Annotated in this window: 49 protein-coding genes and 1 riboswitch (1 of these 50 cut by a window edge); of the genes, 34 read left to right on the top strand and 15 right to left on the bottom strand. The window is 39.9% G+C overall.

The features are described 5' to 3' along the window. Positions 1-234: 234 nt before the first annotated feature. From ACRD69_RS08465 to carB, 4 genes are all read right to left on the bottom strand, one after another. Positions 235-861: a COG1470 family protein gene (locus tag ACRD69_RS08465; RefSeq protein WP_430814636.1), complete on the bottom strand. Its 627-nt coding sequence runs from the start codon at positions 859-861 to the stop codon at positions 235-237. A 20-nt stretch (positions 862-881) separates the two neighbouring features. Next, a complete protein-coding gene (locus ACRD69_RS08460; protein ID WP_430814635.1) occupies positions 882-1619 on the bottom strand; it encodes a fibrobacter succinogenes major paralogous domain-containing protein in 738 nt (245 codons plus the stop codon). A gap of 125 nt (positions 1620-1744) precedes the next feature. Next, on the bottom strand, positions 1745-2092 hold the full coding sequence (locus ACRD69_RS08455; protein WP_430814634.1) for a hypothetical protein: 348 nt from the start codon (positions 2090-2092) through the stop codon (positions 1745-1747). Positions 2093-2273: 181 nt separating this feature from the next. After that, on the bottom strand, positions 2274-5489 hold the full coding sequence (gene carB, locus ACRD69_RS08450; RefSeq protein ID WP_430814633.1) for a carbamoyl-phosphate synthase (glutamine-hydrolyzing) large subunit: 3216 nt from the start codon (positions 5487-5489) through the stop codon (positions 2274-2276). 483 nt (positions 5490-5972) lie between these two features. On the opposite strand from carB, the gene argR reads away from it, so the two are divergent. From argR to ACRD69_RS08365, 17 genes are all read left to right on the top strand, one after another. Then, positions 5973-6452, top strand: coding sequence for an arginine repressor (argR, locus tag ACRD69_RS08445; protein ID WP_430814632.1), 480 nt, complete (start codon positions 5973-5975; stop codon positions 6450-6452). A 152-nt stretch (positions 6453-6604) separates the two neighbouring features. Continuing rightward, positions 6605-7249, top strand: a complete 645-nt coding sequence (locus tag ACRD69_RS08440; protein WP_430814631.1) for a GNAT family N-acetyltransferase — start codon at positions 6605-6607, stop codon at positions 7247-7249. A gap of 79 nt (positions 7250-7328) precedes the next feature. After that, on the top strand, positions 7329-8546 hold the full coding sequence (locus ACRD69_RS08435) for an argininosuccinate synthase (RefSeq protein ID WP_430814630.1): 1218 nt from the start codon (positions 7329-7331) through the stop codon (positions 8544-8546). Beyond that, complete coding sequence (argC, locus tag ACRD69_RS08430) at positions 8539-9501, top strand: N-acetyl-gamma-glutamyl-phosphate reductase (RefSeq protein WP_430814629.1); 963 nt, start codon at positions 8539-8541, stop codon at positions 9499-9501. Before ACRD69_RS08435 ends, argC begins: the two co-directional genes overlap by 8 nt. Before the next feature lie 210 nt (positions 9502-9711). Then, complete coding sequence (locus tag ACRD69_RS08425) at positions 9712-10842, top strand: aspartate aminotransferase family protein (protein WP_430814628.1); 1131 nt, start codon at positions 9712-9714, stop codon at positions 10840-10842. A 12-nt stretch (positions 10843-10854) separates the two neighbouring features. Beyond that, the gene (locus tag ACRD69_RS08420; protein WP_430814627.1) at positions 10855-11445 is read left to right on the top strand and encodes an HNH endonuclease; all 591 of its coding nucleotides are present in this window, start codon (positions 10855-10857) and stop codon (positions 11443-11445) included. A gap of 98 nt (positions 11446-11543) precedes the next feature. Beyond that, positions 11544-12344: a pyrroline-5-carboxylate reductase gene (proC, locus tag ACRD69_RS08415; RefSeq protein ID WP_430814626.1), complete on the top strand. Its 801-nt coding sequence runs from the start codon at positions 11544-11546 to the stop codon at positions 12342-12344. 6 nt (positions 12345-12350) lie between these two features. Next, positions 12351-13439, top strand: a complete 1089-nt coding sequence (gene proB, locus ACRD69_RS08410; protein ID WP_430814625.1) for a glutamate 5-kinase — start codon at positions 12351-12353, stop codon at positions 13437-13439. A 19-nt stretch (positions 13440-13458) separates the two neighbouring features. Beyond that, entirely contained in the window at positions 13459-14706 is a 1248-nt protein-coding gene (locus tag ACRD69_RS08405; protein WP_430814624.1) for a glutamate-5-semialdehyde dehydrogenase, read from the top strand. Between the two features lie 21 nt (positions 14707-14727). Further along, positions 14728-15510, top strand: coding sequence for an acetylglutamate kinase (gene argB / locus ACRD69_RS08400; RefSeq protein WP_430814623.1), 783 nt, complete (start codon positions 14728-14730; stop codon positions 15508-15510). A 3-nt stretch (positions 15511-15513) separates the two neighbouring features. Beyond that, on the top strand, positions 15514-16581 hold the full coding sequence (locus ACRD69_RS08395; RefSeq protein WP_430814622.1) for a M20 family metallo-hydrolase: 1068 nt from the start codon (positions 15514-15516) through the stop codon (positions 16579-16581). Between the two features lie 199 nt (positions 16582-16780). Continuing rightward, positions 16781-18112: an argininosuccinate lyase gene (gene argH, locus ACRD69_RS08390; protein WP_430814621.1), complete on the top strand. Its 1332-nt coding sequence runs from the start codon at positions 16781-16783 to the stop codon at positions 18110-18112. Between the two features lie 8 nt (positions 18113-18120). Then, positions 18121-19461 carry a citrate/2-methylcitrate synthase gene (locus ACRD69_RS08385; RefSeq protein ID WP_430814620.1) on the top strand — a complete coding sequence of 447 codons (1341 nt, stop codon included), beginning with the start codon at positions 18121-18123 and terminating at the stop codon, positions 19459-19461. Positions 19462-20182: 721 nt separating this feature from the next. After that, complete coding sequence (gene carA, locus ACRD69_RS08380) at positions 20183-21265, top strand: glutamine-hydrolyzing carbamoyl-phosphate synthase small subunit (RefSeq protein ID WP_430814619.1); 1083 nt, start codon at positions 20183-20185, stop codon at positions 21263-21265. A 98-nt stretch (positions 21266-21363) separates the two neighbouring features. Continuing rightward, positions 21364-22305, top strand: coding sequence for an AraC family transcriptional regulator (locus ACRD69_RS08375; protein WP_430814618.1), 942 nt, complete (start codon positions 21364-21366; stop codon positions 22303-22305). A 407-nt stretch (positions 22306-22712) separates the two neighbouring features. Further along, a complete protein-coding gene (locus ACRD69_RS08370) occupies positions 22713-22997 on the top strand; it encodes a putative signal transducing protein (protein WP_430814617.1) in 285 nt (94 codons plus the stop codon). A gap of 6 nt (positions 22998-23003) precedes the next feature. Next, positions 23004-23948 (top strand): pyridoxal-phosphate dependent enzyme, encoded by a 945-nt coding sequence (locus ACRD69_RS08365; RefSeq protein WP_430814616.1) that lies wholly within the window; start codon positions 23004-23006, stop codon positions 23946-23948. A 186-nt stretch (positions 23949-24134) separates the two neighbouring features. Here ACRD69_RS08365 and ACRD69_RS08360 read toward each other — a convergent pair whose 3' ends face one another. Further along, positions 24135-24566, bottom strand: coding sequence for a Rieske 2Fe-2S domain-containing protein (locus ACRD69_RS08360; RefSeq protein ID WP_430814615.1), 432 nt, complete (start codon positions 24564-24566; stop codon positions 24135-24137). Positions 24567-24751: 185 nt separating this feature from the next. Here ACRD69_RS08360 and ACRD69_RS08355 point away from each other — a divergent pair, with 185 nt between their 5' ends. The 11 genes from ACRD69_RS08355 to ACRD69_RS08305 all read left to right on the top strand — a co-directional run bounded on the left by ACRD69_RS08355 (position 24752) and on the right by ACRD69_RS08305 (position 39698). Continuing rightward, complete coding sequence (locus ACRD69_RS08355) at positions 24752-25165, top strand: hypothetical protein (RefSeq protein ID WP_430814614.1); 414 nt, start codon at positions 24752-24754, stop codon at positions 25163-25165. A gap of 149 nt (positions 25166-25314) precedes the next feature. Then, positions 25315-25779, top strand: coding sequence for a transcription elongation factor GreA (gene greA / locus ACRD69_RS08350; protein WP_430814613.1), 465 nt, complete (start codon positions 25315-25317; stop codon positions 25777-25779). An 11-nt stretch (positions 25780-25790) separates the two neighbouring features. Beyond that, positions 25791-26183, top strand: coding sequence for an HIT family protein (locus ACRD69_RS08345; protein WP_430814612.1), 393 nt, complete (start codon positions 25791-25793; stop codon positions 26181-26183). Positions 26184-26542: 359 nt separating this feature from the next. Next, positions 26543-28315: a T9SS type B sorting domain-containing protein gene (locus ACRD69_RS08340; protein WP_430814611.1), complete on the top strand. Its 1773-nt coding sequence runs from the start codon at positions 26543-26545 to the stop codon at positions 28313-28315. Continuing rightward, positions 28315-29256, top strand: coding sequence for a PorP/SprF family type IX secretion system membrane protein (locus ACRD69_RS08335; RefSeq protein ID WP_430814610.1), 942 nt, complete (start codon positions 28315-28317; stop codon positions 29254-29256). The genes ACRD69_RS08340 and ACRD69_RS08335 overlap by 1 nt, the downstream gene beginning before the upstream one ends. A gap of 9 nt (positions 29257-29265) precedes the next feature. Next, on the top strand, positions 29266-30669 hold the full coding sequence (locus ACRD69_RS08330) for a PKD domain-containing protein (RefSeq protein ID WP_430814609.1): 1404 nt from the start codon (positions 29266-29268) through the stop codon (positions 30667-30669). A gap of 2 nt (positions 30670-30671) precedes the next feature. Further along, positions 30672-31640, top strand: a complete 969-nt coding sequence (locus ACRD69_RS08325) for a hypothetical protein (RefSeq protein WP_430814608.1) — start codon at positions 30672-30674, stop codon at positions 31638-31640. Between the two features lie 52 nt (positions 31641-31692). Further along, positions 31693-34908 (top strand): two-component regulator propeller domain-containing protein, encoded by a 3216-nt coding sequence (locus tag ACRD69_RS08320; RefSeq protein ID WP_430814607.1) that lies wholly within the window; start codon positions 31693-31695, stop codon positions 34906-34908. A 136-nt stretch (positions 34909-35044) separates the two neighbouring features. Further along, entirely contained in the window at positions 35045-35392 is a 348-nt protein-coding gene (locus ACRD69_RS08315) for a hypothetical protein (protein ID WP_430814606.1), read from the top strand. A 510-nt stretch (positions 35393-35902) separates the two neighbouring features. Next, positions 35903-37126, top strand: a complete 1224-nt coding sequence (gene hydF / locus ACRD69_RS08310; protein WP_430814605.1) for a [FeFe] hydrogenase H-cluster maturation GTPase HydF — start codon at positions 35903-35905, stop codon at positions 37124-37126. A gap of 100 nt (positions 37127-37226) precedes the next feature. Next, entirely contained in the window at positions 37227-39698 is a 2472-nt protein-coding gene (locus tag ACRD69_RS08305; RefSeq protein ID WP_430814604.1) for an AMP-binding protein, read from the top strand. Here the strand turns inward: ACRD69_RS08305 and ACRD69_RS08300 are convergent. The 8 genes from ACRD69_RS08300 to ACRD69_RS08265 form a co-directional block, all read right to left on the bottom strand. Continuing rightward, positions 39688-41232, bottom strand: coding sequence for a PAS domain S-box protein (locus tag ACRD69_RS08300; RefSeq protein ID WP_430814603.1), 1545 nt, complete (start codon positions 41230-41232; stop codon positions 39688-39690). The genes ACRD69_RS08305 and ACRD69_RS08300 overlap by 11 nt on opposite strands. A 91-nt stretch (positions 41233-41323) precedes the next feature. Next, positions 41324-41869, bottom strand: coding sequence for a hypothetical protein (locus ACRD69_RS08295; protein WP_430814602.1), 546 nt, complete (start codon positions 41867-41869; stop codon positions 41324-41326). A gap of 158 nt (positions 41870-42027) precedes the next feature. Beyond that, positions 42028-43470, bottom strand: coding sequence for a lyase family protein (locus ACRD69_RS08290; protein ID WP_430814601.1), 1443 nt, complete (start codon positions 43468-43470; stop codon positions 42028-42030). Between the two features lie 4 nt (positions 43471-43474). After that, a complete protein-coding gene (locus tag ACRD69_RS08285) occupies positions 43475-44638 on the bottom strand; it encodes a sigma-54-dependent transcriptional regulator (RefSeq protein WP_430814600.1) in 1164 nt (387 codons plus the stop codon). Positions 44639-44647: 9 nt separating this feature from the next. Continuing rightward, positions 44648-45577, bottom strand: a complete 930-nt coding sequence (locus ACRD69_RS08280; RefSeq protein ID WP_430814599.1) for a Ppx/GppA phosphatase family protein — start codon at positions 45575-45577, stop codon at positions 44648-44650. Positions 45578-45724: 147 nt separating this feature from the next. Continuing rightward, positions 45725-47074, bottom strand: coding sequence for an ABC transporter permease (locus ACRD69_RS08275; protein WP_430814598.1), 1350 nt, complete (start codon positions 47072-47074; stop codon positions 45725-45727). 6 nt (positions 47075-47080) lie between these two features. Beyond that, complete coding sequence (locus ACRD69_RS08270) at positions 47081-48016, bottom strand: ABC transporter ATP-binding protein (RefSeq protein WP_430814597.1); 936 nt, start codon at positions 48014-48016, stop codon at positions 47081-47083. A 75-nt stretch (positions 48017-48091) separates the two neighbouring features. Then, entirely contained in the window at positions 48092-48532 is a 441-nt protein-coding gene (locus tag ACRD69_RS08265) for a hypothetical protein (protein WP_430814596.1), read from the bottom strand. Positions 48533-48648: 116 nt separating this feature from the next. Here ACRD69_RS08265 and ACRD69_RS08260 point away from each other — a divergent pair, with 116 nt between their 5' ends. From ACRD69_RS08260 to creD, 3 genes are read left to right on the top strand one after another with little or no spacing between them, the layout of a single operon-like run. Beyond that, entirely contained in the window at positions 48649-49284 is a 636-nt protein-coding gene (locus tag ACRD69_RS08260; protein WP_430814595.1) for a hypothetical protein, read from the top strand. Beyond that, positions 49281-49577 carry a winged helix-turn-helix domain-containing protein gene (locus tag ACRD69_RS08255; protein WP_430814594.1) on the top strand — a complete coding sequence of 99 codons (297 nt, stop codon included), beginning with the start codon at positions 49281-49283 and terminating at the stop codon, positions 49575-49577. Before ACRD69_RS08260 ends, ACRD69_RS08255 begins: the two co-directional genes overlap by 4 nt. Before the next feature lie 51 nt (positions 49578-49628). Beyond that, positions 49629-50963, top strand: coding sequence for a cell envelope integrity protein CreD (gene creD / locus ACRD69_RS08250; protein WP_430814593.1), 1335 nt, complete (start codon positions 49629-49631; stop codon positions 50961-50963). 124 nt (positions 50964-51087) lie between these two features. On the opposite strand, the gene ACRD69_RS08245 is transcribed toward creD, so the two are convergent. Continuing rightward, a complete protein-coding gene (locus ACRD69_RS08245) occupies positions 51088-51987 on the bottom strand; it encodes a CHAD domain-containing protein (protein ID WP_430814592.1) in 900 nt (299 codons plus the stop codon). A gap of 140 nt (positions 51988-52127) precedes the next feature. Here ACRD69_RS08245 and ACRD69_RS08240 point away from each other — a divergent pair, with 140 nt between their 5' ends. The 3 genes from ACRD69_RS08240 (at position 52128) to ACRD69_RS08230 (ending at position 55704) form a co-directional block, all read left to right on the top strand. Next, positions 52128-53171, top strand: coding sequence for a hypothetical protein (locus ACRD69_RS08240; RefSeq protein WP_430814591.1), 1044 nt, complete (start codon positions 52128-52130; stop codon positions 53169-53171). Positions 53172-53201: 30 nt separating this feature from the next. Next, entirely contained in the window at positions 53202-54017 is an 816-nt protein-coding gene (locus ACRD69_RS08235; protein WP_430814590.1) for a Rossmann-fold NAD(P)-binding domain-containing protein, read from the top strand. A 77-nt stretch (positions 54018-54094) separates the two neighbouring features. Beyond that, positions 54095-54192: riboswitch (SAM riboswitch) on the top strand. Positions 54193-54330: 138 nt separating this feature from the next. Then, the gene (locus ACRD69_RS08230) at positions 54331-55704 is read left to right on the top strand and encodes an aspartate kinase (protein ID WP_430814589.1); all 1374 of its coding nucleotides are present in this window, start codon (positions 54331-54333) and stop codon (positions 55702-55704) included. Between the two features lie 126 nt (positions 55705-55830). Here ACRD69_RS08230 and ACRD69_RS08225 read toward each other — a convergent pair whose 3' ends face one another. Next, positions 55831-56692 carry the 3' portion of an ammonium transporter gene (locus tag ACRD69_RS08225; protein ID WP_430814588.1) on the bottom strand. The gene runs 329 nt beyond the window's last position, so only the last 862 of its 1191 coding nucleotides appear in the window; the start codon falls outside the window, past its right edge; the stop codon is at positions 55831-55833.

The following is a 56692-nucleotide window of genomic DNA, read 5'->3' as shown; positions in this document are numbered from 1 at the left end:
ATTTAATACTTCCTCTGCTCTTTTTTCAAGCCTATAATCAGATAAAAAGCCTTTGAAATAATTATCGTATCCCTTGTGTATCATACACTAAAGATACTAAATATAATTATACATATGAAATATTAAGACGGTTTAATTTATTGAATCATAGTGCATTAACTAATTGCATTAGTCAAATATGTGTTTAACAATAATGCGTATAAAGAGTAGCTTTTTGTAAGGAGGAGAGCTGATTTACATGATGCATAGATCTATACGTTTATAAAACTTCTTTTCGAACACTAAAAAGCGGGAGCCTAAGTTAAGTACATAGTGCTTAATGCCCCCTATGCCGGCAGTATTATTGTTTGTGGTATATGTATTCGACATATAATCCCAACTACTCCAATCGTATACATGAACAGCTTTACTTGTAGTGTAGTACGAAAAGGTTGGCGTATTTGGTTTTGAACTGTCAACAATAATATACTGCTCATTCCCACCGAAAGGTGTCACATTGTTTTGGTCATCTCTTGCATCAAATCTTAAAGGCAGCGTATAAACATTCTCAGATGTACCAGCTGGTACTTTAATAGTAAACTGAAATGTGCCGGTTTGCCCCGCCGAAATAATCATACTCACAGTTGAAAAGCTCATCCAATCCTGAACATTGCCCATAGCGTATTTCCTAACCGAAACAGTTTGCGATTTTGAACTGCTGTTTTTAACCTCAACTGCAAAAGTATGTGTTGCTCCCGGTTTTAAGGGGACAATGTAGTCGCCACAATCATATGTTGACGGAACAGATACAGTAAAAGACTGAGCTAAACAACTTGCACTTGTCAAAAATAAAATAACTAAAATTTGTATAAGGGTTTTCATTTTGTTAGGTTTTAAATTATTCATTCTTTAATACAACGTATGGAGTATCCAGTATTCATACTTCTCATTTCTTTATAAACTTCTTGGCTCCAGGAAAACAATTGAAGGCGTGCAGCTGACGATCCATTTTGACCAGTGCTCCACCAATAGCCATACAAAGCGATGCCTTTTATATCTTCATCATTAAATCTAAATCCCCCTGGCTGAGCAGTAAAGCCGCTGCTGTTATCGGCTTCATTGGGTGATTCCCAGTGTTCATTCCCGGCTTCTTTAAGTTTGCCACCGGCAATGGTTTCGCCGCCCAGGTAGTCTATTAGTATATTCCAGTCGTCGGGTGTTGCCACGCGCCAGCCTTTGGGTGCAATATTGCGGCTGTCGGCTGCAGCATACCAGTTGTAGAGGCGGCCGTATGTAGCTATGGTGTCCAGGTCCTCGGTGTTATTATAATTGCAATAGGCCGCCACTGCCTGTATACTCCACTTGTCGTTATCGGTAATATTGGGTATGGCATCGCCATTGCGAAAACGGGTAACACGCAGGTTCTCGGCCATCCAGGTTTGCTTACCAATTACTATGGTTTTGTACACATTGCCTTCAATGTCGGTTACGGTACCATATTTCTTATCGGGGTTAAAAATGGCGGTGGTACGTCCGTTTAATTCATTGTCGGGTGGTGGGTCATTGTTTTTGTCACACCCTACACATATTAGCAATGTCGCTAGCAAAGCAAATAGTGTTTCTTTTTTAATCTGTTTCATTCTTAGGTGATTTAGGGGTTAATAAATATAAGATTAATTGATTATTCTTTGGTTGCGTATTAGGATGCGATCTTCCTTTAGCTGTGTTCATCTTCTGCAGTTTGGCCATAATTGCCTGATACATCTCACGGCTTCACAGCATCATCATACACATTAAAGCTGGTCATTCTTACCTTTTCGTCGGGCATGCGCTCCAGTTGCGAGGGCGACACAGCACACCTGTCTTGCAGGTCAGGCATGTCGTTAACCTGTGCATATACATACATGGTAGCAGCCAGCTTCACCGTAGCGTCAATCATCTCGGTTTCTTCTTTGAGTTTTAGCTGTCGGGCACCCGTGATATTGCCTTGCTGTATCTGGTGTACAGCTTCAATTTTAGTCACCAACTCATTAAATTTAACGACAAAGCCTTCAGGGGCTTTAATCATATTAAGTTCAGTTGGGTAAGTGCCAAACACGTTTTTTACTGCCATAAATATGCCATTTTGTGCGTTGTTTCGCATTCAAAGTTTATCAATTTTGTTTGATATAAGAAAAGCCCCACATCCAACGATGCAGGGCTCTATCTAGTAGCCTATCGACCTAATAATCTAATGACCTCTATTCAGGCTGTCAATCTCTTCTGACTACTGCCTGTTAACTTCTGACTAATTCCTACTTATACTCATCCCAATGCTTAATGCTAATCTTATCCTGTCCCCATTTGCAGAACGAATAGATAAAGGCACTTGCTAAGCGGGCGTTGGTAATCAACGGAATGTTAAAGTCAATGGCATCGCGACGGATCGAGTAACCATTCTTCAGCTCATCCTTGCTCAGGTTTTTCGGAATGTTAATCACAAAGTCAATCTTCTTCTCACGGATGTAATCAACTGTGTTAGGCGACTTGTTTTCACTTGGCCAGTGAAGCAAGGTTGTTTCCACACCATTCTCAGCAAAGAACTTGTGTGTACCACCGGTCGCAAATAAGTTATAGCCACGTTCTTTCAGCATCTTGGCACTTTGTAGCAATTCCAGTTTCGAACGTGCCGGACCTGATGATATTAAAATGTTCTTTTCAGGAATGCGGTAACCAACAGCTAACATCGATTGCAGGATGGCGTCGTAATAGTTGTCGCCAATACAACCAACCTCACCGGTTGATGACATGTCAACACCCAATACCGGGTCGGCCTTGGCTAATCGGGCGAATGAGAACTGAGGCGCTTTAATACCCACGTAATCCAGTTCGAACGAGCTCTTGGTCAGTTTCTCAACCGGTAAGCCAAGCATGGCACGTGTAGCCAGGTCAATCAGGTTTACCTTCAATACCTTCGATACGAATGGGAAACTACGTGACGCACGCAGGTTACACTCAATCACTTTAATATCGTTGTCTTTAGCCAGTAACTGCATGTTAAACGGACCGGTAATGTTCAAGCCTTTTGCAATTTCACGTGCAATGCGCTTCACACGACGGATGGTTTCTACATATAATTTCTGTGGCGGGAATACGATGGTTGCATCACCCGAGTGTACACCGGCAAACTCCACGTGCTCACTAATGGCATAACCTACCACTTCGCCGTTGTTAGCCACTGCATCCACTTCAATCTCTTTAGCCTGCTCGATAAATTCCGATACTACAACCGGAAATTCCTTCGATACGTTGGCTGCTAATGTTAGGAAATGCTCCAGCTCGTCTTTGTTAGATACCACGTTCATGGCAGCACCTGATAATACGTACGATGGACGCACCAATACCGGGAAGCCTACTTCATCAACAAAGGTGAAGATGTCTTCGATGGATGTCAGCTCGCTCCATCGTGGCTGGTCAACGCCCAGCTCATCTAAGAGGCTTGAGAATTTCTGACGGTTCTCGGCACGGTCAATATCTTCCGGCGATGTACCTAAGATCGGCACCTGCTGACGATGTAGCTTCATGGCCAGGTTATTCGGTATCTGACCGCCCACCGACACAATCACACCCTTAGGTGTTTCAAGGTCAATAATATCTAATACGCGCTCTTGAGTTAACTCATCAAAGTACAGACGGTCGCACATGTCGTAGTCGGTACTTACTGTTTCAGGGTTGTAATTAATCATCACCGAGCGATGATTCTCCTGCTTGTTAATGGTATTCAGTGCGTTTACACTACACCAGTCAAATTCCACTGATGAACCAATTCGATAGGCACCCGAACCTAATACCACTACTGATTTGCCATCTTTTTCGTAGTCAATATCATGTGTGGCACCGCTATACGTTAAGTACAGGTAGTTAATTTGCGCCGGGAACTCACCCGCCATGGTATCAATTTGCTTCACAACAGGGGTGATGCCATTGGCTTTACGGAAGTCGCGAACTTTCAATAAGCCCTCTTCCATGTTTTGCGATTTCAACACCAAACGTGCCACCTGGAAATCAGAGAATCCCATTTTTTTGGCATCCAGCAATGCATCTTCCGGTAATTTATCTAAAGCATTGTACTCGCCCAATAGGTTGGCATGGTCTGATATATTCTTTAGCTTCTCAAGGAACCATTTGTCGATGCGGGTCATCTCATGGATTTCATCCACCGAAGCTCCTTGCTCAAAGGCCTGGGCAATGGCAAATACACGCTGGTCCGTAGGCTCTTCCAATTCTTTCTTAACATCTTTGGCAAAAGGCTGGTTGCCAACAAAGCCATGCATGCCCTGGCCAACCATACGTAAACCTTTCTGGATGGCTTCTTCAAAATTACGACCAATGGCCATAATCTCACCAACCGATTTCATGCTTGAGCCAATTTCTTTTGATACGCCAGAGAACTTCCCTAAATCCCAACGAGGAATCTTACACACGATGTAATCCAATGCCGGCTCAAAGAAGGCCGTTGTTGTCTTGGTCACCGAGTTTTTCAACTCGTGTAAGCTATAGCCTAACCCAAGCTTGGCAGCAATAAAGGCCAATGGGTAGCCGGTTGCTTTTGATGCTAGCGCTGATGAACGCGACAGGCGGGCGTTAACCTCAATCACACGGTAATCTTCTGAGTATGGGTCAAGTGCATACTGCACATTACACTCACCTACAATACCAATGTCGCGGATGATTTTAATAGCCAGTTCACGTAATTTATGGTACTCGGCATTGGAAAGTGTTTGTGATGGAGCTACTACAATCGACTCCCCGGTATGGATACCAAGCGGGTCAAAGTTTTCCATGTTACATACAGTGATACAGTTGTTGTAGGCATCGCGCACTACTTCATACTCTACCTCTTTCCAGCCTTTTAACGATTCTTCAACCAATATCTGGTTCGAATAAGAGAAGGCGTTTTCAGCACGCTCAATCAACTCTTCCGTTGAGTGACAGAAACCAGAACCCATTCCTCCAAGCGTGTAAGCTGCGCGAACAATAATCGGGAAGCCGATCTTTTTAGATGCTTCAACGGCTTCTTCAACAGAGGTTACCGCAATGCTGACAGGTGTTTTAACGTCAATTTTTCGAAGCTGGTTGGCAAAAATCTCACGATCTTCCGTGTTGATGATGGCTTGTACTGGCGTACCTAGTACCTCAACATTATACTTCTCTAAAGTACCTGCCTGATATAATGCAGTACCACAGTTAAGCGCTGTCTGTCCACCAAATGCCAAAAGAATACCTTCTGGTTTTTCTTTTTTAAACACCTCTTCAACAAAGTATGGCGTTACCGGCAGATAGTATATCTTATCGGCAATACCTTCTGATGTTTGAACTGTGGCAATGTTCGGATTGATTAACACCGTTTCAATGCCTTCTTCTTTCAGTGCTTTTAATGCTTGTGAGCCAGAGTAATCAAACTCGCCTGCTTCACCGATCTTCAGTGCACCTGAACCCAGAACCACTACCTTTTTGACGTTCTTCTTCATATTATTCTTATTTATATTGTTTTCTTTTTCTCACAATAAAACTTGCCCAAACCACTAAGCAAGTTCCAAACATCTAAGACAATAAACAACTTCATAAGGTGCAAAACAGCTCAAATTTTAACATCTTTTGTCTATAATTATGCAGTTTTTTAATGCAAACTGACATTTGTTACCTGTTTTTTCTACAAAATCATTCATTTTTATGCATGCTGATACGCCCGCCCTGTTAAAGTGCGAGTGGATGATCCGGATGATAGGAAAATGAATGAAAAACAGTGGGGAGACCCCTTGCAGAGTGTAGTCAGATAAGCGTATGTACAGACCAGAATTAGTCACCCGTTGACTGCTGTTTTATGCGTTTTATAAATTATTGTCGTGCAAAAATACATATTTTTTGCAAAAAACAGCTTTGAAATTAATAATTATTGAATAAATTTGCATCGTGGATGTATAAATATACATTCATCAAAGAAGAAGAACCAAATGAAAATTAAAGCACAACGATTAATCGCGATCAAGCAAATCATCAGTTCTAAAAAAGTGAGTTCACAAGAAGAATTGGTTGTCTTGCTTGAAGCAGAAGGTTATAAAATTACGCAGGCCACCTTGTCGCGTGATTTAAAATACCTTAAGGTGGCAAAAGTGCCCGATGCTGAAACAGGTTATAAGTATGTAGTACCTGAATCGGCACAAAAACAGGAAGAACCTGCAAAACATGAAGAGTTTCCGGTAAGCGGAGTGGAATCGATTGAGTTTTCGGGTCATCTGGCTATTATGAAAACAAGGCCGGGTTTTGCCAATGGCATTGCCTCAGTCATTGATAGTCACGGACCATATGAAATTCTTGGAACCATAGCTGGCGACGATACTATATTATTGATCAGTCGCGAGGGAGTTTCTAAATCGGATGTCATCAATGCTCTTTCATTGTTTATGCCAGGTCTTAAAGAAAAGACATTGTAATTATAGTTGATCAGGGATAGAGCAGAAGTGTAATGTGTCGAAAACAAACTTCTGAAAATGCTCAAGTCACGTTTGGCTATTTAAATAGATCAGGTAAGGCTGCAGGGGAACTTCTTCTGATTTCTGCCTGAATCACTAAGCAACTTAAAGAAATGAGCAAGTTTAACATATTTGTCGCGACTGAAGAACATCTTAACTATGTAGATGTGGTGTTGAATACCATTGCTGATGCAGCAAAGGTGCGTGGTACGGGTATAGCTAAGCGTAGTCCTGAATATCTTCAAAAGAAGATTGAAGAAGGAAAGGCGATTATGGCTTTACAGGGAGAAGAGTTTGCCGGGTTTTGTTACATCGAAACCTGGGGACACGATAAATTTGTGGCTAACTCAGGTTTGATAGTAGTTGATAAATTCAGGGGGCATGGCCTGGCGAAAGCCATTAAAACAAAAGCTTTTGAGTTGTCACGTGAAAAATATCCGCAGGCAAAGATATTTGGTTTAACAACAGGTCTGGCTGTTATGAAGATCAATTCAGATTTAGGTTATCGACCGGTAACATTCTCTGAATTAACTGATGATGAGCAGTTCTGGAAGGGCTGTAAGAGCTGTGTTAACTATGATATTTTAGTTCGAACCGAAAGAAAACATTGCTTATGTACTGGTATGTTATTTGATCCGGCCCGCAAGAATGGGGTGGAGAAAAAATCAGTTAAAGTGCTTTCGCGGATTAAGAATGCGGTGAAAAGATCAGACAGTAAAATAGGCAGAGGCCTCAAGAGTATTACCGCTCTGTTTTAACAAGTAAGACCTCTTACTAACAGATGGTGATCTTTTAAAAGGAATAATGGCGTAATAGACATTTGATAAATAATTAACGATGAAGGAAAAGGTAGTTTTAGCGTACAGTGGAGGATTAGATACTTCATTTTGTGTGAAGTATTTGGCTGAGGAGAAAAATCTGGAGATTTACTCGGCTATAGCTAATACTGGTGGGTTTAGCAATGATGAGCTAAACGATATTGAAACAAAAGCTTATGAGTTGGGAGTTGCAAAGCACGCAACACTTGATGTGACCAGGCGCTACTACCGACGCTGCATCCGTTACATGATTTATGGAAATGTTCTGAAGAATAATACTTATCCGCTTTCCGTTAGCTCTGAAAGAATCTTTCAGGCTCTTGCTATTGTTGATTTTGCACGTTCCATAGGTGCTAAATATATAGCTCACGGAAGCACGGGGGCAGGTAATGATCAGATCCGTTTTGACTTAACGTTCCAGGTATTGGCACCCGATATTCAGGTGATTGCTCCAATACGTGATTTAAAATTATCGCGTGAAGAGGAAATAAATTACCTGAAAGAAAGAGGCGTTGTTCGTGACTGGACCAAGATGGAGTATTCGATCAATAAAGGTTTGTGGGGAACCAGTGTTGGTGGTAAAGAAACACTGACATCGGACCAGACCCTGCCCAATGATGCTTATCCAAGCCAGTTGCAAAAAGATGGGGAAGAAACCCTGGAATTGGGTTTTGTAAAAGGAGAATTGGCAACCGTCAATAATGAGGTATATGACGACCCTATAAAGGCTATCCAGAAGATCGAGGAGGTGGGTGCTGCCTATGCTATTGGTCGTGATATGCATGTGGGTGATACTATAATTGGAATTAAAGGCAGGGTTGGTTTTGAAGCTGCCGCACCCTTGTTGATAATTAATGCACACCGTGTTCTTGAGAAACATGTGTTAACCAAATGGCAAATGCATTGGAAAGAGCAGCTGGCCAACTGGTATGGTATGTTTTTGCACGAGTCGCAATACCTGGAACCGGTGATGCGTGATATTGAGAAGTTCCTGGAGAGTTCGCAGACGAATGTTACAGGTAAAGTCATTATCACATTAAAACCGTATCGTTTCGAGGTTGTTGGTATCGATTCTGAGCATGACCTGATGAGTAGTGCTTTTGGTGAGTACGGTGAGATGAATAAGGCCTGGACCGCCAGTGACGTTGAGGGCTTTACAACCATTATGGCTACACCAATGAAGATTTTTAATGCGGTTAACAAAGGGCAACTTGACTTAAAGGATAGCGATGATTAAAGTTGGAATCATAGGAGGGGCTGGTTATACAGCCGGTGAGTTGATCCGGATACTATTGAATCATCCTAAGGCAACCATCGCTTTTGTTCAGAGTAATAGTCAGGCCGGTTTGCCTTTAACTGATATTCATACCGACCTGATTGGCGAAACAGAACTGGTTTTTTGCTCTGATGTTGATTACAATGCTGATGTACTGTTCTTATGCATGGGACATGGGCGTTCGCGTAGCTTTGTAGAAGCTATTCCGCCATCATATAAGGGTAAGATAATTGACCTTAGTAATGACTATCGCCTGAAGGAATCATCTGACGGTTTTATATACGGTTTGCCCGAACTAAACCATGAACTCATTAAGCAGAGCGATAAGGTTGCTAATCCGGGATGCTTTGCCACGGCTATTCAATTGGCATTATTGCCGCTGGCCAGTGCAACGCGACTCAATGAAGTGCATATTCATGCGGTAACCGGTTCAACCGGAGCGGGACAGGCATGTACGTCAACAACGCATTTTAGCTGGCGTAATAATAATGCCTCGGTATATAAGTCATTTGAGCATCAGCACCTGGGTGAAATCGGGGAGTCTGTGCTGCAGTTGCAGCCTGGCTTTAGTAAGGATATCAATTTTGTGCCAATGCGTGGTAATTATCCTCGTGGAATATTGGCTTCTGTTTACCTGGATAGTGATCTGTCTGAGCAAGAGGCGAAGGGACTGTTCAGCGATTATTACAGTAATCATCGGTTTACATTCGTTGTGGACAAAAATCCGGATGTTAAACAGGTCGTTAATACCAACAAGGCATTGGTGAGTGTTAACAAACACGGAACAAAACTACATATTGTAAGTGCGATTGATAATTTGCTCAAAGGAGCATCTGGTCAGGCTGTTCACAATATGAATCTTTTATTTGGTTTGGATGAAGCAGAGGGTCTTCACTTAAAGCCTGTGGCATTTTAGAACGTTAATTTACACAGGTTATTTGGTTTAAATTTTAGGTGTTCATTCTTCTTTGTATGAAGATCAACTGCTTTGAGTACCACGGACTCTGGTCCGTGGTACTTCATCCTAAACAAAAACACATTTGTACTTTTAAAAATATTCTACAGGCTTTAGGTGTATTTCCTATTGTCTTACCCGATTTATAAGGGGTCTAACAACTGATTTGCTATGAATTTATTCGATGTTTATTCACTATTTGATATAACACCGGTCAGGGGGCAGGATTGTTATGTGTGGGATGATGAGGGTAATAAATACCTTGATCTGTACGGAGGTCACGCTGTTATTTCAGTAGGACACAGTCATCCTCATTATGTCAACCGGATCAGTTCACAGTTAAAGAATATTGGCTTTTACAGTAATTCGGTCCAAAACCCTATGCAGCAAGAGTTAGCCGATAAGCTGGGGCAGTTGAGCGGAATGGACGAGTACCAGTTATTCTTGTGTAATTCAGGTGCTGAGGCCAATGAAAACGCGTTGAAGCTAGCTTCATTTTACACCGGCAGAAGTAAAATTGTAGCGTTTGAACGTGGTTTCCACGGACGAACGTCAGGTGCTGTGGCGATCACTGATAATCAGAAAATTGTCGCGCCTTTTAATGCGTCGCACGATATTGAAATTGTGCCCTGGCAGGATATGGAAGCTGTTGATAAAGCCTTGTCAACAAAGGAGGTCGCGGCAGTTATTATTGAGGGAATACAGGGAATTGGCGGTATTCATATACCGTCTGCCGATTTTCTTAAACAACTTCAGTCGGTCTGTAAAAAATACAATACGCTGTTAATTCTTGATGAAATACAGTCGGGTTATGGGCGTAGTGGTAAGTTCTTTGCTTTTCAGTATTCAGATATTCAGCCTGATATTGTCACCATGGCAAAGGGAATGGGTAATGGATTTCCAATAGGAGGAGTATTGATCTCGCCTGAGATTAAGGCTGCTAAAGGGATGTTGGGAACAACATTTGGAGGAAACTACCTTGCATGTGCTGCTGGTTTGGCTGTTTTGGAAATAATGCAAGAAGAAAAGTTACTGGAGAACGTTAATAAAAGTGGAAAATACCTTTTTGACAAACTTTCTGTAATGCCCGGTATTAAAGAGCTTCGTGGTGTTGGTCTGATGCTGGCGATCGAAAAAAATGAAAATATTGCATTAATAAGGAAGGAGTTATTGCTAAAAAATTATATTTTTACCGGCGTTTCCGGCACATGTACAATGAGGTTATTGCCTCCAATGACTCTCAATGAGAGCCATATAGATTATTTTATTGATAGTCTTGAGGCTTCTGTTGACAGTGGATAATATGTAGCTAAAATGGTAAGATCGTACTGGAACGAAGAATGGAAAGAATTAGAGTTTGAAAAGGGCGCTTTAAAAAAGAGATACGCTATTTCGAGCTATGGTAGAATAATCAGTTTTACCGAAACGATTGAAGAAGGAGATTATATCAGAGGTGGCAAGTTAAGAGGGTATCCGACCTTGCCGTTGAGACCATTTGGAAAATCAAAAACCTTCTATGTTCACAAGTTGGTGGCAGAGTTGTTTCTTCCAAAAACTTCACCCGACCAGGAGTATGTAATCCATCTTGATTACAACAAATCAAACAATTTTATTGAAAATCTTCAGTGGTCCAATAAGGAGCAGATGTTTGAGCATCAGCAAAAGAATCCATCTGTACTTGAGGCCAGGGAGAAACAAAAAGGACGCAAAACTCAACAGGGACATAAACTCACTGCTACCCAGGTGATGCGATTGAAGATGAAGATCAATGATCCTAATCGCAAAACCAGATTGAAACTGATAGCCAGAGAATTTGGAATTAGTGAAATGCAATTGTACCGAATAAAGTCGGGGGAAAACTGGGGGCATGTGGAAGTAGAAATTCCGGACAGCGGCACAAAATAAGCTTTCTGCGGGAATTTTGACTGTTTTTGTGTAAGTTTATAAGTTCAAACTTTGTTTCTCTTATAAGTTGATACAAGAGCAACTCAAAAATTGACAGCATGAAAGTTGATAAAGTAGCTATTATCGGTGGCGGTAACTTGGGTACCGCCATAGCAAAAGGGTTATTATCAAATAACCTCTTGCAAGCTTCGCAAATTGCAATAACCAGAAGACGAACGTCTTTATTGGCTGAATTTAAGGAAAGAGGTGTTGTTGTCACTAAAGATAATTGTGCGGCAACACAAGGTGCTGATATTGTTTTACTTGGAGTAAAGCCATATCAGCTCGAAGCCGTTGTGAAAGAAATTGCACCGGAATTGTCAGAAGATACAATTCTGATTTCTTTAGCAACAGGTATCTCTTCTGAACAAATACAGTCCTATTGCCCTATTCAACTGCCGATTTTCAGAGCGATGCCCAATACAGCGATTGAAATTGGGGAGTCAATGACTTGTGTTTCTGCCTTTAATGCTTCAGAGGAGCAGGAGGGTAAAGTGCTCGAGTTGTTTTCGCAAATGGGTGAGGCGATTATTATTCCTGAAGAATTAATGGCAGCTTCTACTGTTTTGGCAGCCTGTGGCATTGCCTATGCCATGCGTTTTATTCGAGCTGCTACACAAGGTGGGATAGAAATAGGTTTTGGGTCGAAACTGGCCCTTCAGATCTCTGCTCAAACCATTAAAGGTGCTGCTGACCTGCTGATTCAGAAAGGCACCCACCCCGAGGATGAAATTGACAAGGTGACAACACCACGTGGTGTTACCATTTCCGGCCTCAATGAAATGGAACATCAGGGCTTTAGTTCGTCACTTATTAAAGGTCTGCTTACTTCGTTTAATAAGATTGAGAATGGTAAGTAAGGGCCTATGTATGACAAGGTATGTATAAAAATTGGCTCCAATGTGCTGGCTAATTCCAGTGGTGGCTTAAATAAAAGTCGCATCAATGAATTGGTTATTCAAATAGCGCGTTTGCACAAAGAAGGGAAGAAGGTGGTTCTTGTATCTTCAGGGGCAGTGGCTTCAGCTCGCGGACTTGTTGTGCCGGATAAAAAAACAGATCGTGTTTCGCAGCGTCAGTTGCTCTCATCGGTGGGGCAGGTTAAGTTGATGAATCTTTATGCCCAGCTATTTGATCTGCATAATATTCAGATAGCCCAGGTCTTGGTAACCAAACAGGATTTTAGTACACGTGAGCATTACCTGAATATGAAGAATTGCGTGAATGCGCTGTGGGAGAATGGAGTATTGCCTATTGTCAATGAAAACGATGCTGTATCGGTTACCGCACTTATGTTTACCGATAACGATGAGCTGAGTGGTATGATGGCTTCTATGATGGCCTGCCGGGGTTTATTGATTCTTTCTAATGTTGATGGTATCTATAATGGACATCCCAATGATGCTGATGCACGCGTTATTCCGGAGATCAGCGCAGAAGAAAAGAACCTTGAGCAGTTTATTACAACTGCGAAGTCTGATTTTGGACGAGGTGGTATGCTCACTAAATGCCGGGTGGCACAAAAGTCGGCCATGTCCGGTATTAATGTACACATTGCCAATGGTACAAAAGATGGTATCATCAGTGAGCTGATGACAAATAGTAAGGGTGTTATTCATACACATTTTAAAGCGGGAGAAGGCTATCCGGCAGTGAAGCAATGGATCGCCTTTTCAGAAGGTTTTGTTAAGTCTGAGGTCGTCATTAATAAAGGCGCCTTTAATGCCCTATGTTCCAGTAGGGCAAGCAGTCTCTTGCTTGCCGGGGTTGTGCGGTTTTCTGAGAATTTTGAAAAAGGCGATTTAATCAAGATCCGCAATGAAGAAGGGCAGGCAGTTGGTATAGGAAAGGTTTCATACAGTTATGTGAAAGCTATAAAACATCAGCATGATAAAAAATACAAACCTTTGATCCATTACGATTACCTCTATGTTTTTCCCGAGTTTATAAGTTAATCAAGCTAATCCATAGAATATGTACCAAACGTATTTTGATAATGTAAAGAAAGCATCGCGATGCATGACACGCATTGGAGCAGATGAATCGGCATTGGTTCTTCAATCATTGGCACAAGAACTACGCTTAGCTGCTGATGTAATTGTGGCTGCCAATCATAAGGATTTGGAACGGATGGCGGAGGATAATCCTAAATATGATCGCCTGAAACTGACCAAAGACCGGATTGATGCAATTGCATCGGATACCGAAAGTGTAGCCCTTTTGCCCTGTCCTGTTGGGGAGGTACTGGAGAGTCGGGTTTTACCCAATGAACTTGTTCTTGAAAAGAAAAGGGTTGCTCTGGGTGTAGTGGGAGTGATATATGAAGCTCGCCCCAATGTTACCATTGATGTGTTTGCGCTTTGCTTACGCTCTGGTAATGCATGTGTGCTTAAGGGTGGCAGAGACGCAGAGTTTAGCAATAAGGTTTTGATTGAGATTATTAAAAAAGTACTTGACAAGCGGGGGCTTGATCCGGATATTATTCAGCTCTTGCCTTCTGACAGAAAAGCAACTGACGAGTTGATGAATGCAGTTGGTTATGTAGATGTACTTATACCTCGTGGTTCACAAGGTTTAATTGACTCGGTGCGTGATAATGCCAGGTTGCCTGTAATTGAAACCGGTGCAGGTATTGTTCATACATATTTTGATGAGTCGGGAGATCTTAAGCTGGGTAAACAAGTGATCTGTAACGCAAAAACACGTCGGGTAAGCGTATGTAATGCACTCGATTGTCTGGTATTACATCAAAAACGCCTGAATGAATTGCCAGGGCTGGTACACCAAATGGCTGAACGTCAGGTTGAGATCTTTGCAGATGAAAGGGCGCATAAGCAGCTTAAAGGTCATTACCCGGATCAATTACTTCATAAAGCCACAAAAGCTGATTTTGGAACCGAGTTCCTGTCACTGAAGCTTAGTGTTAAAACGGTTGATAATCTTGATGCTGCCCTGGATCATATCTACCGGTATAGTTCAAAACATAGTGAGGCCATAATAGCTGAAGATGCTCATGTAATTGAACGATATGTGAACGAGGTGGATGCCGCTGCTGTTTATGTCAATACCAGCACTGCATTTACTGATGGTGCCCAGTTTGGTCTGGGAGCTGAGATCGGTATCAGTACTCAAAAGCTCCATGCCCGTGGCCCAATGGGTTTGCGTGAGCTGACATCTTATAAATGGATCATAAAAGGAAAGGGGCAAGTTCGTCCCGCTTAGTTATTAATAAATACTACGATTATGCACGATAGACTAACCATAGTTAAAGTGGGTGGCAAGGTTGTTGAAGAAGAAGAATCGTTAAAAGCCTTTATAAAGGATTTTGCCAGTATAGCAGGTCAAAAAATACTGGTTCACGGAGGAGGTCGTTCAGCTACGGCAATGGCTGAGAAGTTGGGCGTAGAGACAAAAATGGTGGATGGCCGTCGTATAACTGATCATGAGATGCTTGATGTGGTGGTGATGGTTTATGGCGGTTTGGTCAATAAAAATATAGTAGCTCAATTGCAGGCTTTGAATAAACAGGCGATTGGACTGACCGGTGCCGATCTGGATTGTGTTCGTGCAGTGAAACGTCCTGTTAAGGAGGTTGATTACGGGTATGCAGGCGATGTTACATCCGTTAACACTGAGCAATTGGAGGAGTTGGTAAAAAATGGGGTTATACCTGTGGTGGCACCGCTTACTCATGATGGCAGAGGTCAGATGTTGAATACCAATGCTGATACAATGGCTGCCGAACTGGCCAGGTCTTTTGCCTCCACTTTCAGGGTGTCACTGGTCTATTGTTTCGAGAAAAAAGGAGTGTTGGAGAATCCTGATAATGATGATTCGGTCATTGCGAATCTGACCAGTGATCTTTTTTCGGAACACAAGGAATCAGGAGTTATTTCCGATGGAATGATCCCTAAGCTGGATAATGGATTTGCCGCTCTGAAACAAGGGGTTTCAGAGGTTTATATTACAAATACAGAAGGGCTTAAAAACGGTTTTTCATCAGGTACCCTACTGACAATCGATTGATTTATGACAGAGAAGCAAGCAAAATATACTGCTGAAGCCAAAGAATTACTGAAGCAGTTAATAACAATACAGTCCTTTAGTGGTGAAGAGGATGACGTGGCCAATGTAATGGGCGGATATTTGAAGGAGAATGGCCTGAATGTGAATCGTAAAGGAAATAATCTATGGTGCTGGGCCGGAGAGAAGGATGAGAACAGACCAACGATTTTACTGAACTCACATCTGGATACGGTTAGGCCTTCTTCTAAATGGACCTACGATCCTTTTGGTGCCACTCTTGAGGGCGATAAATTAACAGGTCTTGGTAGTAATGATGCAGGTGGCCCACTGGTGTCGCTAATGGCAACGTTTTTGTGCTTAAAGGATAAAGAACTGGATTATAACCTGGTATTTGCTGCCACTGCCGAAGAAGAAAATTCGGGAGCCAATGGAGTAATTTCTATTTTGCCTGAATTGGGTAAAATTGACCTGGGCATTGTTGGAGAACCAACACAAATGCAAATGGCCGTAGCTGAAAAAGGACTGATGGTGCTCGATTGTGAGGCGCATGGTAAAACCGGTCATGCCGCTCGTGATGAAGGTGACAATGCTTTGTATAAGGCGATGAAAGATATTGAATGGTTTCAATCCTACCAGTTCGATAAGGTGTCGCCTCACCTGGGGGCTGTAAAAATGACGGTGACTCAAATAGAGGCGGGAAGTCAGCACAACGTCGTTCCCGATTCATGTCGTTTTGTTGTTGATGTGCGTCTCAATGAAAACTATAGCAATGAAGCGTGTCATCAAATTATAGAGCAGCATGTTGATTGTGATGTCAAGCCACGCTCTTTTCGCTTGAATAGTTCGTTTATTCCTATGGACCATCCATTGGTGAAGCGAGGTGTTGAACGCGGATTGTCCTACTATGGTTCACCTACAACCTCCGATCAGGCCGTCATGGATTTTACGACCATTAAGATGGGCTGCGGTGATTCGGCCCGTTCACATACCCCGGATGAATATATTTATTTATCGGAAATTGAAGAAGGAGTAGATATTTTCCTGGGTTTACTGGATGGACTAACGCTCTGATAATAATTGATTTTTGAAGTCGCATTATTTATATAGGCTCAAAATAATGACAATTGTCATATAATATTGTCAAAAATGTATAATTATAAATAAAAAGTGAATATATTTGCCAATTCGAAAGATGGGGGTTTTTATTTCTTTCAAATAGTAACTTCTTTGGATTGGTAATTGAAATTACTAACTATTAAAAAGTTAAGTTATGAAGTTGTGGGATAAAGGAACTTCTGTTGATAAACGAATTGAGGATTTCACGGTGGGACGCGACCGTGAGCTGGATGTATTTCTGGCACCTTTCGATATATTGGGAACCATGGCGCATATTACCATGCTTGAGAGCGTGGGGCTTTTGCAGAAGGAAGAGCTGGAAGCTTTACTGGAAGAGTTAAAGGCACTTCATAAATATGCAACTGAAGGGGAGTTTGTAATCGAAGACGGTATTGAAGATGTTCACTCGCAGGTTGAGCTGATGCTTACCCGTAAACTGGGTGATGTGGGCAAGAAAGTTCATAGTGGACGTTCGCGGAATGATCAGGTTTTGCTTGATTTGAAGCTATACACCCGTCATCGTATCAGGGAGCTTGTGCAAGCGGTGAATAAGCTGTTTGCAGTCTTGCAGCAAAAAAGTGAAGAGCACAAAGAAGTGCTGATACCCGGATATACGCACTTGCAGGTTGCTATGCCATCATCATTTGGGGTGTGGTTTGGAGCATTTGCCGAGAGTCTGGCTGATGACCTGTTATTGTTACAGGCAGCCTGGCGTACGGCCAATCAAAATCCTTTGGGAACTGCAGCGGGTTATGGCTCATCATTTCCATTGAACCGTTCAATGACAACCCAGTTACTGGGCTTTGAGGATTTAAACTACAATGTCGGTTATGCTCAAATGGCAAGGGGAAAAATGGAACGAACAGTTGCTTATGCCATGTCTTCTGTTGCTCAAACAGTAGGCAAGTTGGCAGTGGATGGCTGCTTATTTACCAGTCAGAACTTCGGTTTTATAAAGTTACCCGATGAACTGACAACCGGTTCAAGCATAATGCCGCATAAAAAGAACCCCGACGTGTTCGAGTTGCTTAGGGCTCACTGTAACAGATTACAGGCTTTGCCTGAATCTATTGGAATGATAACTGCCAATTTACCAAGTGGTTATTTCCGCGATTTACAGCTGATAAAAGAACTTTATATGCCAGCATTTGATGAACTGTTGGATTGTTTGCAGATTGCCACTTTCGCCATTGAAAACATTGAGGTCAAGCATGATATTATGCAAGATGAAAAGTATAAGCTTGCTTTTAGTGTTGAAGAGGTCAATAAACTTGTTTTGAATGGTGTGCCGTTCAGGGATGCCTACAAACAGGTTGGATTAGCCATTGAATCGGGACAGTTTGATACCGATGGCCGTGTTAATCATACTCACGAAGGTTCCATAGGAAATTTATGTAACGAAAGGATTGAAAAAAAGAAGAATAAAATAATAAAGGAATTTGGTTTTGATGAGGTTGAGAAAGCCATTCAGGGCCTTATAAAATAAAATAACGTATGGCAATATTTGAGAAATTGGCGAAAGATGCTGTTGCATCGAGTGATATTGAAAAGTCATTGTTTGATAAATTCAGTGTTAAGAGGGGATTGCGTAATGCCGATTTCTCAGGTGTTTTGGTGGGCTTAACCACCATTGGTGATGTTGAAGGTTATGATAAAATCGACGGTAAGCTAATACCGAAGGAGGGTAAGCTATTTTATCGTGGAGTAGAGCTGAAAGAGCTGGCAAAAGGTTTTCAATCGGCCGGACGTCATGGTTTTGAAGAAACTGCTTACCTGTTGCTTTCAGGTCAGTTACCGAGTGTTGAAGAATTAAATGCTTTTACAGCCGAATTGGAGCTGGAGCGTCATTTGCCTCCATTCTTTTCCAAAAATATGATCTTATCTCTTCGTGGAAGGGATATCATGAATATGCTGGCCCGTTCAGTGCTTGGTCTGTATACTGCTGATGAAAAAGCTGAAGATCTGACACCGGAAAACCTGATTCAGCAATCCATTAGCCTGATAGCTAAATTTCCGGTAATTGTTGCATATTCCTATTTCGGTATGCGCCACTCTTATCAGAAAAAATCATTGGTCATTCGCCACCCACAGCCTCACTTGAGCACTGCCGAAAACTTTTTGTATATGCTTAAGGGTAATAACTACACAAAGCTTGAAGCTGATTTGCTGGATTTATCGCTTGTAATACATGCTGAGCACGGTGGTGGTAATAATTCATCTTTTACAACCCGTGTGGTTAGTTCGGCGCAAACAGATACATACTCAGCTATTGCCGCGGCTTTGGGATCACTAAAAGGAGGGCTTCATGGCGGAGCTAACCTGAAAGTGATGGATATGATGGAAAACATCAAAGCCAATGTGAGGGACTGGCGCAATGAAAAAGAGATTAAAGCTTATTTGCTTAAAATATTGAATAAAGAAGCATTCGACAATACTGGTAAAATCTATGGAATAGGCCATGCTATTTATACCAACTCCGATCCAAGGGCCGTATTGTTAAAAGAAAAAGCGGAAGCCCTGGCCATTGAGAAAGGTCGTGTTGATGAGTTTCATTTATATGCTGCAATTGAGCGTTTGGCACCGCAGGTATTTTACGACTTTAAAGGTGCTAATGCCAAGGTGATCTGTGCCAATGTTGATTTTTACAGTGGCTTTGTTTACGATTGCCTTGAGATACCGAAGGAGATTTATACACCTATATTTGCCGTATCGCGTATTGCAGGATGGTGTGCGCATCGTATTGAGGAAGTTACTTTCTCGAGCCGACGAATCATTCGACCAGCTTATAAAAATGTTTCTGAAAGAACAGATTATATTGAATTAGACAATAGATAGATATTCAAGAATTTTTGTTGATTGGGTATGAGGGACCGTTGCATGGGGGAGATTTGCATGGTCCCTCTTTTTTTTGTCATTTTTCAAGTAATACAGATCAATTTAAATCAAACAAAAAATATAATATAACTGGTAAAAAGTGACTTTTTGGCGAACTGGCTGAATCGTACTGTTTACGGGCCTTCCAGGGACCTGCTTCGGATCAACCTCGCCGGGAGCGAGGTTGATCCGAAGTTGTCCCGAAGAAGTCCCGAAGAAGGTCATAAGCGTTTCCGAAGAAAAAAATGTGCATTTTCAGCGAGAAATGTATGAAATATGTTCAATAAAGACTGTTGGGTTTGCATGTCGTAATCAGCTATGAAGGGCGCATGAGAAATCAGTTTTACAGGAAGAGTATTTAGGTAAGCATGGGTGAAAATGGTGCTTATCTGCATCATGAAACTGCATGCTTTAATGACGCGAACTGCTTAAAGTCCATGATAACAAAACCAGTTAAGCTTTTTTGTGTTTGAAATGAGTCGTCTAAGGAGAAAACATGCATACATATGCAGTTAGGGTTAAATAAATACAATAAATATGCAAACAAAGCTTAAAAATTCGCTCATCACATAAATAATTATTACATTTGTGCCGCATAAGGGAAGCCTTGTGCATGCATTTATTCTAAAGCTCGAATAGATGCATTTTTTGTGTAGAATTTATTGTAAAAGTATTAGAAGGTATGCCTGAAGTACAAAAGATTAAGTTAGTGTTGGAAGACGGAACTGTCTTCGAAGGAAAATCATTTGGATACCATAAGTCAGTGGCTGGAGAAGTTGTTTTTAATACTGCCATGACCGGATATCCTGAGAGTTTGACCGACCCGTCGTATGAAGGGCAAATCCTTGTTTCTACCTACCCGCTGATTGGCAACTATGGTGTGCCAAAAAATGATACTGAAAACGGTATTCCTAAATTCCATGAGTCAGATCGTATTCACATTTCCGGATTGATTATTTCAGATTATTCATTCGAGTACAGTCACTGGAATGCTGAGAATAGTTTGCGTGAATGGTTAATCCAGAATAAGGTGCCGGGAATTTTCGGAATTGATACTCGTGCCTTAACAATGATTTTGCGTGAAAAGGGTTCCATGTTAGGTAAGATCGAAATTGAAGGTGAAGAGATCGATTTTGTTGATCCTAACAAAGAAAACCTTGTGGCCAAGGTTAGTGTTAAAGAGAAGAAAGTATACGGGAATGGTAAACACAAGGTAGTGCTTGTTGATACAGGGGCTAAAAATAATATACTACGTTGCCTGTTAAAGCGCGACACAACAGTTGTTCGTGTCCCATGGGATTATGACTTTACACAAGAGGATTATGATGGCATTATGTTGTCAAATGGTCCTGGTGACCCGCAAATGTGTGAAGTAACGATCGGGCATATAAAAAAGGCCATTGAGGTCGGTAAGCCTATTTTCGGAATCTGTTTGGGTAACCAGCTACTAGGAATTGCATCAGGTGCTTCCACTTACAAATTGAAGTATGGTCACAGGGCACACAATCACCCGGTTATTAAAGTAGGAACAGATACTTGTTATATCACCAGTCAAAACCACGGTTTTGCCCTTGATAATGAGACGCTGAGTGATGAATGGGAGCCGTTCTTCGTCAATATAAACGATAACACCAATGAAGGTGTTAAGCATAAAACAAAGCCATTCTTTTCAACACAGTTTCACCCTGAAGCTTCGAGCGGACCAACTGACACGGAGTTCTTGTTCGATGAGTTGATTGCAAAGATTGAAGAGAGTAAGAAGTAATAAGAGAATTGATATAGATATAAAATGGTCGCTTGTTGCGACCATTTTTTGTATATACTACTTTCATTATCTTGCATTACCAAATTTAATACACCACCATGAGCCCTAACCATAAAACCAGCCGAGAATATAAAGCACGCATCAATAAAACACTCGATTACATCGAGGCAAATCTGGATAAGCAATTTACACTGGATGAGTTGGCATTGGCTGCCAGTTTCTCCAAATACCATTTTCATCGCATTTTTATTGGCCTGATGAATGAAACGCCCTTTCAGTTTATAACACGCTTACGTCTGCAACGAGCTGCAACTACACTGGTTATGAATCGCAATATTAGTGTCAATGATGTGGCACATCAATGTGGATTTACTGATATATCAATTTTTTCGAGAAACTTTAAACAGCATTTTGGACAGGCGCCAACAGTTTGGTTAAAGCACATGAGGCAAAAAAGCAATTTAAGTCAAGTTGATAGCAATCCGGAGAAAGTGAAGGAGGAGTTAAGCATCTACTTTTGTTCCTATACTAAAACACTTAAATGGAATACGAGTATGAAACTTAACAAAGGAATTGAAATTAAAGAGTTACCTGACATGACGGTAGCTTATGTTCGTCACATTGGTCCTTACAAAGGCAATGAAGAATTGTTCAGAGGTTTATGGCAGAAGATTATGACCTGGGCAGGTCCTCGCGGGTTAATGGCACAAGAAAACCTGGCATCCATAGCTGTCTATCATGATGATCCGAATATTACGGATGATATGAAGTTAAGGACCAGCATAGGTATTACAGTGCCTGAAGATACGGGTGTTGATGGTGAAGTTGGTAAAATGCTGGTGCAGGGCGGACAATATGTGGTAGCCAGGTTTGAAGTGGAGCCGCATCAGTTTGCCGAAGCCTGGAACTGGGTATATGCCAGTTGGTTTCCTGAGAGTGGCTATCAGCCTGATGACAAACCTTGTTTTGAGATGTATACGCAAGAACCCCGGGATGGGAAATTTGTAGTGGATATCTGTGTGCCGGTTAAGGCGCTATAGTTTATTATTATGTGGTTGTCTGTCATCTTAGCTTCAGGCAATGAGCGCAAGAATTGTCATAGGTCGCAAAATGTATGGTAAATAGATTCCGTGTTTTGTGACCTTTCTCATTGGCCCTTTTAGGGAGAATATTTTTTCCCGTCTTATATCGATAGTATAATAATGATCGATAAAATAGCTATTGTGGTCAATCCGCAAATAAGCGTCAGATAATATGCTGTTTTTTCTACCCGTGTCATAGGCGTTCAATTAAATTCAGGGTATAGAATTTCAAAATATGTGCCGTTTTTGACCGTAATCACTTAAATGCTTATTATTTAGGGTTAATAGTTGTTAATGGACCTTTAATGTATAAGATCATCGCTTGTTCAACTGCATTCATATGACTTTTGTAAACTTCTCTATTTATGATACCTTTATTGGGAACCTATATTTACATGTTTAACTTAAATCAGTTTATAATGGAAGACCTGATCAATATTTATTCAGATACAGAATTAACTGTTTCACACCTTAAGAATATACTGGCTGATAATGGTATAGAATCCATGATTAAAAATGATTTTGAATCAGGTGTGTCAGCCGGATTTGTTGCCGGAACACCTTCTTCGGTTGATCTGTTTGTTTTTAGCAAGGATGCCCATAGGGCCAGGCCAATTGTAGATAAATTTTTAAGCGAACTTAAGAAGTAATTATACATGAAATGTCCTGCATCATCTGATATCATAAATGCCTACGAACGGATTAAGGGCCTGGTGCATCAGACACCAGTATTAACCAGTCAGAGTATAAATGACATTTGTGATACTGAACTTTATTTTAAATGTGAGAATCTGCAAAAGGTGGGGGCCTTTAAGTACCGGGGAGCAACTAACGCGGTTTTGTCTCTGAGTGAAGCTGCCAAAATGAATGGTGTTGCTACACATTCATCGGGTAATCATGCAGCTGCACTTGCCCTGGCAGCTAAAATAAATGGTATTGCTGCGCATATTGTAATGCCTGAAAATGCACCTGAGATCAAAAAGAAGGCTGTGGCTGGGTATGGAGCACAGATTACATTTTGTCAGGCGACATTAGAAGCGCGTGAAAAGACCCTGGAAGAAGTGGTGCTAAAAACAGGCGCTACAATGGTCCATCCGTATAATCAGTGGGAAGTGATATGCGGGCAGGGCACTGCCTCTTTGGAACTGATGCAGCGGCATAAAGACCTCGATATAGTCATGACTCCCGTTGGAGGAGGTGGTTTGTTAAGCGGAACAGCCACATACATCAAAGAACAGTTTCCTGATGTGAAAATTATAGCAGGTGAACCGGCTAATGCCGATGATGCCTACAGGTCTTTTAAAAGTGGGATTTTTCAGCCCGTGGTTAATCCCGATACAATTGCCGATGGATTGCGTACATCGCTTGGCTCACTCACCTTCGAAATTATCAGAGACAAGGTGGATGATATTATCACAGTTGGTGAAGCAAGTATAGCAGAGGCGATGCGGATGATATGGGAGCGCATGAAAATAATTGTTGAACCTTCATCAGCTGTTCCTTTGGCTGTGGTGTTAGAGAATAAGCCATTGTTTAAAAATAAAAAGACTGGTATCGTGTTAACCGGAGGGAATGTTGATCTGGCAAAACTTCCGTGGTGATCATCGGGTCTGCCCCCCATGTTTAAAGTACTAAAATATTACCCTTTAGTAAGGGTATAAAAAAATGCCTCGCAATTATATCGAGGCATTGTTGGGGAACGTAACAAGCAATTATAAATTTGCTCAACTACAGTATGTTGAATTACTGATAGGTACTAATTGTATTGCAAAAGCTATGCCAAAAAATCAATTCCGTATCGTTAGTTGTCCATTGTTGTATGAAGTGGGGTATGCTTTCAGGGCGTGAACGGCAGGACCTTTTACAATATCGCCATACTCAGTTGCCACTAAATATTCAGAACCACATTCAGGGCATCGTACAATTGGGTTGCCATCTTCTATGATTTCAACAAAGTGTAATTTGCCACCATCATGAGAATGGGTGCAGGTTCTGTCAAAGGCATAGTAGGTGTCGCCACCACCATTCCAAACTACAACTCCGTTAACACCAACAATCTGGTTTCTTCCGTCGGGCATTATAATGAAAAGGCTCTTACCCGAATACTGAGGCACTATGTCAACGGTGGCTATAAACCTGACGTTGGGAATAATGTCAGAATCTTTACTACAGTGAATGGTAAGTAGTGGAAGAATAAATAATATAAGCAGTCTCTTCATGAATAATTTCTTTATCGATTTAACGCAATACTTGCCGTTTTATTGTTATTAATATTTGGGCGAATGTAATGTCAACAGGTTATTTTACTAAATTTAAAAAGGACGAAAATAATGATTGTTTGATCATAAGTGTGATTCTTCGTTTAAAAATTGGTAATTTGGTGCAATAATCAAATTGATTGGAAATGGACGATATAGGTAATATTTTATATATACTGGCCATGCTGGCCGCTCTTATCTTTAGTGCTTATAAAAAGCAGAAGCAGTCTAAACGACCAATGCAGGCACCTGATGAACCAATGCGACCTGAAACAGAGTCGATGGGTGAAGAGGATGTTTTTGAAGAGTTAAGGGAGCTTTTTCAGAATCCAAAGCCAAAGCCACAGCCTGTCGTACAGGAGCCCAAAGTGGTAAAAAAAGAGATGCCTTTGCATATGCAAAAAAAAGAGGTGCTTAAAAAGACCGAACACGCAAAGGAAGAGCCTGTGAAATTAGTTTCTATTGATGAGGAGTCGGAAGGTTTTGAGTTTGATAAAGAGCAGATTGATTTACGACAAGCTGTTATTTATTCTGAGATTTTAAAGCGTCCTTATGAATAAGTGAAGCGCAGCTATGGCATATGCCTGATTTGAAGTTGGGCTTTTGAACTTAATGATAACTTTCATATATTTGTATCAAAGAGTTCCGGGAAATCGGGATTCTTTTATTTTTTTATATAATTGACGATAATTGAATTAGGAGGAAGATTATGAAATATATAACCGAAGCAGGCTTAAAGAAGCTGAGAGAGGAATTACATCAGTTAGAAACTTATGAACGTCCATCTATTTCAAAGCAAATTGCAGAGGCTCGTGACAAGGGAGATTTGTCGGAGAATGCTGAGTATGATGCTGCAAAAGAAGCACAGGGGCTTTTAGAGATGCGGATTGCAAAGCTTCAGGATACAATTGCCAATAGCCGAATCATTGATGAGTCGCGTATAGATACATCTAAAGTACAGCTGCTTAATAAAGTGAAGATTAAAAATCTGAAGAATAAAGCAACCATGACATATACCTTGGTTCCGGAGAGTGAAGCTAACTTAAAAGAAGGAAAAATATCTATTTCAACACCGATTGCAAAAGGATTATTGGGAAAAGAAGTAGGAGACCAGGTTGAGATTAAAGTGCCTTCAGGAATGATGACCTTTGAAATTGTTGAGATATCAATTTAAGAGCTAATGCCATGCCTACCATTTTTACAAAGATTATCAACGGAGAAATTCCATGTTATAAAATAGCCGAAGACGATCGTTTTTTTGCCTTCCTGGATATTAATCCGCTAGCCTTAGGTCATACCCTGGTTGTACCTAAGCAGGAAACAGATTATCTCTTTGATCTGGAAGACGATTTATTGGCTGATATGAATGTCTTTGCCAAGAAAATTGCTGTTGCCCAAAAGAAGGTTATTGATTGTAAACGTGTAGGCGTTGCGGTATTGGGGCTGGAGGTGCCTCATGCACATATTCATTTGATTCCAATGAATAGTGAAGCGGATATTAACTTCAGAAATCCAAAGTTGGAACTTAAAAAAGAGGAGTTTGAACATATTGCCGACTCAATAAGAAAAGCACTATAGAGAATTAAAACAACATATATGGAAGGCTGCCAATGGCAGCCTTTTTTATTGAAGTACGTCATTAGCACGTAGACGTTTAAAATGCTCCCTCAATTATAGTAATGGACTTAACAATTATTTATTGATTGTTGAGAAAAACAAATATTGATTACTGGCGTTTAGATTGAAGCTGTACCTTTTTTTTTTGATGAACTTCGTCTTTTTTAATGTCAAGCTATGCTTGTTGGTGGTTAAAATAATCTTAGTTCGCTAATTTTTAATTATGTTTGTGAGAGGTGGAACATTATTAATTATCAGGCGTATAATGCTTCATTGTTGAGCAGGTTTGGGGAATTACGTTTGCTAACAATATTAATGGGATGAGAAAATATCTACTAATTGTTTTTGTACTTCTGATTTGGACGGGAGTAGATGAATTATATGCGCAAAAGCCGACAATAACCGTTTCAGTTGAAAAAGCAGAAATTTGTGGGGTTCAGCAAGTTACCGTTACCTTGGTATTTTTTGGATCTGGGGAATACGATTATTCCTATGAAGTGGACCCCGAGGGTGATGGTAACCCTGAGAAATTTATTGATATTCCATTTACCGGCGATCCATACGTAGATGCGACAGATAGTAAAATTGTGACTTTCTCTGGAAGTGGCTATTTTAAAGTTACAAGTATGTACGATGTCAATCTTAGTGAATTTGCTGAGATCATCTATAAAGTTAACGGGGTTGTCATTGAGGAAGAGCAAATTGATATAGCCTATTACACTAAGCCCATACCTGTGCTTAGCCCTGATGTTACAACGTGTCGCACCGAAATAACATTAAGTGCAGATCCGGGTGGTGATTACACTGAAGTAATATGGGATTATACAGCAACAGGTACAGGAAGCTTTTTATCAAAAGATGAAATGGCGGCTACGTTTAAAGCTGATGCAGCAGGTAACTTTGATATTATTTATAAAGTGATCAATGGAGCCTGTAAGGATCAGTTTGATACAAAGAACTTTGATATTACAGAAGTTCCGGAACCAAGCGCCACATTCACTATTTCCGATGATCGTATTTGTAGCGACGAGCAGGTTTTTATAAATGTAGAAGGAAATGCAGCAAATCGCTACGATATTAAGGTAGTCTATGAAGATGATCAAGGGATGCGTGAAACCCACACGCAGGCATCTGCCAGTGGTCAGATAGAACTCTTTCCTGATGGCAATACTACCTATACCATCATTTCATTAAGCGATTCGGAAGAGTGTATGGCAGATATTAATGAAACATTTGCTTTACAGGTTGATTCAAAACCAATGCCTTCTGCCGGAGTAGTTGGTAGTCCGGTTTGCGGGACTGAAACTACTTTAGATGGTCAAATATCGAATACAATGACTAATTCCGGGTCATGGTCGGTCATAGATCTAAACGGTAGTGGGATTTATTTTGATGATGTCAATGATGATAAGTCTGCTATTTATGTCAATGATAATGACCAGCAGTTCTATGAGTCCTATACGCTCAAATTAACTGAATTTGTTATTGATAATCCTACTTGTATGGGAGAGGCGCAGGTTCAGGTCGAATTTTATAAGGTGCCTGAAAGTTCTATTTTAACTGATGTTGATGTAGTATATCATGCTAAAGAGATAGAACTGAAGGCAGAGCCCATAGTGAACGGAATGACAGGAAAGTGGGAAGCCCTTGAATTTCCATCTTCCAGCCCAACAATTGTAAGTCCTGAAGCCCCTATAACTTCTGTTAATGGTATAGAAACCGGAAAATATAGTTTTAGATGGACAGTTTCAAATGGCGAATATTGTTCTGATTTTGAGGAAGCAGATGAACTGGTATTCGAAAATAAAGGAATGTATGAGACCAATGGCTTCTCGCCCAACGGCGATACGGTGAATGATTATTTTATCATTGGTGGGGCAGACAATGTAATCAATAATAAATTGACCATTTTTGATGTTACAGGTAAGGTCATTTATAAGGCAGTTGATTTTATGCAGACCGAGGAAACAGCATTGGGGTGGGATGGAATAAAAGACGATGGTAAAAAGGAAGATGGTACCTACTACTATATTTTTGAAGGTGACAATATCGACCCAATCAAGAGTTACTTAATCATTAAAGGAAGCAAATAATGAAAAAGGCATTAAGAATTATAGTATTCGCAACTTTCTTGCTTGTTTCGTTTTTGCCACTTACAGCACAGAAAGACATTGTAATGAGCCAGTATATGCATAATCGTTATGCATTAAATACCGCATTTTCGGGTAACCGGGAAGTTTTATCGCTATATGGTGGTTATCGGAAAAAATGGGCTGGTATAGATGGTGCTCCCGGTTCAATGCTGTTTAGCATGCATTCACCATTGAGAAAGGAGAATGTTGCGCTTGGACTTGAAGTTTTTAACCAGCAGTACGGAGTTAACAAACAAACAGGCTTTATTGGGTCGTATACCTATCGTTTGAGAATGTCGGGTAACCAAAAGCTGGCCTTTAGTATTAATGGAGGAGGTAGTTTTTACAGTGCCAACTGGACTGAGGTATCCACTCTTGACGGAATAGGAGGGGAAGGTGCAATAGATCCGGAGTTTGCATCCAATGAATCTAATTTTGCGCCTGTTGTTGGTTTTGGAACAGCATGGTATTCGCAAAAGTTCTTTTTAGGTGTGTCTGTTCCAAACTTCTTTTATTACAATCCATATGTTGAAGGAGGCTTAAATGAGTTTGCTCTTGATAAAGCCAACTTCCTCGCTACCGGAGGGTATCTTTTTACCCTGTCTAAGAAATGGCACTTGCAGCCTAGTTTTATGGCCCGCTATAATCCTGAGTTTGATTCGTCAATAGATGTTAATGCGACTGTGATCTATAACAATATGTTATGGGTTGGGGGAGCGTATCGCACAACAGGTGATTTCGTTGCAATGGTTGCTTACCAGGTAACACCACAGTTACGATTTTCATACAGCCTTGATTACGCTACCGGCGATATCAGCAGTTATAATGATGGTACGCACGAAATTGCCATTCAATTTGATTTCGGATATAAAGTCAATACTCCTAATCCTAAATTCTTTTAAACCGGTCGTATGCGTCAAATAGTCTTAATATTCAGTATCATACTTTTAGGCAGTTATCAGCAGATGACCGCCCAGGGTTTAAGTGTAAAGAAGTTACCATTTTGTAAACCGGATCAAAGTGAGATTGCTCCGACAGTTAATGATACATTATTATATTTTAGTTCAAATAAAAACGTTAACTGGTTGAGCAAAGCTGTTGATCAGGATAATCAAAATTTTTACAACTTATTTACTGTGCATCAGCGCCAGGATTCGACCTGGACAGAGGAAAAGCAATATCAACCATCTTATTTTTCTGAATACCATACTGCGTCAATTAGTTTTCTGCCCGATAGTAATGAGGTGTATTTCACAGAGGTACACCTGAAAAATAGAAAGAGCCTGAAGAGGAATAGCGAAAATCTGCTTGGTGTTTATGTGGCAGAAGAACGTGACAACGCTTATAGCAGGGCAAAAGGCCTACCTTTTAACTCACGACGAAGTTACAATACAGCGCATCCCAGCATTTCACCTGACGGGCGATACCTATTCTTTGCCTCTGATATGGAAAGTGGTTATGGCCAGGCCGACCTGTATGTTTCTGAAAGAAAAGAGGGGGAATGGGGACCTGCTGAAAATTTAGGTTCAGTTATTAATACCGGTGGTAATGAGTACTTTCCTTTTTATCATGAAAGCGGAAAGCTTTATTTTTCTTCAGACAGCCTTGGTGGTGAAGGTGGCCTTGATCTTTTTTATACCTATAAAAAGGATGGGAAATGGGTAAAACCGATTGCCATGGATAATGGCATTAATACCCCGGCCAATGAGTTTAGTTGTTATGTTGATGAAAGTGAGCAGTTTGGTTACTTTGCATCAGACAAAGAAGGGGATGATAATTTATACGAATATGCTTATACGTTCCCGATTTTCGGTCCTGGTACGAAACAGAAAGAAAACACCTATACATATCGGTTTTACGATCGCATGAATGGGAAAGGCGAAGGACCCTTAAAGTACGTCTGGTATTTCGGTGATGGAGCCAAAGCAGAAGGAGATACAGTTATTCATAAGTATAAAAAACCAGGATCTTACCATGTTCAGTCAGTATTGGTTGATACAATTGAGAATGTAGAGCTGTTTGTGCTTAACGATTTTTATCAGGATGTTAAAAAGAAAATTCAGGTTTATATTAATGTGCCCGATACGGTAAAAGTCGGTGAATTACAAACGCTTGATGCTTTGCAATCTAACCTTGGAGACTTCGAGCCTAATGGTTATTATTGGGAGTTACCTGATGGTTCTAAACAAAAAGGTGAAACAATTCAGTATATTTTTCGAACAAAAGGAAAACACATTGTTAAATGCGGTACCATTAGTATGAGTGACCGGCATAACAAGATGTGCACCTACAAAGAAATTAACGTAATCGAATAATTATGTCCAAACTACTTAAGCTATCATTTGTATTATTGTTGGTCGGAATTATGGCTCATGCGCAGCCCGTTCCCGGTGGAGATGAAAACATTCCTAACCTGATCACTTTTGGCGCCAATGCCGAAACATCATGGGGTGATGCCAGCTTTTGTCAAATTATTTTCTTTACAGTACCTGAAAATCACACTGCACCCATTTATATAAAAGTTTATGATCCTGATTGTGGTGGAGAGAATGATGAAATTCAGGGAGAGTGGAATACCCAGACTTCGTATAGTATATATGGCGGGCAAGGGAGTTGTTCGAGCGAAGATGCTAAAAAGCTAAACCTCGATGGCAATTATGATGAAGGAACATTACTGGCCTCAAAAACATTTGGTAATGATGCTGAATACGATCAAAAGTGGTATACCTTTGGTCCTATAAATCCATCGGAAGGGGAGTATTTACCTGAAGAAGGAGGGCATGTTTTTAAAGTGATTATTGAAGGAGTTGATGGTGACGATGGGAATATGTACCAGCTTTATATGAGCACCAAAGAGGATGTGCAGGATGAAGTTGAAGGAGGATATGCATTCTACTATAAGTACACAGTGCGATTGCATGATAACCCGGGGGAGATCTCTCACATCTATCCATATGTGAATGATTCAAGTATCGTTTCTATCAAGCAAACAAATTTTGACTGGGATAATGACGGACGAATAATTGTGCGTTCTGTTGCCACAGCCTACAGCCCAATGAAAATTTCAGGAGATGATGAATGGGCATCAAGTATGTATAACATCAAACCCGAAGAATACAACACGTCACTCGACATTCAAATGCATAAAAATCGTACTGGAGACTATCGCAATAATAACGTAGTGATATATTTCGAAAACCAGTATGGTGAATTACTCAAGTCGTATAGTGTGCCAATTGGAGGTGTACCTAAGTATAAGGGTAACCCTGGAGCTGAAGAGCTTTAAGCCTGGTTGTACTTGTGTTGACAGTCATTGTATTTGAGGAAAAATCTGAAAAATGAAAAAAATAGTATCATATTGGTTATTAGTACTTCTTGTTGTTATTCCAGGGCTTATAAAAGCACAGTCTTTTGATTTTAAAATATACAATACATCAGAAGGGCTTGCAGATAATGATATCATCGCCCTGGCTCAGGATAGGAATGACTATGTTTGGATGGCCACCGATGAAGGCCTGATCCGATATGATGGAATTGAATATTCTGTTTATACCACATCCGATTCATTAGCTCATAACTATATCAATTGCTTATTCTTTGATCGTGATAACAGACTATGGATCGGTCATAAAAATGGCTTAATTAGTTATCGGGAGAATGATCAGTTTTACAAGCTTGCTGTTGAAGGAGCGTCGCAATTGATTTCGGATATTTCACAAGATGTAGAAGGAAATATCTGGGCTATTGATCAGAAAAGGGGTTTGATTAAAATATCAGGCGATGGCGAGATCACCACTTTTTTTGACCGTAAAAAATTTGGAAGAAAAAGCTATACGGCGCTACAGGTCTTGTCGCCAACACGTATGCTTGTTGGTACTGCAAAGAAAGGCTTGTTTGTTTTTGAGTTTGATGAGTCATATGACACTGTTGAAATAAAAAAGATTGATGATATTCCAAGCGCCTGGATCAATACCATTGTTAAAAGCAAGGCTGATAATAAGTATTGGATAGGTACACGAGGCAGAGGATTTTATTCTTACAATGAAATGGAAGATACCAATGGAGTTAGTCATATTTCAGATAATACTCTGTGTGAAAAGTTTAATATCGAAGAAGAAGAAGTCACCGATATTTATGAAGAGGCAGAAGGACATCTCCTGGTTTCAACTCTTGGTAGTGGCGTTATACGATTGATCTTTGATCCTGCTCAGGGTATTTTCAATGATTCTTTCAAATACTCAAATCACAATGGCTTAAGTAATAATGATGTTCAGGATATTCTGTGTGACCGTGAAGGAAATTATTGGTTTGGTACCAAGGGAGGCGGTGTTTCTCTATTGGTTAACCAGTATTTTGTGTTTTACAATCTTGATGAGATCGGTTTTCACTATAAGGCACGTTCAATATTTAAGGATGGCGAGCAACTATGGATCGGTCTTGACAGAGGATTGATATTGACAGATCCAATGTGCTTTGATGTTCGTTACTTTGATGAACAATACGGTGGTGTTCCCAATGACGAAATTGTTGATATTCATAAGTCAGAGGATGGCACTATCTGGATCGCATCTGCAAACAGTGGCTTGTATTATAAGTCGGTAGATGCACAGTCATTCAGAAAGAGAAATTATTTCAACGATCAACTGGCCCTGAAGATCAATGATATTGCAGGCTATGATCATTATCTGTTACTGGCAACACAACGGGGACTGGTCATTATTAATAAAAAGACCAGCCACATTAAAAACTATGAGATTAAGGATGGCTTGTCACACAACAACATCAATTTTGTTTATGTAGATTCGAAAAATAACATTTGGGTAGGACCCAAAGATGGCGGTCTGTGCAAGATTAATCCTATTCTGAATCGGATTGAGCGTCATCCGGTGAAAGATAATGTTGCCGTTGATGTAACAGGTATGAGTGAGGATAATGATGGTCGTCTTTGGATAAGTACCAAAGGTGAAGGAGTGATCTGTTACAATAAAGACGCTGTCGAATTACAGGTAACGACCAATAACGGGCTGAAAAAGGATTTCTGTTATGGTATTTTTAAGGATATTAAGAACCGTTTGTGGATATGTCATGATGGAGGATTGTCACGGATAGAAATTGAAAAAGCAAATTCTGATATTGAGGAAAGTGTTAAAACCTATGGTCATAACGAAGAGCTTGGTGATGAGTTTTTCCAGGTAAGAAACGATGATGCAGGTGGGATCTGGTTTGTTTCAAATAAAGGAGTTGTTAACTATTTACCCGAGAACGATCGCCTTAACAATGTGGCACCCATATTAAATATTACGGGTATTGAAATAGACGATGTGACCGTTCCATTAACTAATAAGCTCAAACTTGACTATCCCTATGGGAAACACTCCTATAAGTTTAAGGTAGTTTTCAGGGCTATAAGTTTTAAGAATCCTGAAGGTGTTAATTATGAGTTCAAAATTGATAAGGAAGGTGATGATGAGGATGCTAAATGGACGAAGCTGGATAATATCAATCATAAAGAAATTGATTATTTAAGTTTTGGGAACTATAAAATTAAAATACGGGCATTTAATTCCGATGGAAAAGAAACCAGCCTGTTGAGAACGATCAATATAAGTATTGCCAAACCATATTGGAGAACCTGGTGGTTCTTTGTTCTATGTGGTTGCTTATTGGTACTGCTGTTTTATGCGCTGCACGATTATCGTCAAAAAGCATTAAAACGACAAAATCAAAAACTTCAAAAGGAAGTAGCCACGCAAACAGTGGAGTTACGCGAACAGAAGGCGGAAATTGAAAGAAAAAACAGGGATATAACGGATAGTATCAACTACGCCAAAAAGATACAGTCATCTATTCTGCCTTCAATGGACGAGTTAATGACTGTTTTTCCCGAGTCTTTTGTGTATTTCTTACCGCGTGATATCGTTAGTGGGGACTTTTACTGGTTTAACCGCTCAAAGGATTATTTTATCGCCTGTTGTGCCGATTGTACCGGGCATGGTGTTCCAGGCGCCTTTATGTCAATGATTGGAACCACTATACTTAATGATATTTTCCGTATACCAGATATTGACTCTCCCGCAGCAATGCTTGAACGCCTTGATGAAGAGGTGAAAAAGTTGCTGCAAAAGACTGAGGGGAATGAAAGTATGGATGGTATGGATATATCAATTGTAGAAGTACACATTCCTACCCGTCGAATACGCCTGGCATCAGCTAAACGACCTGTTTATCTGATTATTAACGATGAAATGACCATTTACAAGGGTAGTCGCAGAAGTATTGGAGATAGTTACGAAGAACAATTAAGTCCATATGTGAATGTAGAATACAGTTGCCAAAAGGGTGATCAGGTTTATATGTTTTCCGATGGTTATCCGGATCAGTTTGGTGGTCCTTTAGGTAAAAAGTTTATGAAGGTCGGTGTTCAAAATATGATAAGCGAAATTTATGATAAGAAAGGAACGCATCAATATAACCATGTAAAGAAAAACTTTGAGAATTGGCTTGGTGAACAGGAGCAGATAGACGATGTGTTATTTATGGGAATAAAATTATAATAACATTACGATAAATAGCGTAAATAAAAGCTGCTCAGTATGATGCAGCTTTTTTTATGCCTGGTAAATGCTAAAAAGTGTTACGTTTTAACATTTTTGCTATTAACTGATATAAGAACTAAAACCAGGCATAACAATGAAGCACATGATATTAGATAAGCTTGTTCAAAAAGCAACTGTTGTATGGAGTGATATAGAGTCGGAAAAAGAACTAAAAGTAAGAACATTAAATTCAGTCAAGAAACGATTGGAAGATATTGCAAGTCCCCAGGAAGAGAATGATGTTAAAATAGAAATCATAAGACAGACCTGCAGACGTCTTAAAGAACTATATCCATCGTATGTTCATGCCATCGATGAAATTATTAAACCTTTTGAGCATCATTTAAAATTTGATAATCTGGCAGTACTTCCATTTAAACAACTTGATGCTCTGACATTCAAGATTTTCATGAATCAGAATATGATGGGGTTTGTTGGTTAGTTCCAATTTTACCCGGAAATAAACTTGCAATAGCTTATAGTGTTGTTGGCTTAATCCAGGTAAAAACTTAATGCATGCTCGTAATTGGCATTTAAAATAAAAGAGGGAATCCGTAATGGATTCCCTCTTTATTTGGTTAATTGTTTAAGGGTTAAAATGAGAATTCATTTTAACGTATCATACTAATGTTGTAATAATCTAAAAAAATGGGCTGTGGAATATCCTAGTATCTGCTTAAACCTTTAGTATATTATGAAAGAAAATTTCAAAAGAAAAATACCACAGCCCTTTCTAAACCCATGAGAAACTATTCACTTACGCCAATAGCTAATAAATACGCTTTCGCATTCAGTTATATAGACACTTAATTAATAAAATGGGGTGACAAATAAGAAGTTTTTTTTTGTTTTAATTTTAAAGATGCCTGGTAAGTGGCAGGTTTATAGGTGGGTGTGAGGTTTATAAATTGAAATTAAAAGTTTTAAATTTGCAGGAGATAAACAATATGGGATGGGTAGAGAAAGAACACCACACATAGGACTTTTTGGACGACGTAATAATGGGAAAAGCTCCATCATAAATCGCCTTGCAAATCAGGATATTGCAATTGTATCTGATTATGCCGGAACAACAACAGATCCGGTTAAGAAATCATTTGAAATTACCGGTTTTGGACCGGTTATTTTAATTGATACAGCAGGTATTGATGATGAAGGTGAATTAGGTCAAAAGCGCATTAAAAAAACAATTAATGCCATTAAATTGGTTGATCTGGCCATTTTGGTTGTTACTGATAATACCTGGGGTGATGAAGAAAGATATTTAGCGAAGAAGTTTCAGGAACAGGATACTCCCTTTATAGTAGTTCATAATAAAACTGATATTGTAAGTTTAACTCAAGAGTTTGCAGAAACCTGCAAATCAGAAGGTAGCTCCAGGGTTTTGGCATACAATTGCCATAATGGCGACACTGAAGGCATTATTTTAGCTATACGTCATGCAATTCCTGAATCAGCTTATACAACACCATCTCTGGTGGGTGATATAATTCAGTATGGTGATATTGTGTTGTTGATAACGCCTATTGATATTGAGGCTCCGGAAGGAAGACTGATTTTACCACAAATACAGGCTATTCGCGATATTTTGGATAATGATGCCATTTGCATTGTATTAAAAGAACGTGAAGTAGATGTCTTTTTGAAGAAAACCGGAATTAAACCTGCCCTGGCTATTACCGATAGTCAGATCTTCCTGAAAGCTGATGCATCAATCCCCAAGGATATCCCTTTAACAAGTTTCAGTATTCTTTTGGCACATTTTAAAGGTGATTTTGAGAATTACCTTCAGGGGACACCGAAGATTGACAGGCTGAAAGATGGTGACCGCATTTTGATGTTGGAGTCATGCTCGCATCATGTTGCCTGCGATGATATTGGTCGTGTTAAGATACCTCGTTGGATAGCCACATACACAGGTCGCCAACTGGAGTTTGATGTTGTGGCCGGTTTAGATAAAATAGAACGTCCAATGGATGATTATGCCCTGATTATTCAGTGTGGAGGTTGTATGATCACCAGGAAACAATTGTTTAACCGACTTGGACCTGCTAAAGCAGGCAATGTTGCCATCACGAATTATGGCATGGCTATTGCCTACGTGCAGGGAATATATAACAGAGCTATTAAACCATTTGTTAATGGTCCGGATGAAACTTCATATGATTATTTATAATATTGATGATGAACTTTTGGTAGCTGATACATGTATTAGTTGTGCCTAAACAATTAAAAACGTAGGTTTGTCAGGTTGAAATAACGCAAAGGATTAGGATATGATTTATAATGCTGGAGAAAAAACGGCAGTTTCGTGTGGTGAACTGAAGGTAAGTTACAGTGCATTGAAGCAAAATATTGCAACCTATTCGGGGTTGTTAAAAGATATTTCTGTTAATCGAATAGCCATTTTCTCAGAAAATCAGGTGGGTTGGATTTATTCATTCTATGCCGGTTGGTATAATGAGGCAACTGTTGTTCCAATCGATTTTATGTCTTCAGAAGATGAGGTTGCATACATTTTAAAGGACTGTTACCCAGAGGTGATTTTTACTTCCACTGAAAAGAAATCCTTGCTGGAATCGGCCATTGAAAAATCGGGTATAGATACAAAGGTGTTCGTTATTGAAGAATGTGATCAGTTAGAGCCTGTCGAAGTAAATGGCTTGGGTGATATAAATGATGATAAGGATAAAACGGCTGTTATCATCTACACATCGGGAACTACCGGCAGCCCTAAAGGTGTTATGTTGTCTTTTGAGAACCTGATGGCCAATGTCGATGCCGTATCTAATCAAATTAAAATATACACAAAAGATGAAGTGGTAATGATGCTATTGCCAATGCATCATATTTTTCCGTTGATGGGAACCATGATTGCGCCACTTTATGTGGGTGGAACCATTGCTGTTTCTCCATCTATGGCATCAGAAGATATTATAAAGACGCTTCAGGATAATAAGGTTTCAATCATTATTGGCGTGCCGCGTTTGTATTCAGCCATCAGGAAAGGTATTCGTACGAAGATTGACAGCAGCGCAATTGCCCGTGCCCTGTTTAAACTGGCGGAAAAAGTCAATTCAAGAAACTTCTCCCGTAAAATATTTAAATCTGCTCATCAGAAATTTGGAGGTGCAGTAAAATATATGGTATGTGGTGGTGCGGCACTTGACCCCGAAGTGGGAGGTGATTTTAATACCTTAGGTTTTGAGGTGTTGGAAGGTTTTGGTATGACCGAAGCAGCTCCAATGATCACATTTACCCGTCCCGGACGTGTTCGTATTGGTAGCCCTGGTGAAGTTTTGCCGGTAGCCGAAGTGGAGATACGTGAGGGGGAAATAGTAGTTAAGGGACCCAATGTTATGCAAGGCTATTTTAATCGCCCTGAAGAAACCGCAGAAGTACTTAAGGATGGTTGGTTATACACCGGTGACTTAGGCACACTTGACGATGATGGCTATTTGTATATCACCGGACGTAAAAAGGAGATCATAGTTTTATCCAATGGTAAAAACATTAACCCGTCTGAGATTGAAGCGAAGATAGAAAACCGTGCAGCTTGTGTGTCTGAAGTGGGTATCTATGCCGATCTTGACCAGTTGAAAGCGATCGTTGTTCCCAATAAGGCTGATTTTGCAGGCTTGAGTACAGAACAGGTTGAAGAAAAGCTAAAGTGGGAGGTAATAGATGTTTACAACCAGTCGGTATCACCATATAAGAAAATAATGGATTTCTCGGTGACTGATGAAGAACTTCCACGAACGCGTTTAGGGAAATTGCAGCGATTTAAGCTGGCCGAATTTGCCTCTGTCAAGGAAGATAAGACAAGTCAGGCTGAAGAGGTGAATTTTGAGGAATATAAGATAGTTGCAGATTTTATAGCAAGTGAAAAAAACTGCAATGTTCGTCCGAATAATCATATAGAATATGATCTGGCACTCGATTCGCTGGATAAAGTTGGTTTATTGGTATTTATTCAATCTACCTTCGGTATTGAAATGGAGGTTGAACAGTTAGTAGGATTTTCATCTGTATTAGCTTTAAGTGAATATATTGCAGAGAAGCGAACTAAGATGTCGATAGAAAAGATCAACTGGTCAAAGATCCTGAAAGAAAAGGTTAATCTTCAATTGCCTCGTACCTGGTTTACCGGGACAATTTTCTTAAAGATGTCAAAGATGTTTTTCCGCCTTTACTTCCGCTTTCGTGGGAAAGGAGCCAATAATATACCTGATGGACCATGTATTATTGCCCCAAACCATCAAAGCTACTTTGACGGCTTATTTGTAGCTTCATGGTTGAAGAATAAAAGCGTGAGAGAAACTTATTTCTATGCTAAGGAAAAGCATGTTAAGTCACGTTTCTTAAAATATTTTGCCAATCGTCACCATATCATAATAATGGATCTGAATAAGGATCTTAAAGAATCAATTCAGAAGATGGGTGAGGCATTAAAGAAGAAAAAGAAACTGATTATATTTCCTGAAGGAACCCGTTCTTTCGATGGTAAGTTAGGTGAGTTTAAGAAAACATTTGCCATCTTAAGCCGAGAATTAGATGTGCCTATTGTACCTGTTTCAATTAAAGGAGCTGTTAATGCATTACCTCGTGGTTCAAAGTTTCCACGACCATTCAAGAAGGTAAGTGTTGAATTCCTGAAGCCTGTTTATCCTAGTGGAGAATCCTATGAGGCCCTTTCAGATATTGTCTTTAAAAGTATATCAGTTAATCAGGAAATAATTAAGGCATAAGAGGTAGTGTAAATGTGAATGTGGATCCTTCACCAACTTTGGATTCAACCCATATTTCACCTTTCATTAGTTCGATGTATTTTTTACAGATTGATAAACCAAGACCTGTTCCATTGTGCATCAGGTTGCGGTTTTCTGCCTGTAAGAAGCGATCAAATATTCTGTCAAGATATTCGTCCGGAATACCAATCCCCGTATCTTTAACAGATATGCGAATATTGTTGTTAGCATTAGCACATTCAACTTCAACAGTTCCGTTTTGGGTGAATTTGATAGCATTATTGATAAGGTTCGTTAATATCTGGCGCAGTTTGGCTTCGTCGCACCTGATAACAATTTCCTCATCCGGTTGAATAAAGTTTAATTTATTGTGCTGTATACCTGCGGCATGGGAAAAGAATGTGATCAGCTCGTTGATCAGGTACTTCAGGTCAAACTTTTTATAGTTGAGTTTTACCTGCCCTGTTTCAATGCGCGAGATTTCAAGTACGTCATTGATGATATGAAGTAACTGGTGACCACTGCTAATGATTATATCAAGGTAGGTGTTGTCTTTTCCTTCCTTAGCATAATCTGATTTTATTAGTTCAGCAAAACCAATAATACCATTCATAGGTGTTCTGATCTCATGGCTCATATTGGCTAAAAACGCCGACTTTAAATGATCACTTTCTTCTGCTTTTTCTTTGGCTTCAAGGAGTTCTTTATTTTTAAGCTTTAGTATGTTCTCAACCTTCTTTCTTTCTCTTAAGTCACGCACTATAGCAAGGTAGTAATTGGCATGTGGTCGCTTTGAGTTCATCTCAATAGGAATAGACTGACCATTTTTACCAATAATATCTCTTTCAATAATCACCGATTGTCCTTCGTTTAGGAGGTCGAATCGTAGCGGCTTCTCCTTGATAACCTCTGGGTCGAAAAGATGCCTGATGTGCCTGTTAAGGATGTCTTCCTCGCAAAACCCGGTCATGTTTAAGAAGGCCTGGTTAACTTCAATCACCTCACCTTTCAGATTTCCGATTAAAATTCCATCACCTGCATTTTCAACCACCTCTCTGTATTTTCCTTCGCTTTCTATCAGTGCCTGCTGTGCTTTTTTATATTCTGAAATATCGCGTACTGAGGTTATTCGCACATTTCTACCCTGGTATATATAATTCTGTCCTTTTATTTCTGCGATAAAGGTTGATCCATCTTTACGAACTGCCAGTGCTTCATAAGTACCATCATATTCACGTCGGATATTGTTTAATACCATTTCCCTGCATGATTCATGGAAAACCTGGGTCGCAGAAATACCAACAACTTCTTCGCGTGTATAGCCAAACATTTCACATCCGCTCTTATTGGCCTCAATGCAAATACCTTTCTCGGTTATTATAATACCCTCGCTTGCCGCTTCGGATAAGGCTCTGAAACGTTCTTCACTATCTTTAACCGCCTGGTAATAATATTTGGAGGCATTATTTTGAAGAATGTCTTCCAGTTCTTTGATCCGCTTTACTAAATCATCATATGAAGGAGCTTGACTCATAAAAATTTTGAACCGTGTTATGTAATCAATATAGTGAAAATGCTTTAAAAAAGGTGCTAAAATTGACGGATGGTCATTATGGCCGGACCAACTATGTCAATAGAAAGTCAATTTCATCACTTAATGTGCCCAATCGCTCTTTAGTTGGTATCCAATGTCCTTTTTCAATTAAGTGCTTTTTCAATAGCAGAAAGTAGGTGAATGGGAATTCGTCTTTTTGCCATTTTTGCTCGTAGTTTAGCAGTCCTTCTTTTTTTAAGAAGATATCTAAACGCTGAACAATGGCATAATAGAAATCAAGCATGCTGATGGAGGTTTCCAAAACCACCTTACCCGATGATTCATCAAAGAAGTCGTCGTACCTGATTATTTTAATGTGTATTATATGACCGTCTTCAGTCGAAAGTACCCATTTTAAACTACCCGTTTCTTCGTACCAGTCGATCCAACTTATATTGTCCTCACCCCAAATGTGGGATGGTTCAAATACCAGGTTGATCATACCTTTCAGCAGATCATGTAATGGATTACTATTGTTGGTCAGCTTGAATTGAACTTGTTGACCTCCAGCTTCGATTAAGCCTTCTACCTGTCCAACGGCAACTAAATTATATGTGAAATAAAAAGGGTGGTTCATCTCCAATCTATTTTCAGGTCAATAATTACATTTTCTATTGCGTTGGTGCTCACAACTATGGGTGTTTATAAAGTGAGTTTGGTTTAATAACGTGTATAAATATATGAAACTTGGTCGATAAAAATGACGCTTGATCTGTTTTTTTGATTGATTGCTAGTTATTTAATGTCATTTAAGCTGTATCCTTGTCGAATCAGTGCCTCCGGCTTCATTAATTCATTAAGCTTATCAGCGTCAATGATTTTCGTCTTGTTATTGGCTTCAAATATAGACAAGGAATTGTCCTTCATTACTTTAGCCAGTTTGGCTGCCTGGTGATACCCAATGTACGGAGACAATGCTGTTGTTACAGAGGGATTGAGATAAACCGGATGAGTGCTTTCTTTTACCGTTTGTATGGTAAGATCTGTAAAAAGATGCTTTCTAAGTGTATCGTTACAGGATGTAAGCAGTTTTAGCGAATCCAACAGTGCATGACCGATCATTGGCAGGTAAGCATTTAAATCGAGGCAACCTTGTCCGCAAAGACTTGATATTAATTGATCATTGGAATAAACTTTATGGACTGCACTGATAACAAATTCAGGAATGACAGGATTTATTTTTCCCGGCATTATCGAACTTCCAACTTGCCTTTTAGGAAGCATCAATTCCCTGTCTGCAAACAGGTCAGAGCCCAGTATGCGTATATCATTAACCATTTTTTCAAGGTTAACGGCATGAGCCTTTAGTGTCGCATGCACTTCAACAAATCGATCCATGTTCGAGGTAGAGTCACCCATGTTCTCGCCCCGCGTAATAGGAAGGCCGGTAAGGTGTTGTAATTCTTTTATTACCGTCATGATAAAGAAACGAGGTATACTTATCCCTGTACCTATAGCTCCACCGCCAATATTTACCTCCTTTATACGTTCGCTACATTTAGATACGCGCCACCAATCGCGGGAGAGTGCATTGTTATAGCTGCTGAATAGCCGGTCGTATGTACTTGGAACAGCTGCCTGCATTTGGGTGTAGCCTTGCCTAAGTACATTACGGTACTCTCCTTCTCTGTTTTCAACAACATTCCTTAAGTTATTTATTGCATCTTCAAGATCGTTAAGAAGGTGCATGGCCGCCACAGTCAATGCTGTAGGTATGACATCATTTGTTGATTGAAAAACATTGGCTTGTTCAAAAGGATCAACACGATCGTAATTACCAATGGAGTCCTTAAGATGCAAAAGAGAAACATTAGCAATGATCTCATTCACATTCATGTTGATTGAGGTACCTGCACCACCCTGAACTGCAGGAACAACGAAATGGTCAAAATAAGCACCACCACTTACTTTTTGTGATGAGTCAATGAGCGCATCGAGAATGTCATCATCAATAAAGCTGAAAGGCAGATTATTGATGTTGTAATTCTGACTGGCAGCTGACTTAAACTTGCCGTAAGTATGGTAACAGGCCAGTTTAACTATTCCAACAGCTTTATACCACTCAATGAAGAATGGAGTTTGATCAGGAAAGTTTTCTACAGCTCGTAATGAATGTATGCCGTAAAGGGCATCATCCGGTAAGTCCAGATCACCTAAAAAGTCAGTTTCAGTTCTCATTCTATTAATTCATCGGGCGCGCATAAGCCAATACATCATCTTTGGTAATGGATTCCTGGCTTAAGATTATTAATCGTTCAATTACGTTACGGAACTCACGAATATTTCCGGTCCAATTAATGGTTTTTAGTTCATCAATGGCATCATCAGTAAATGTTTTAACAGGCATGCCTAATTCATCACATATAATATTTTTAAAGTGTTCGGTCAGCAAAGGGATGTCCTCTTTACGATCATTTAAAGCCGGTACATGGATAAGGATTACACTTAATCTGTGATACAGGTCTTCCCGAAAATTAGTGTTGGCAATTTCTTCCTTCAGGTTTTTATTCGTGGCAGCCAATACCCTCACATCAACTTTTATATCTTTATCGCTACCCACACGGCTTATGATGTTTTCTTGCAAAGCTCTTAAAACCTTTGCCTGAGCAGGCAGGCTCATATCACCAATTTCATCAAGGAATATGGTTCCTCCATTGGCCTGTTCAAATTTACCTTTTCGTTGTTTGTGAGCCGATGTAAAAGCTCCTTTTTCATGACCAAATAGTTCACTTTCGATTAATTCGGATGGAATAGCGGCACAGTTAACTTCAATAAAAGGCTGACCGGCACGATTGCTTTTCTCGTGTAACCAGCGGGCCACCAGTTCTTTGCCAGTTCCGTTTTCACCAGTAATTAAAACACGGGCATCTGTAGGCGCAACCTTATCGATCATATCCTTTACTTTGGCAATTGGTTCCGACTCACCAATCATATCGTAAGTCTTGCTTACTTTACGCTTTAGTACCTTGGTTTCTGTTACCAGGTCTTTCTTTTCATTGGCATTGCGAATAGTGACCAACATGCGGTTTAAGTCCAGTGGTTTTTCAATGAAGTCGTAAGCGCCTTTTTTGATCGCCTCGACGGCCGTGTCAATATTGCCATGACCTGATATCATAATAACCGGTGTATCGGGATTGAGTAAATGCAGTTTGTCCAGTACTTCCATACCATCCATGTTCGGCATTTTGATATCGCAAAGCACAATGTCGTATTTATCTGCTTTAAATGCTTCAAGTCCCTGTTCTCCATCCTCTGCCAAATCAACTGTGTGGCTCTCGTATTCCAATATATCCTTAAGGGTATTTCTAATGCTTCGCTGGTCGTCTATCACTAATATTTTTGCCATGTTATTGAGTTATAGTTGGTCGTTGATAATCTGTAAAATAGTACCTTCTTTCAAAGCGAAGGCACATTGCCATATGTCTTTAATGTTGAATTCTTTAACGATGAAGTTAATAAAAATACTGGCCAAAACAATCATTTCCACCCGATGGAGGTCCATGCGCTTCATTTCCTTTCTTTCACTTGCGGTCGATCTGAGAAATAGTTCGTGCATTTCCTGTGCATATTCCATAGGTATATGATAGCTCATTACTTTGGACATGTCCAGATGAGGGTGATGATTGACTGCTATCATTGATGAGATAGTATCAAATGAACCGGATGATCCGATGAGCGTTTGAGTCGGGTACTTTTCAAGAGCGTCGTATAGCAATGACAGTTCTTCCCTGATGTATTTTTCAACTACTTCTATTTCGGTAGTGGTGATTGGATCAGAAGGTTGAAAGCGATCAAGAAGCCTGGCGATTCCCAGGTCAAAACTATGTTTCCATAAAACACCATCTTTATTAGCAATGATAAATTCATTGGAGCCACCGCCAATATCCAGAATCAAAATACGTTCTTCACCAATAGGAATTACTTGCTTAACGCCATCGAAAATCAATTCAGCTTCCTTTTGACCATCAATAACATGAACGGTCAGCCCTAACTCATCTTTAACACGCTTAACAAAGTCCTGGCCATTTTTTGCACTTCGGATAGCGGCAGTAGCTATACAAACTATTTTGTCGGCCTTGTACTGTTCTATCGTTTTAAGATGTGTTTTTAGTGCTGTGATACCTCGTTCCATTGCTTCAGGAACGATCTTTTTATCATTGATCCCACCTTTACCCAATTTGGCGGGGTATTTATTCTCAACCAAAATATTGTAACTCTTCTCGGTTTGTTCTGCAATCAGCAGGTTGAAGGTGTTGGTGCCCAGATCTATAATGGCTATTTTCATGTGTATCGTTTAAATAGGAAGCCTAAAATTACATAAATAGGCTTTACAAACTGCCAGGGTTAAAATTTAAAAGTGCCATTAAGGCAAAAAAAGAGGTTGTTTCAATGACATTGAAACAACCTCCCTAAGTTTATGTTTTTCTATCTGTTATTTTCCTGAATACATGAACCATTTCCAAAGCTCTTTATAAGAAACTTTTTTACCATACATTAATATACCGGTACGATAAATACGTCCTGCAAACCATGTTGTGAAAATAAAGGTTCCTACCAAAATAAGCATGGACAATATTATTTGCCACACGGGTGGCTGGAAGGGTATGCGTGCCATCATTACAACCGGCGATGTAAACGGGATCATAGAGAACCAGAATGCCAAATCACCCGCCGGGTTACGAAATGCAGCCATTGCGACATAGATAGATAGTATCAGAGGCATCATGACCGGCATGACAAATTGCTGGCTGTCTGCTTCGTTATCAAGTGCTGCACCCAGTGCTGCAAAAAGACTGGCATACAACAGGTAGCCTCCAAGGAAGTAGAATACGAATAAAACCAGGCTTGCAACCAGGTCAAGTGATAATAGTTTTTCAAGTAATCCGGTAAATATCTCTCCGAACTCAGACATTTGCTGATTGTCAATTTGTTGACCATTCAGGCTACTGACAGATTCTATGCTACTGGTTTGGGGGACTGTTGAAACATCGCTTGTAAAGATACTATGCATTACGGCTACTATGGATCCTGTTAAGATAACCCAAAGCAGAAACTGGGTCAGAGCTACCATTGCGATACCAATGATTTTACCCATCATCAACTGGAAAGGTTTTACCGATGAAACGATAACTTCGACGATCCTGTTAACCTTTTCTTCCATCACACCGCGCATCACTTGCATTCCATATACCAATACGAACATGTAGATCAATAAAGCAAAAATAATGGCAACTGCCATTATCAATTCAGTCGAACTCTCTTTTTCAGAACCGTCATCACCCAGCTTAATGGTCTTAACCTTAACACGAACCGCATTGATGTCTTTGATGATTCCATCCAATCCTTCGATCTGGTAGCTGGCTAATTTTTCATTTTCAAGATGTTTTTCAAGACTTCGGGATATATGTTCTTTTACATCAATTGTGATCTGCGATGATGAATATATTTTGACGGCGTCGGGGTGTTCAAGTAAATCATCTTCTATAATCAGATATGCATCGAAGCCATTGTTCTCATAATCCTGTGCTATCGTTTCAGATGCCTGTATACCAAGCCAACTGAATTTCAGGTATTCAGTACTGGTGATTTGCTCATTGTACTTTCCTGTTTGGTCAATAATAGCGATTTTTTTCTCTTCTGTATCTTCCATTGAAGCAAACCAGCCGGGCAATACCATCATAGCGGCAAATAAAATTGGACCAATAATGGTCATCACTATAAAGCTCTTCTTTTTTACCCGTGTGGTGTATTCGCGTTGTATAATAAGGGAAATCTTACTCATGGTGGACTATTTTACAGGTTTTGTCAGGTTACTTTGTTCAACAACTTTAATGAAAATATCATTCATTGTTGGTAATACTTCATGTAAACCAACAATTTGAACATCGTTAATTATGTGGCCAATTAATTGGTTGATAGTTGCATTGTTCTGCATTTTTATAAAAGCAGTTTGGTGCCCGTTCACCTTTTTGATGTCCTGGATGTTAAAATCCTCATTGAGATTCGCTTCAATATCGGAGCTGTCCCCAGTAAAATCCAGCTTTATCAGGTTGTCTTTATAGCTTTGGCGGATTTCATCGATTTGTCCTGTTAAAATTGTTTGTGATTTATTAATGAGGGTAATGTGATCACATAATTCTTCTACAGAACCCATGTTGTGAGTAGAAAATAATATGGTCGCCCCATTATCTTTCAGCTTCAGTATTTCCTGCTTTAATAAATTGGCATTGATTGGGTCAAAGCCACTGAAGGGCTCATCGAAGATCAGTAACCTTGGTTCGTGTAAAACAGTCACAACAAACTGGATTTTTTGCTGCATTCCTTTTGATAGTTCTTCGACTTTTTTGTCCCACCATGGTTGAATCTCAAATTTCTCAAACCAGAATTTAAGTCTTTTCAATGCATCGTGGCGTGATAATCCCTTCATTCGTGCCAGGTAAACAGCTTGTTCACCTACCTTCATCTTTTTGTATAGCCCCCTTTCTTCTGGTAGGTAGCCAATGTGGTGAACATCTTCTGGTTTTAAAGGATGACCATTAAAAATGATCTCACCGGAGTCGGGACCTGTAATTTGGTTGATAATGCGGATTAATGTGGTTTTACCCGCTCCATTGGGTCCAAGCAGGCCGTAAATGGTGTTTTCTGGTACTTGTAAATCGACCTCATTTAATGCAAGGTGGTTGGCATATTTTTTAACCACCTTCTTTGCTTCAAGAAACATCATAGGTTAGTTGTTGTAATTGATTGAGCAGTGAAGATAAGGTTTTTAACTTACAATAAAATACAAGTTGTAGATGTATTAAAACCACGATGCTCCCAACTGTTCTCTAAATGGCCAGGGTATTGAAATGATAACAATAATAAGTGCTATCAGATTGTTCCAGAATATGCGCTTGTGTGTAGTGTAGTTACTGTATGATTTTGACCTGGCGGCATTATGGATGATCATTACAGTTGCAATAAGCATCATAAGGGGATGTTCAAGCGTGAAAAAGCGTAAAAGTGTACTTTTAAACATTTCAGGATCCAATAGTACCTTGGTACTTATGGTATATAAAACCAATCCTATCATTAGTTGTGCAAGAAAAAATCCAGCATTTAGCTTAACTAACACATGGTGGCTACCAGCATATTTTCTTTGGCGCATCCAACCCAATAAGCTTTGGATAATCACACAAACTAAAAATATAAGTGTTAAATATCTGATGCCGCTGTGGGCATGTAGTAATCCATTATACATAGGCAATGTGTTTAGAAATAGTAACACAAATTCGAAATGAATTGTTCCTTGTGTTGCAAAATTTATTTTGAGAACAAATAAATAATGCTTTACTTTGAAGTGCAAAGTACTATGATATGAAAGACAAAGCAGAGACGTTACAAGATATAAAAGTTATAAGGCAGATGATGGAACAGTCATCTAAGTTTTTATCCCTGAGTGGATTGTCTGGTGTCGCTGCTGGTGTTATAGCTTTGCTTGGTGCAGCTTTCGCATATTTTATTATCCTGGATCAGGGAACGAACGTGTATAATGAGTATATGCAAGGCCTAAAGTCAACCAATACACTGCATGTCAGATTAGGAATGCTTGTTACGGCTATTGTTGTTTTTGTTTCAGCAGTAACATCAGCCTGGTATTTAAGCTGGAGAAAAGCTAAGCGGTCTAATGCTAAATTTTGGACACCTGCTGCGCGTTTAGTGGCCCTGAATCTTGTGTTTATTTTGTCAATTGGAGGAGTGTTCAGTTTAATTTTGGTTTATCACGAAAATATAAGATTAGTAGCTTCAGTAATGCTTATTTTTTATGGTCTGGCATTGCTCATGGCTTCACGATATACTCAACGTGACATTCAATATCTGGCATATACTGAAATTGGATTAGGCTTGCTGGCAGGAATATTTCTTAATTACGGCTTGATCTTTTGGTCATTGGGATTTGGTGTATTTCATATAGTGTATGGAATAAGTATGTATTTAAAGTACGATAGATGAAAACCATTATAGAGGGGCTAAATAAAAATTTTGAAAATAGGGTGCGTTTGGGGGTTATGTCGGCTTTGATGGTAAATGATCGATTGGAGTTTAACGCCCTTAAAGAACTGTTGGGTGTTACCGATGGAAATTTAGCCAGTCATTTAAAGGCACTGGAAAAGAATGATTTAATTGATGTTGTGAAGCAGTTTGTAGGTCGTAAGCCTAATACAACCTATGGCGCGACAGCCTACGGAAAAGAAAGTTTCAAAAAACATTTGGCTGCTCTGGAGGAGCTTTTAGGAGGATTGTAATTTTTTTTATTCATACACTTTGAAAAACAAAGTACTTTTAATAATTATATTATGGAATTGATCACAAAACAAAAGAGTGAAGAAAACTGGTATCAGACCCTAACATTTAAGGCTGTTATGATTGGAGTACTGGTTTTACTTTTGCTGATTCCATTGGGAATGGTAAAGTCCGTTATTCGTGAACGTCAGGCTACAGAAGCTGAAGTTGAACGCGAACTGTTTGAGAAATGGGGAGGAGAACAGGTTGTAACAGGGCCTGTTTTACACGTACCTACCTATTACTATGTGAAGGAGGGTAAAGAACTTAAAAAGCATAAGCGATGGCTGCATATCATGCCTGAAGATCTAATGATCAAAGGAGCAGTTGAGCCTGAGATCCGGTACCGCGGAATCTATAAAAAAGTGCTCTATAACTCAGATTTCATCATAACTGGAAAATTTAATGATCTTTCAAAGGTTGATGTGGTAGCTGATGAAATTGAATGGGGCAATGCCTATGTTACCCTGGGGATTAGTGATAACCGAGGAATAAAAGGAGAGTTACTTTTTGACTGGAATGGTTCTGCTGCAGAACCTGAAGCTGGATTAATTATTCAGGATTTAAATACTTCTGGTGTGTCGATGAAAGCTCCTGTACTTGAAGACCAATTAAACCAAAAGCTGCCATTTGAAGCTAAATTCAGGTTAAGTGGAGCCAAAGGCTTATGGTTTAATCCTGTTGGAAAGAAGACAAGTGTGCAAATTAACTCGTCATGGAATAATCCCAGTTTTGTGGGTGATTTTTCACCTATTGATCCAATTGTTCGTGAAGAAGGCTTTGAGGCCAAATGGACCGTTACTCACCTTAATCGTAATTTTCCACAGTACTGGCTGGGGCGCAGTTATCAGATCGATACGCATCAGTTAGGAGTCAATCTATATGATCCGGTTAATCATTATCAAAAATCTTTACGCTCTGCAAAATATGGAATTCTTATTATCAGTCTTACGTTGTTGGTTTTCCTTTTTATTGAATTGGTTAAGAAAAAGGAAGTACAAATTATACAATATCTTTTGGTGGGTTTGGCTTTGGTTTTGTTTTTTTCAATCCTCACGGCACTGAGTGAACATATCGGATTTGCCTGGGCTTATCTGGTGGCTTCATTGGCAATTATCAGCATGGTAACTTCCTACTCCTACGGAATGATAAAAGACAAACAACAAGCTTTCTGGATCTTTATTATGCTTGGTATACTTTACGCCTTCCTGTATATACTATTGCAACTGAACGATTTTGCCTTCCTGGCAGGGAATATCGGCTTATTACTGGCTTTGGGTGCAATAATGAAAGCTTCGTTAAAGATCAAAACAAGTCGTGCATCCTTAAAAGAATCTCTAATCCAGTAATTATGTACGTAGTAAATGCACTGTTGATTCACAACAAAGGTATTTGCGGCAGAGATTAAAGATTAAGAAGGCCTGTAAAGAAAAAGAAGCGCATCGTAGTCATATCAGATGCGCTTCTTTTGGCTTATTCTCTGCTTATGAGCCAGTAAGATGTTATGCGTTTAACAAAGGCTTTGGCATCCTCGGTAAAGAGTTTTCCCAGCAGAGGCCACAATTCCCGATGAATATGGTCACGTTCCTTAGTGAATGAATCAGTAAGGTTGTTTTTGTCTTCAAGGCTTAGTATTTCATTAGGTATACTATTGACCAGGGTGATTGCTTCAGCAATGTTATGATCATCACCTAACAGATCAGATGCTTCCTTCAATGAAGTTGAATATGTTTTGAAAAAGTCTGGCCATACTTCCTGGATAAGGATCATCTGGTTCAATAAATATTTAACTCTCTTGCGCAATTCATGTAATGGATGATCGTCCAATTTTAACTGGGTTTCAGCCATCTTGTTTAGACATTGACTGTAGGCGTTAGCTGTCCCCTGGCGAATGGTATGTGGACCTAAAAAGTCAAAAGGAAATTCTGATAATTCGTGGGTTGAAATCTCCATCTGTTCCTTTATGGTCTCAAGTGTCTGGTTGTCAATGCAGCGTTTTAGTTCAGCTTCCTTTTTTGAATTGAGGTGATTGACGAGGTTGATAAAGCTATCTTCCGGAATTTTTAATTCTTCTGCTTCAAAATTTTCGGCCAGGTAGGTGATAATGACATGGTAATCCCTTAATGGTGACAACTCACGCCCCAAATCTCGGAAACGCATATTTTCGCCCTGGTATAATTCCTCTCCTATATCCCATCTTACTAATCGAAGTATGGCACGAATGCGTTTTATGGCTTTTCTGATTTCATGAACAGACGTGTCAATGTCGTTGGGAATGCTGGTGTGATACCCGATAAAAGCATATTGTTCTTTAAGAACACGCGTTATCCCTTCTTGTAGTTCTTCCTGGTTATCAATCGCAAATCTGTACATAAGCATGTGTTTTGATACTTCAAACTACGTATTAAATATTTGAATATCAAGCCGATTTTTACGGACTGCTATTTTTTCATAAATTATGCCTTTGAATTGGCAATTGCGGATGTCACAATTACAGAAAAGAAGTGAGTTATATGATTAAACAGTCGGTTATAATTGTGTTTTTAAGTTTTCTGTTCCAGGGAAATGTGTCTTCAGCACATGTTGCGACGGACTCGTTATATCCGTCTTTTTTTTCAAACGAAGAGATTCTGAAAGTCAGCTTGCATTTTGATGTAACCACGCATATTCGAAAAAAAAGTGAGGAATATTGTGATGGAAAAATTGTAATTTATGATGCGCCTGCAGATTCCAGTACTTTTAATGTTAGATGCAGGGCACGTGGTAATAATCGAAAAGATATATGTTTTTTCCCGCCGGTAATGCTGAATTTTAAACCTGACACACTGTTTACCACAGACGGATACCTGGCTAAACTAAAATTGGTGACCCATTGTGTTAATTCAAAGATTTACGAAGAGTATATGCTGGAAGAGTATCTGATATACAAGCTTTGGGAATTAGTTAGTCCATACGCGTTACGTACGCGTTTGCTTGATGTGACCTATTATGATATAGGGGCGCGCGGCAAAAATTACAGAAGTAAAGGTTTTTTTATTGAACCTTTGTATATGATGACGGAGCGAACGAATACCATTGAAATTGAAGGGGAATATTTTCACGACGCTGTTATCAATTCTCTTGATGCCGATCGCGTAGCCTTCTTTTGCTATATGATCGGTAATACTGATTGGCGCATAAAAAGTGGTCATAACATTAAGTTTATAAAGCCTGTTGATGATAGTAGGGAAGAAGTTACGGCTATTCCTTACGATTTTGATCACGCAGGGCTGGTGAATGCCTCATATGCGAATCCTGCCGAATGGTCTTCTGCAGAATCAGTTACTGATCGGGATTATACTGGACGGTGCCGCGACTATGATGATAATTACTATCAGTTGATTAAAGAATTTATGGCTGTTGAGGAAGATGTATATAAGACGATTCTGAATTTCGAGCATCTTGAACCGAGAAAGAGAAAAGCCATTTACAAATATGTAGTCGCTTTTTACAAAGAGTTGAAAAAGCCGGAGGCATTCATCCGTAATATACGTAGTTCATGCATGGATAGGTATTAAACAAAACAGGTTGAAGACGGTTTTTAAAGTATGAACAAAACGATTAGTATTCTGGGATGTGGTTGGTTGGGATTTCCCCTGGCTGAGCACTTTATTGAAAAGGGTTGGCAGGTAAAAGGTTCTACGACTTCAGTAGATAAATTAGCACAATTAGAATCTGCAGGTATCATCCCTTTTTTATTGGATATATCAAGACCAGATACGCTGGATGATAATTTCTTCAAGTCGGATTATCTATTAATTAATATCCCACCCTCAAAGCTTTTCAGAGAGGTGAAGGTCTACTTGCCATTGATAAAGGCGATTGAAAACAATAAGATGTCTAAAGTTGTATTTGTTAGCTCAACTTCGGTGTATCCTTCAGGAAATCAAATTGCGAATGAAGATGATACCAAATCCGTAGAGAATGGAGAGAACGCGCTTTTGGATATTGAACGTGCCTTTCAAAATGGAAGCTTTGCCACAACAGTTATCCGTTTTGGAGGTCTGGTAGGTGGAGTTCGTTATCCGGGGCGATTTTTCTCAAGCGATAAAGAGATAAAAGGAGGCAATCAGCCAGTTAACTTAATTCATTTGGATGATTGTATTCAGCTCATAGAACGTGTATTGACCAAAGAGGTCTTCGGCGAGGTCTTTAATGGTGTTTCAGAGACGCATCCTACACGCAAAGAGTTTTATTCGTTGGCTGCAGACTTAAGTGGGAAGTCTAAATTAAAATTCAACGAAGAAGATGTCCCCTTTAAAATCATATCCACTGAAAAAGCAAAGCGCTTATTGGGTATGAACTACAAGCATTCAGATTTACTTCTGATGCTAAAGGATGATTTACTTTGGAATCGAACATGAATTTTCGCATTCACTTGGTAGTTATTCAGCAAACAACTATGTTTGCATCCATTCTGCGCCAATAGTGCAGATGTTTGAGTTTATTAAGAAGAGGGGAGAGACAGGCTCTGAGAACCTCTGGCAACCACCAAACGGCAGGTGCCAAAACCTGTTTCCTTAGGGAAGATGATGAATTTAAACAATTGATTATGACACAAGATTATTACTTTCGAATGCCCGGTCGGGCATAGTTATTTTACCTCAGTATTTCCTGATTCAATTCAGTGCGTTATTCAAATTATTAACGGCAGTATGCCATTATATTATATTGTTAATGAAAAAAGTTGTTGCCAAGTTTGGGGGCTCTAACCTAAAAAAGAAAGAGGATATTCAAAAGCTTGTTCGGGTGATAAAAACCTATGATCGACCAATGGTTATTGTCGTTTCTGCTTTTTATGGAATCACTAACCATTTGATCGAGTCCATGGAGGGGGTTAAACAAGATCAGTCAAACATTGAAAAGCTCGTTCAGTTTTTGCGAGAATTAAAGAAAGAGGCTATTCTTGAAAACTTTGATGATAAGGAGTGGCAGGATAAGACTTTAAATGCTGTACAATCGCGCATTAAAGAGTTGAGCCGTTACCTGACCGGTATTCATTACATTGGAGATGTGCCTGAATTTGTTGAGGATGTGATTCTTAGTTATGGTGAGCGCTTAAGTTCGTTGGTACTAACTTCAATTCTTCAGAGCAAAGGAATTGATGCTGAAGAAGCCTTGCCCGAAAATATGCCCCTGGTAACCGATGGTGAATTTGGTAATGCAACGGTTGATTTTGACATATCTGCTCCAAATGTTAAGAAGCGATTGTCGGAGAATAAAGTGTATGTGGTTCCTGGTTTTTATGGTGTTTCAGAGCATGGGAAAGTGACTTTATTAGGACGTGGAGGTAGCGACTATTCAGCAGCAGCTCTTGCACGCTGCCTTGACGCAGAGTCGCTGGATGTGTGGAAGGATGTGGATGGTTTTATGAGTGCCGACCCTAAACTGGTGAATAAACCGCAACGTATTACACACTTATCCTACACAGAGGCTGCAGAGCTATCGTATTTTGGGGCCAGTATTTTACATCCTCGCACTGTGGAGCCGCTTAAAGAAGTGGGAATTCCAATTCACATTGGTAACATTGATGCGTTTGAAGGAAGTGTAGAACCAAGAACAGTTGTTCATGGTGAGGAAACAGTAAGTGATTGCATTGTAAAGAGTGTTACCTACAGCGATGATTTCTGTATACTTAAGCTTCGTGGTGCAGGTGTTGGGCTGAAAAAAGGTGTACTGGCAAAAGTGACCGTGGCATTAGACAAGGCAGGAATTAATATTAAGTCGGTTATTACCTCTCAAATTGTTATTAACCTGCTATTGTCGGCAAAAGATATTAAGCGTGCTTATGCTGTTGTTGAAAGTCTTGATCTTTCGGCTGTAACTGAATTAATTGCATCGGAGCAAATATCAACCATTGCTGTTGTGGGCGAGGGATTACTGGATCGTCCGGGAGTGGCGGGTCGTTTGTTTATGTCACTTGCTAAAAAGGAAATTAATGTTCAGATGATCGTTTCAGGTGCATCTGCTGTTGCCAGTTATTTCATGGTAGCCCGTGATGACAGAGATATGGCTATCGACGCTATTCATGAAGAATTTTTCGCGCGTTAAAAAAAGATGGCCTGCACACCGTTCGTGCAGGCCATTGCTTTTCAATATAAAATAAAACAACGCAACATTTTAATGTTTTGTATAGCATTGGATGGAATGGTTCGTCATCCAATGCTATTATTTTTTCTAATAGTTGTAAGAACTTTGTCCGTGCTCGTGAATGTCAAGTCCTTCACGCTCTTCCTGTTCGGAAACGCGTAGTCCCATTGTGGCTTTCAATACTTTGAACAGGATTAATCCAAGAACGAAGGCCCACGCACCAATCGATACGACACCTAATGCCTGAACTCCAAGTAGTGAGATTCCACCACCATAAAACAGACCACCATCTGTGGCAAAGAGTCCAACCAATAATGTACCAACAGCGCCACAAACACCATGCACGGAAATGGCACCAACAGGATCATCTACTTTAAGTTTCTGATCTATAAATTCAATTGAGAAAACGACAACCAGTCCTGCAATTGCACCGATGGCAATAGCTCCGGCTGGAGATACGATATCGCATCCTGCTGTAATACCAACCAAACCTGCGAGTGCGCCGTTCAATGTCATCGACAGATCAGGCTTTCCATATCTGAACCAGGTAACGAACATTGTCACTACTGCTCCTGCTGCTGCAGCCAGGTTAGTGGTAATAACAATAAGTGCTACCGCATAGGCATTATCGCCGCTAATGGCCAGCTGTGAACCTGGGTTAAAGCCGAACCAGCCTAACCAAAGAATGAATACTCCCAATGCTCCTAAGACCATGTTGTGGCCAGGGATGGCATTGGCCTTTCCATTGTATTTGCCAATTCGTGGACCAATTGTCCATGCACCTGCCAGGGCAACCCAGCCTCCAACAGAGTGAACAACTGTTGAGCCCGCAAAGTCATGGAAGCCCAGTCCGCTTAGCCAGCCTCCGCCCCAAACCCAGTGACCTGAGATCGGATAAATTACTACAGTAATGATTAGTGAGAATAACAGGTAAGTGCTGAATTTTGTA

Source organism: Carboxylicivirga agarovorans (assembly GCF_050589845.1).
GTDB lineage: Bacteria > Bacteroidota > Bacteroidia > Bacteroidales > Marinilabiliaceae > Carboxylicivirga > Carboxylicivirga agarovorans.
Note: the sequence above shows the minus strand (reverse complement) of the source record. Positions and strands in the feature narration are given on the sequence as shown.

Coding starts and splice junctions, on each gene's coding strand:
- ACRD69_RS08465 (WP_430814636.1), bottom strand. CDS start 861: ATGAAAACCCTTATACAAATTTTAGTTATTTTATTTTTGACAAGTGCA.
- ACRD69_RS08460 (WP_430814635.1), bottom strand. CDS start 1,619: ATGAAACAGATTAAAAAAGAAACACTATTTGCTTTGCTAGCGACATTG.
- ACRD69_RS08455 (WP_430814634.1), bottom strand. CDS start 2,092: ATGGCAGTAAAAAACGTGTTTGGCACTTACCCAACTGAACTTAATATG.
- carB (WP_430814633.1), bottom strand. CDS start 5,489: ATGAAGAAGAACGTCAAAAAGGTAGTGGTTCTGGGTTCAGGTGCACTG.
- argR (WP_430814632.1), top strand. CDS start 5,973: ATGAAAATTAAAGCACAACGATTAATCGCGATCAAGCAAATCATCAGT.
- ACRD69_RS08440 (WP_430814631.1), top strand. CDS start 6,605: ATGAGCAAGTTTAACATATTTGTCGCGACTGAAGAACATCTTAACTAT.
- ACRD69_RS08435 (WP_430814630.1), top strand. CDS start 7,329: ATGAAGGAAAAGGTAGTTTTAGCGTACAGTGGAGGATTAGATACTTCA.
- argC (WP_430814629.1), top strand. CDS start 8,539: ATGATTAAAGTTGGAATCATAGGAGGGGCTGGTTATACAGCCGGTGAG.
- ACRD69_RS08425 (WP_430814628.1), top strand. CDS start 9,712: ATGAATTTATTCGATGTTTATTCACTATTTGATATAACACCGGTCAGG.
- ACRD69_RS08420 (WP_430814627.1), top strand. CDS start 10,855: ATGGTAAGATCGTACTGGAACGAAGAATGGAAAGAATTAGAGTTTGAA.
- proC (WP_430814626.1), top strand. CDS start 11,544: ATGAAAGTTGATAAAGTAGCTATTATCGGTGGCGGTAACTTGGGTACC.
- proB (WP_430814625.1), top strand. CDS start 12,351: ATGTATGACAAGGTATGTATAAAAATTGGCTCCAATGTGCTGGCTAAT.
- ACRD69_RS08405 (WP_430814624.1), top strand. CDS start 13,459: ATGTACCAAACGTATTTTGATAATGTAAAGAAAGCATCGCGATGCATG.
- argB (WP_430814623.1), top strand. CDS start 14,728: ATGCACGATAGACTAACCATAGTTAAAGTGGGTGGCAAGGTTGTTGAA.
- ACRD69_RS08395 (WP_430814622.1), top strand. CDS start 15,514: ATGACAGAGAAGCAAGCAAAATATACTGCTGAAGCCAAAGAATTACTG.
- argH (WP_430814621.1), top strand. CDS start 16,781: ATGAAGTTGTGGGATAAAGGAACTTCTGTTGATAAACGAATTGAGGAT.
- ACRD69_RS08385 (WP_430814620.1), top strand. CDS start 18,121: ATGGCAATATTTGAGAAATTGGCGAAAGATGCTGTTGCATCGAGTGAT.
- carA (WP_430814619.1), top strand. CDS start 20,183: ATGCCTGAAGTACAAAAGATTAAGTTAGTGTTGGAAGACGGAACTGTC.
- ACRD69_RS08375 (WP_430814618.1), top strand. CDS start 21,364: ATGAGCCCTAACCATAAAACCAGCCGAGAATATAAAGCACGCATCAAT.
- ACRD69_RS08370 (WP_430814617.1), top strand. CDS start 22,713: ATGATACCTTTATTGGGAACCTATATTTACATGTTTAACTTAAATCAG.
- ACRD69_RS08365 (WP_430814616.1), top strand. CDS start 23,004: ATGAAATGTCCTGCATCATCTGATATCATAAATGCCTACGAACGGATT.
- ACRD69_RS08360 (WP_430814615.1), bottom strand. CDS start 24,566: ATGAAGAGACTGCTTATATTATTTATTCTTCCACTACTTACCATTCAC.
- ACRD69_RS08355 (WP_430814614.1), top strand. CDS start 24,752: ATGGACGATATAGGTAATATTTTATATATACTGGCCATGCTGGCCGCT.
- greA (WP_430814613.1), top strand. CDS start 25,315: ATGAAATATATAACCGAAGCAGGCTTAAAGAAGCTGAGAGAGGAATTA.
- ACRD69_RS08345 (WP_430814612.1), top strand. CDS start 25,791: ATGCCTACCATTTTTACAAAGATTATCAACGGAGAAATTCCATGTTAT.
- ACRD69_RS08340 (WP_430814611.1), top strand. CDS start 26,543: ATGAGAAAATATCTACTAATTGTTTTTGTACTTCTGATTTGGACGGGA.
- ACRD69_RS08335 (WP_430814610.1), top strand. CDS start 28,315: ATGAAAAAGGCATTAAGAATTATAGTATTCGCAACTTTCTTGCTTGTT.
- ACRD69_RS08330 (WP_430814609.1), top strand. CDS start 29,266: ATGCGTCAAATAGTCTTAATATTCAGTATCATACTTTTAGGCAGTTAT.
- ACRD69_RS08325 (WP_430814608.1), top strand. CDS start 30,672: ATGTCCAAACTACTTAAGCTATCATTTGTATTATTGTTGGTCGGAATT.
- ACRD69_RS08320 (WP_430814607.1), top strand. CDS start 31,693: ATGAAAAAAATAGTATCATATTGGTTATTAGTACTTCTTGTTGTTATT.
- ACRD69_RS08315 (WP_430814606.1), top strand. CDS start 35,045: ATGAAGCACATGATATTAGATAAGCTTGTTCAAAAAGCAACTGTTGTA.
- hydF (WP_430814605.1), top strand. CDS start 35,903: ATGGGTAGAGAAAGAACACCACACATAGGACTTTTTGGACGACGTAAT.
- ACRD69_RS08305 (WP_430814604.1), top strand. CDS start 37,227: ATGATTTATAATGCTGGAGAAAAAACGGCAGTTTCGTGTGGTGAACTG.
- ACRD69_RS08300 (WP_430814603.1), bottom strand. CDS start 41,232: ATGAGTCAAGCTCCTTCATATGATGATTTAGTAAAGCGGATCAAAGAA.
- ACRD69_RS08295 (WP_430814602.1), bottom strand. CDS start 41,869: ATGAACCACCCTTTTTATTTCACATATAATTTAGTTGCCGTTGGACAG.
- ACRD69_RS08290 (WP_430814601.1), bottom strand. CDS start 43,470: ATGAGAACTGAAACTGACTTTTTAGGTGATCTGGACTTACCGGATGAT.
- ACRD69_RS08285 (WP_430814600.1), bottom strand. CDS start 44,638: ATGGCAAAAATATTAGTGATAGACGACCAGCGAAGCATTAGAAATACC.
- ACRD69_RS08280 (WP_430814599.1), bottom strand. CDS start 45,577: ATGAAAATAGCCATTATAGATCTGGGCACCAACACCTTCAACCTGCTG.
- ACRD69_RS08275 (WP_430814598.1), bottom strand. CDS start 47,074: ATGAGTAAGATTTCCCTTATTATACAACGCGAATACACCACACGGGTA.
- ACRD69_RS08270 (WP_430814597.1), bottom strand. CDS start 48,016: ATGATGTTTCTTGAAGCAAAGAAGGTGGTTAAAAAATATGCCAACCAC.
- ACRD69_RS08265 (WP_430814596.1), bottom strand. CDS start 48,532: ATGTATAATGGATTACTACATGCCCACAGCGGCATCAGATATTTAACA.
- ACRD69_RS08260 (WP_430814595.1), top strand. CDS start 48,649: ATGAAAGACAAAGCAGAGACGTTACAAGATATAAAAGTTATAAGGCAG.
- ACRD69_RS08255 (WP_430814594.1), top strand. CDS start 49,281: ATGAAAACCATTATAGAGGGGCTAAATAAAAATTTTGAAAATAGGGTG.
- creD (WP_430814593.1), top strand. CDS start 49,629: ATGGAATTGATCACAAAACAAAAGAGTGAAGAAAACTGGTATCAGACC.
- ACRD69_RS08245 (WP_430814592.1), bottom strand. CDS start 51,987: ATGTACAGATTTGCGATTGATAACCAGGAAGAACTACAAGAAGGGATA.
- ACRD69_RS08240 (WP_430814591.1), top strand. CDS start 52,128: ATGATTAAACAGTCGGTTATAATTGTGTTTTTAAGTTTTCTGTTCCAG.
- ACRD69_RS08235 (WP_430814590.1), top strand. CDS start 53,202: ATGAACAAAACGATTAGTATTCTGGGATGTGGTTGGTTGGGATTTCCC.
- ACRD69_RS08230 (WP_430814589.1), top strand. CDS start 54,331: ATGAAAAAAGTTGTTGCCAAGTTTGGGGGCTCTAACCTAAAAAAGAAA.